Genomic DNA, 57,671 nt, shown 5'->3' with positions numbered 1-57,671 from the left:
CATGGGACGGTTACATTGGAAACGGGTGGATGGGAAGCTCCGTATGGCATTGTCCTGGTTGCAGACTTGCTGGCTGTCACCCTTGTATTGACTACAAACCTTATCGGCCTTGCCTGTGTCTTTTATGCACCCAACTCTCTTTCAGAGAAGAAGGAAAAGTTCTACTTTTACACGTTTTTCTTTTTGCTGATCACAGGTGTGTCAGGAGCATTCCTGACTGGTGACTTATTTAACCTGTTCGTGTTTTTTGAAGTGCTCTTGATGGCTTCCTATGCATTGATTACATTAGGTGGCGAAAAAGTCCAATTACGTGAGTCCATTAAATACGTTCTGGTTAATCTATTTTCTTCCATTGTTTTCGTCACGACAATCGCTTTTCTCTATTCGGTGCTGGGTACAGTCAACATGGCACAAATGGCTCAAAGAGTCCAAGAGGTGGAACAACAAGGAATCCTGACAACAATCGGTATATTGTTATTCTTTGTATTCGCAACAAAAGCTGCTTTGTTTCCGCTATATTATTGGCTGCCCAAGCCTTACACAGTTCCGGATCCAGTTGTATCCGCCCTATTTGCCGCCCTTTTGACAAAGGTAGGTGTTTACTCGATCATCCGGATGTTTACTCTGGTGTTCGTTCATAACACTTCATTGACACATGATTTATTTATTTGGATAGCTGGTTTCACATTGGTTTTCGGTGCAATTGGTGCGTTGTCGACTAACAACATCAAATTGGTGGTTGCCTACAACATCATTCCTGCGGTTGGCTTTATGGTCATGGGGATCGGTTTCTATAACGAAACAGCTCTGAGTGGATCTGTCTATTATATGGTTAGTGACATGATCATCAAAGCAGCACTGTTTTTATTGGTAGGTGCTGTTGCCCGTGAAGTCGGCACCTCAGATTTGCGCAAAATGAAAGGGCTGATCCATCAGTTTCCCCTTCTTGGCTGGCTACTGTTCATTTCCGCGTTTGTCCTGGCCGGGGTTCCGCCGTTCAGCGGATTTATCGGTAAGTTGCTGATTATGCAGGGAGGTTTCGCAAAAGGACAGATCATCGTGGTGATCATCGGTTTATTATCAAGTCTTTTGATTTTATTATCGATTATGAAAATATTTGTAAGAGGTTTCTGGGGTGAAAAAGACGAAAGCATTACGGTCGATAAAAAAGCCGTCAACGCTCTGAGCTGGCCGGTCGCTTTCCTGGTATTTTTCACCGTATTACTGGGAATCGGAGCAGAAATGTTTTATCCGGTAGTAGATAATATATCCAATCAGTTGATGAACCCGGAAATCTATATCGATTCTGTTTTTAAGGAGTAAACCTATATGCCTTTTCAAATTTTATTAAACATTTTGATTGCGGTAATGTGGATGTTCATGAGTGAGGACTACACTTTCTCTACTTTTTTTGCTGGATATTTAATTGGTATCCTGTTGTTGCTTGTACTGCAGCGTTTTATTCCGGATGCCTTTTATATGCAGCGGGTTGTGAAAGTAATCAAATTAATGATTTTATTCACCAAAGAACTAATTTTATCCAATCTTCAAATTGTCAAACTGGTCTACAAACCAAAGTTGGATATTAAACCGGGAATATTTGCACTTCCGACTGAATTGAAAAGTGATTGGGAAATAACCTTGCTTGCCAACTTGATTTCTCTGACACCGGGAACACTGTCGATCGCCGTTTCTGATGATAACAGTCTCATTTATGTTCACGCTATGCACATTGAAGACACACAGAAATCCATCAAGGAAATAAAAGACAGCTTTGAAAGAGCCATAATGGAGGTGACTAGATAATATGACATCTACAGACTTTTACTACATTACAGAAGTTGTCACGTATATTTGTTTGGTAGCTACCTCCATTTCCCTAATCCTGTTGATGGTTCGGGCAATTAAAGGACCGACAAATCCTGACCGGGCTGTCGCCCTGGACGCTATCGGAATCAATTTAATGGCTTTGGTAGGTTTGATTGCCATATTGCTTGTCACGACTAAATTGAATGATATTGTACTGTTGATTGGTATCTTACTATTTATTGGGACGATTGCATTGGCAAAATTCATAGAAAAGGGTGTTATCATTGACAGGGACCAGCATTGATATTTTGATGGATATTCTCATTTCCATATTCCTGCTAGTAGGAACGTTCTTCATCTTTTCTACATCCATCGGGCTGCTGCGCTTTCCCGATGTCTATACAAGGATGCACGCAGCGACAAAAGCATCCACATTAGGGATTGCCGGAATCATGATCGGCGCATTTCTGTTTCTTTATGTGGAACATGGAATATTAAGCGGAAAGTTGATTTTGGGATTGTTGTTTGTATTGCTGACGGTTCCTGTATCAGGGCATATGATTTCCCGGGCAGCGCATCGCAGCGGCGTTAAGCCGTGGGGAGACAAAGTGCGGGATGATTACACCGAAGCAATCAGAGCTAAAGAAAATCCAGACCATATGAAATAGTGTAAAGACAAAATACTCAGAGTTATGAAGAAATCATCAGCAGTAAATAAGATGCTGATGATTTTTTCATTTACCGGATCTCCAACAAAGCCTCGTTCTCCTGATTCGCCATAAATAGAAATTACGACATGGTTAGAAATTGTCTTTCTAACTTCTTACATTCGCTGAGTGGGAGTTCGACGCTGCGAAAATACCCTGCGCTTTCCGCGGGCGGCTGGTGAGCTTCCTCGAACTGACGCTCTGTGGAATCTCACCGATGCCTTTCCTCCCGCTGGAGTCTCCAGGTATTTTCTTCGCTAGGAACGGCTCCCTGTTTATAAACGAGGGTACTAAACATTTTTTGAATTCACTTGGTACTCCATGAACCATCTTATCAAAAGACATAGCTGGGAGAACAAGCAGAAAGTCTAAGAGAAGGAGAAAAGACGAAACCCCCACTGTCTTTTTTATGAAAGGCTCTGTTAAAGTATCAGATATTTCCATATTTGGGATTAAATCCTCTTTGATTATCATATCATTCATCGTGACTTCGTTAGCGTTTTCTCTCTCTAAAATAACCTTACCCTCATTATTGATAATGAGAACTCTGTCTAAATCATAATTATCCTTTCATTTGAAAGTTTATGCCCGATAGCTTTGCCCAATTGTTCTTTGGTCATTCTACCCATTCCCAACGTCTGGGAAAAGGTCACTTTGTCACGGTCTCTCGTGACCAATACACGTACCTGTTCATTACTTATGCCATGCTTTTTCGCGGACCCACCTCGCTTGCATGGCTTTCTGTCTTTTATCTTTTTTTCCCTTTTTCAGAGTACAGGAAATAGGTCTCGTCCATCTCGACGATACCTTGAAATTTGGATATTTCCATTTGTTTTAATGCAGTTAATAGTTTATGTCTCCAATAGAATAAGGTCACATGAGTTACGTTGCCAATCAAATCCACTGTTTTACGAAGAGAATAACCCTCTATCATACATTCGATGAATTTTATCCAATGGTTGAGATGACGTGTTCGGTCTAATGCTGTATTGGTGAGGTCAGTGAATGTTCTTTTACACGATTTGCAGCGATAACGCTGTTTCTTCACTTCTTGACCATCCACGATAGTGGAGTATTTCCAAAATCACACAACATGGTCTGACTCACAATCAGGACAACGATAACCCTCCTTGTTCTTACGTTCTGAAATTTCTTGCAGTACGTTCCAGTTGAAGATGAGGCAGTAAGAGCATCAATTAAATACTCTCTTAAACGGTGCTTTTCGGCTGGGTTAAGTTTTTGAATGGCTTTAAGGATGTCGCTTGCTCTCACAGTCATCACCAACTTATATTTGATAACCACATTATAGAACGTTTGTTCGTTTTTATCAAATATCAACAATTAGCTTTAACAGAGCCTTATAAATAGAAGAACTTATTTCCTGACAACCGTTTTTAAGATAGCTTGTTGAGTCTCAAGGAAAAAGTTTCTACGCTTGCGACATTCAGCATGCTTCTTAGTGCAGGGAGCATACGCAGACTCCCTCCAAAAAAGTTGATGCATCAAGCTCCTGCGGGAAAGTGCGAGCTGAAGATCCACTTGGGAAAGCGGTTTTCTAAGTTAGCTGAAGCCGTGCCCGCGGAAAGCGAAGTATGCTACCGAAGCGTTGGTTTACCACCTTTTTTAACAGGCAATGGAAATTCCTATTACAGTTACTGCACAGTTTCAATTTTTTGTGCCGTAATTACCCTTTTCGTATTTTCATTGCAAGGCTATTCCATCATTTCCATCCTATAGAACGCATCATCACGAAAATATCATAGTGGCTTTTAACCATCACGCTTCCAAATTGCTTTTGGGAGCATTTTAAAAATGCCCGCTTTGTACCCTGTTTTCATATGCAAGGCAGTTTAATAAATGTTTCAACAGCAGACAGGCACAATTTCCACCTACCGCACATAGAGTGAAGATATAGGCGATAGCCCACTAATCGGAGGTGCTTGTTTTTGTCGGGTATATTAAGCGCATTGGCTTACCTCATCAAGGAAACATTGTTCTTTGTCTCCTATGTTAAAAACCACGCTTTTCCCCAACCCCTTTCAGCAAAAGAAGAAGCACTGTACATCGAAAAAATGCAAGAAGGCGACCAGCACGCCAGAGATATGCTAATCGAACATAATTTGCGCTTGGTCGCACACATTGTAAAAAAGTTCGAAAACACTGGGGAAGACACGGAAGATTTGATTTCTATCGGCACCATTGGATTAATCAAAGGAATTGAAAGTTTTTCTGTCGGAAAAGGAACCAAGTTGGCCACATATGCAGCAAGATGTATTGAAAACGAAATACTTATGCATTTAAGAGCACTGAAAAAAACAAAAAAAGATGTATCGCTACATGATCCAATCGGGCAGGATAAAGAGGGAAATGAAATTAGTCTGATTGACATTTTAGAAGCCGAAAATGAAGATTTAATCGAATACATCCAATTAAATATGGAAGTGGAAAAAATTAAAGAGTACCTGGGAATACTCGATGAAAGAGAAAAAGAAGTAGTCATAAATCGATATGGTCTTAACAACACGAAGGAATTAACACAGCGGGAAATTGCCAAAAAGCTGAAAATCTCTCGAAGCTATGTGTCCAGAATTGAAAAACGTGCATTAATGAAAGTGTTTCATGAATATTACCGACAGGAAAGAGACAATTAAAGAGTTCTCCCGGAGGAGTCTGGGCTTTTATCCTCTGCTATGCTCTAATCAGCTCTAAATAGCTTTTTTATCCACTTGCTGCCACAAAAAATGTTGTGTTGTCCCTTGTCGTGAGGTGGATTTGGAAAGTAAGCAAAAAATACACTTATTCCCTCTTATAGAATCTAATTAAAACCAGTAACACGAATGAAAAAACCGCATGGTTCATCACTAGCTTTTTGGCTAGATTTCCATGCGGTTTTTATTATCAGTATTTTAATCTGTTAAACCATTTAATTGCTGCCTCCACTTTTTCAACAAAACGGCAATCCATCCGGATGCCAGGACAGTAACGACCAATAAAGCTGGTAATAGACCGCCACTTTCAATTGGCTCAAGGTAATAATTAATTACCATTCCTAAATAGAAAAAAGCGCTAAGCATCAACAGCGTTACCAAAAAACGGCCGAAATCTTCTATCTTTTCCTCGATAAGTTTAGCTTTTTGCTGCTTCACTTGCTATTTCCTCCTTCCTATAAAGAACAAACGGATTCTATTCGTACTATAACATAGATTGACAGTTTGCCAGGAAGGTAATTGATGGAAACATTTAAATCTTTTCTACTATATCGATGATCAAGTTTGCAGCATTTTCCGCTGCTTTTTCTAGAAAAGCATCAAAGGAAACAGAAGATTCTTTTCCAGCTATGTCGGATAATGCTCGAATGACGACAAAAGGAACCTGATAGTTGTGTGCTACCTGGGCAATCGCAGCAGCTTCCATTTCAGCCGCAATCATCTCAGGAAATCTTTCCCTGACAGCAGCTACCCTATCTTCATCTTGCATAAAAGAATCACCGGTTGCAATCAATCCTTTTTTTGCTTGGATACTATCGAGTCCATTTGCTGCTTCCAAAGCTAATTTTACTAAGTGACTGTCCGCTTCAAATTGCACAGGCATTCCTGGAACTTGTCCATATTGATAATCGAATGCAGTAACATCTACATCATGATGAGTAACAAAAGAGGAAATGACGATATCTCCTACTTCCAGCTCCTGATCAAATCCACCGGCAGATCCTGTATTGACCACATGGGTTGGAGCAAATCTTTCATGGAGGATTGTAGCAGCCATTGCTGCGTTCACTTTACCTATTCCTGATTGAAGCAGGACAACTTCCCGGTTTTTTAAACTCCCTTTCACAAAGGAGCATCCGGCTACCTCCACTGTATTGGTCCCTTCCATTCTACTCTTTAATAGTTTAACTTCTTCATCCATTGCTCCGATGATTGCAATTGTCATTTTGCAGCCTCCTGTAACGATATTTCTTTATTGTTGGAATCGATATTTTTGGTCATTTTCATTTAGTACTTCGACCTTGGTTGGTTTCCAGCCCTCGTTTTCCACCCAAGTCAGATAGGTCCGGTATGTTTCCGTTTCATCGCTATCTGATACTGTTGCAACGACTTGCTGGTCTGCACTGCCTCTTTCTACCCACCAGACAATCCGGTTGCTGCTTGGCAGATCTGTAGCCAATTCGATGGCTTCCATCATTTCTTCCCAATCCTTGGTCCCTTCTTCAAATGTTGTTTGATGCGGCTCCTGCTGGTCAGTGCCTACAGGTTTCCAATCTGCGGTATAAGCTTCTTTTACGTTATTGTCTCCACTGGAATCGACAGTTTCTTTTTCTGCCTCTTGTTCTGTATCTTCCTCGCCGTCATCCACTGTGTTCTCTTGATCGTTCTGATTGGACTCCGGCTGCTCTGCACCATCGGAAGGACCGTCTTGATTTTCCTCTGTATTCTGCTCCTCCTCCGAAACAGCACCCTCTTCCTCTTCGGATGGCACGGATTCTTGTGTGTCCGTTTCATTTGCTGAATTATCTTCATTTCCTCCGCCAAACAGGAAAAATCCGATTAAAACAAGGATTAATATTCCTCCTGCTATTAAAAGGAAAGTTATCGCTTTCGTGCTTTTGCGTTTTTTATCAAAGCGATTCACTCTGGATGGTGATTGAAAATCATCTGACATGAAAGTACCTCCTTTTCCATCTATCTGCTATTATACTATGCTATTTTGAATCGGACAAAATCATTCTTTCCCTTCCCGCAGAATATTTTTGTCGAACTTCTTCTACTTTTGGCATATAGGAAGGAGTCCAAGCATAAACATCTAACTAATAAAACAGCGAGTTCAGAAGGGGATGGTGTTATTGAAAATTACCATGTTCGATCAACAGCTATGGAAGATAACCACATTTAATCAAGTCGGTTATGATAAAAAACAAAATCTGTTTTCCATTTTCTTTTTAGATGGTACAGAAGTCCAGTTTGCTGAAGTAGAAGAGTTGGTCGTCTTCGAATTCCTGATTTCCCTGGAAAAGGAGGATTTCATCAAAAAAGTATTCCTTCCTTACTATCCTTGTACATACAAGAACGAACTCTCGAAACTGACATGATTTTGTCCTACGCTATCCAACAATATGCTTTTAAAATATAAAAAGCTGCCTATAGCAAGCTATTGGCATAGCAATTAACATAATCAACCGATATTTTTAGGTTCTCTGTCTATGGTGGAGTGATCTTCACTCCACCACCTCTTTATCGTAAGGTCCAAAAAAAGGAGAGGAAATTCCTCTTCTACACTATTTCGCTCTATAGAACCAATTTTATAGCAGATTTCTCCTGCATATAAAAAGATGTTTCGAGCAGACGGCTCGAAACATCTTTATTGTTTTCCTTATTTGACACTTAAGATTTCCACTTCCATGTCTCCACCAGGAGTCGGTACGGTTACCTTTTCCCCTACTTCACGCCCGATCAATGATTTGGCGATTGGGGAATCATTTGAAATTTTCCCTTCAAACGGATCAGCTTCGGCACTGCCGACGATTTGATAACTTTCCTCATCACCATCAGGAAGTTCCTTAAATGTAACGGATTTTCCCAAGTTAACAACATTCGGATTATCATTATCATTTTCAATGATGACCGCATTTCGGATCATATTTTCCACGGTGGCGATTCTGGACTCTACAAAAGCCTGTTCATCCTTGGCTGCGTCATATTCCGAGTTCTCGGAAAGATCGCCAAATCCTCTTGCTATTTTTATTCTTTCAACTACTTCCTGTCTTTTTTCCGTTTTAAGGTATTCCAGTTCGTCTTCTAATTTCTGTTTACCCTCATTAGTCATGTAAAAACTTTTTTCTGCAGCCATTTGACACACTCCTTTGATTCCAACAATAATTTCAAATTCCCGATTATTCCAAGTCTTCTTCTATCTGGATATATATTTATAAAGTATGCAGCAAGAACATGACCTTTAAATCGGTGAAGTTTCTCATTGCTGGTCACCAGTTTGGTAATCGGGTCGGGAAAGAACCTTGTCCTTTATAAAAATGAGCAGCACATGTGTGCGCTCAAATTTATGTTCCCGTTTTCAGTTTTGACTATATTCCATACTATGGCAGATTTTATCTCTTTTTTCAATAGTTTTCTACTGACGGGTGAGAAATCTTTATCGATTGAGAATCGTCTGTATCTTGGTTGCCATTAAATCAATGGCTACATGATTTTGTCCACCCTCCGGTATGATGATATCTGCATACCGTTTGGTCGGTTCAACAAACTGCAAATGCATCGGACGAACGACATTGATGTACTGATCAATAACCGAGTCAATGGTACGGCCGCGTTCTTTAATATCCCGGAGCATTCGTCGAATGATCCGAACATCTGCATCCGTGTCGACAAATACTTTGATATCCATTAAATCGAGCAGTCGTTGGTCTTCCAAGATCAAGATACCCTCCAGGATGATAACATCCTTAGGCTCCACACGTACGACTTCTTCTGACCGTGTATGGCGGGTATAATCATAAACGGGTTTATCAATAGGTTTTTGTTCCAGTAGTGCTTTTACATGTTCGATCAATAAATCATTATCAAAAGCAAGGGGATGATCATAATTGGTATTTAAGCGTTCCTCATACGGAAGATCGCTTTGATCTTTATAATAATAATCCTGTTCAATAACTAAAATGGTCTTATCTGTAAATCGCTGGCTGATTGATCTGGTCACAGAGGTCTTTCCAGATCCGCTGCCGCCGGCAACACCAATAACCACGGGTTTGTTCGACATAACTACCTAGCTCTCCTTTTTTCCTTTCATCTTCTAACACTGACAGCGATTCCGTCGCCAACCGGAACAATGGTCGTATAAAAGTCCGGATGCTGGACTAACCATTCATTATAATCACGCACTTTACCTGCAATTTTGTTTAGCCTGTCCTTTTGATCGGACTCCGCAGCAACCAGTCCTTTAAAGAGCACATTATCAGAAACAATGACACCATCTTCGGCCAAATGTTTGCTATAGTCTTCAAAGAAACGTCGATATTGCCCTTTTGCTGCATCAATGAAAAGCATATCATACGGTCCTGATTTCCCTGCCTGCTCTCCTACTTCCAAAGCATCTCCAAAAATGACTTGGATCCGTGTTTGTTTACCTTGAGCAGCAATGTTGCTGATGGCTTCCTGATAACGCTGTTCATCTCTTTCAATGGTCGTTATCTGTGCGGAAGGGTTGGCCTCAAGCATCCTAAGCGCAGAATAACCGATTGCTGTGCCGATTTCGAGTATTTTAGCCGGCTTTTTGATGCGGATTAATTGCATCAAGCATTGGATGCCTAACGGCTCCATTATCGGCACGTGATGTTCACGCGCATATGCCTCGAGTTTTGCTGCCCATTCTGGTGCCTCTGGGACAGTACCCGTTAAGTATTGTTCCAACTGATCGTCCACTTTTGCAACCTCCGTCATTAACGATTATGTCAAAGTGTCTGTTTCCTATTTCACCAGCTGTTCAAAACATGAGTAAAACAGACCAGGACATTCTCTACAACCATATTATTTTAACACAAAAAAAGCAGGGAATGCGAATAATTCATTCACTCCCCTGCTGCTTTCCTGTGTAAATATTTCTGCGTCAACTGCTGGTGCTCCTCAAATGTTTGTGAGTAATAAATCGTACCATCTTCAGCAGCCACAAAATACATATAATTGGTTTCCTCCGGATTGAGAATCGACTGTAGCGAATTCTCCCCGAAGTTGGAGATCGGACCTACCGGCAGGCCAGTTACTTGATAAGTATTATATGGTGATTCTGTCTCCAGATCCTCGTACAATACCCTTGTTTTATGCTCGCCCAATGCATATAACACTGTCGGATCCGTTTGCAGCATCATTTCTTCCGCCAGCCGGTTATAAAACACTCCAGCTATCAACTTTCGGTCTTCCTCTGTTTGCGCTTCTTTTTCGACTAGGGAAGCCATCGTCAATGCATCGTGAACTGATTCGATGTCATCCTTTTCAGATATGGAATCCAGATAAGGCGTCAAAACATTTTCTGTCTTCTGCAACATTTTCTCGATGATGTTTTCAGGCTTCGGATTCTCGACATAAAAATCATATGTAGCGGCAAATAAATAGCCTTCCAATGGATACCTTATTTCCGGATCCAAAATTTCCTCGGTAAGGATTGTTGGATGTTGGGCAATAAGATTTTCTAAGTAGTTTACATCTTCAGTTTTGTCAATAAATGCTTCTGCGTCAACACCTGCTTTTTCAGCAAAGATGGAAGCTATCTCTTCTATAGTTTTTCCTTCCGGTATTGTAATAGTCAGAAGCGGGTCTTTAACGAGTGTACCAGTCTGCAATGATTCCACAATTTGGTTAAAACTCATGGACCGTGAAAATTCATACTCTCCGGCCTGAAAATCTGCCACATTATTGAATTTAATATAAAAGCGGAATACCAGGCTGTTGCTTATTATTTGCTTTTCCTCTAATATATCGGCAATTTGAGAAGTAGAAGACCCTAACGGTATTTCTACCTCGGTAATCGTGTCATCATCCGGATCGACCGGTTCCATCGCCGACTTTACATACAAATAGCCTGCAACAACGCCGACGACCAGTATCAATATCAAACAGGACAGTATTAGAGCAACGATTTTCCTGACGGTACTCGCTTCTTCGATTCGCTGTTTCCAGCGATCGGAAAAGTTCTTCTCTTTATCAGAAGTAGACATAGGAAACCCCCTTCACCGGATACATTATACTACAAACAACGACAACATTTCTAATTATTATGTATTATATTCTTTTCTGACAAAATGTATAAACTTTAAATGCCTTGCCACGCGTCTGTCTATCAAAAAGGCTTATCTCCGGGACAATGGAGATAAGCCTCGTTTTACAGTTATTCTGTTTCTTCGTCTGTCAGAGTATTAAGCATTTCCTCAACCATTTCCCATTCTTCTTCTGACTCAATTTGGAATAAAGATAAATCATCTTCATCTTGTGATTTCTCTTCATAACGGAAGGCAAATACCTCTACCTCCTCATCATCCTTCTGCTCAGCTGGTACGACAGCAATATAGGAATTGCCTGTCTGGTCCACATCAAAAGTGAACAGCACTTCAAATAAGTGTTCTTCTCCATTTTCGTCCGGAATAATAATTCTTTCTTTTTCTTCTAATGCCATTTCTGCACCTCCACGAGTTTTTCAGTCATTTGTTGGCGTCTAGGTAACCTTGCAAAATCATGACCGCTGCCATTTTGTCAATCACTTTTTTCCGTTTTTTACGGCTCATATCGGCTTCTAACAGAACACGCTCCGCAGCCATGGTTGTCAACCTTTCATCCCATAAAACTGTCCGGAGTGAAAAACGGTCCTCGAGGTACTTGGCGAAAGCCTGAGAGGCTTCGCCACGTTCCCCGATTGTTCCGTTCATGTTTTTTGGCAGGCCGACGACCGCCTCTTCGATATTATACTCCGAGATTATTTTTTCTATTTCGGGTTCGGCTGTCGAATAATCCTTTTCATCCCATTTAATGGTCGTGACCCCTTGAGCAGTCCAGCCAAGCGCATCACTGACAGCCACCCCGATCGTTTTCTCACCAACGTCAAAGCCAATCTTTTTCATCATTACTCCTTATGGTTGTTTAAATAGGACTTGACCAGTTCTTCAATCAACTCATCCCGTTCTATTTTCCTGATTAAGTTTCTTGCATCCTTGTGCCGGGGAATATACGCCGGATCACCAGATAATAAATATCCAACAATCTGGTTGATTGGATTATAACCCTTTTCCCGTAATGCCTCATGCACTGTCAAGAGCACTTCTTTCACATTTTCTTCGAATGGTTCTTCGGCAAAATTAAATTTCATTGTTTTGTCCATAGATCCCATTAGTTTACCCCCGTCTTCATATTTTAACGTTAAGTGACAAACGTCCACAATTTGTTACCTATTATTATATACCTAAACCGTGCTTAAGAAAAACTAAGAGTTTTCTTTGACGTAGGTTTCGGCATATTGAAGTGCCTCAGGGAGCTGGTCTGGATTTTTGCCCCCGGCCTGAGCCATATCGGGACGTCCGCCACCGCCACCCCCGCATCGCTGTGCCGTTTCTTTAATCAATTTTCCTGCATGGTAACCTTTTTCAACAAGGTCCTTCGAAACTCCTGCCGCCAGCTGGACTTTTCCATCGGAAACCGATCCTAGAAGGATAATACCGGAATCGACTTTTTGCTTGAGTTCGTCCACCATGTTTCGCAATTGATTCATGTCCTGCACATCGACCTGTCGGGCAAGCAATTTCACGCCGTCCACCTCTTGGAGATGATCCAGGATAGAAGACGCTTCTAAATTGGATAGCTTGGCACTTAGAGATTCCTTTTCTCTTTGTAGTTCCTTCATATCATTAAACAATACGTCGATTCGTTCAGGTACATTTTCCGGATTGGTTTTCAGCAAATCAGCGGCATTTCTTAACACTGTCTGCCTGTCATTAAGGTATTGATAAGCCGCCTTGCCTGTACATGCTTCGATTCGTCTCGTTCCTGCCCCAATTCCGGACTCGGTTGTAACCTTAAACAGCCCGATTTCCGCAGTATTCACAACGTGGCAGCCCCCGCATAATTCAATGCTGTAATCCCCGACTTGGACAACACGGACGATATCTCCGTACTTTTCACCGAATAAAGCCATCGCCCCCATCTTCTTGGCTTCGTCAATCGGATGGTAATCGATTGCAACTTGTATAGAAGCCCAGATTTGCTCATTGACTATTTGTTCAACGCGGTCTAATTCCTCTCTAGAGATCGAACCAAAGTGAGAGAAGTCAAAGCGAAGCCTGTCGGCAGTTACGAGGGAACCCGCTTGATTAACATGCTCACCCAACACATCCTTCAATGCCTGGTGCAACAGGTGGGTAGCCGTATGATTTTTTACAATTTGCGAACGGGATTTCTGATCCACCATCGCTTTTACTTGCTCGCCTTTTTGCAACCGGCCTTCCTTGACTAGAATTCGATGAAGGTTCTGGCCTTTCGGTGCTTTTTGGACGTCCTCAACAGAAATGGTAGCATGGTCGGTATAAATCCAGCCTTTGTCAGCAATTTGTCCGCCACTTTCAGCATAGAACGGCGTTTCTTTTAAGAAAAGGTAAGCTTCCTCTCCTGATTCCACAGAATCGGCCAGTTCCTTGCCTTTGATGATTTCCAGAACGGTGGTTTCTGCTTCCAGGTTCTCGTACCCAGTGAAGGTACTCTCCACATCCACTTCCCCGGCAACCCCTTCTTGAACATGCATCGAATCGACCTTTTGTCTTGCTTGGCGGGCTCTTTCCCGTTGTTTGTTCATTTCCTGTTCAAACCCGTCCTCATCGATGGTGAATCCTGCTTCGCTTACGTATTCCTCTGTAAGCTCCTTCGGGAAACCATAGGTATCATACAGGCGAAAAACCTCTTTTCCAGGGAATATGTTGCTGTTTTTTTGTTTTTCTTTTTCCATGATTTCCGACAAGATCGCAAGACCTTCGCTTAACGTTTCATGGAACCGTTCTTCTTCTGTCTTCACCACATTTTCAATGAAGGACTGTTTTTTCTGTACTTCTTCGTAAAATTCTCCCATTATGTCACTAACCGATTTCACTAGTTGGTACATGAAAGGACGATCGATTCCGATTTGCTTTGCATAACGGACCGCTCTTCGCAATAATCTCCTCAACACATACCCGCGCCCTTCATTCGAAGGAAGCGCTCCATCGCTTACCGCGAATGCGACAGTCCGGATATGGTCTGCAATAACTTTGAATGCTACATCGCCTTCATCTGTTTCTCCATAGTTGACACCTGCCAACTGCTCGGCACGTTTAATCAGCGGCATGAACAAATCGGTTTCAAAGTTAGTAGGTGTATCCTGGATGACACACACCATCCGTTCAAGCCCCATTCCAGTATCGATGTTTTTCTTTGGAAGCGGTGTATAGGTATGATCCGGATTATGGTTGAATTGAGAAAATACCAGATTCCAGATTTCCAGATATCGTTCGTTTTCGCCTCCGGGATACAGTTCTGGATCGTTTTCGTCATTTCCGTATTTTTGTCCACGATCATAGAATATTTCGGTATTCGGACCACTTGGCCCTTCCCCAATATCCCAAAAGTTCTCTTCCAGGCGAATAATTCTCTCTTCAGGAAGTCCGATTTTATCACGCCATATATGGAAGGCTTCATCATCTTCCGGATGAACGGTGACAGAAAGATTCTCTTTATCAAAACCTATCCATTTTTCGCTGGTAAGAAACTCCCAAGCCCATTCTATCGCCTCTTCTTTAAAATAGTCACCAATCGAGAAATTACCCAGCATTTCAAAGAAAGTATGGTGACGTGCAGTCTTTCCGACGTTTTCAATGTCATTCGTCCGAATAGCTTTTTGAGCATTTACCAAACGGGGATTATCCGGGATTACCCTTCCATCAAAATATTTCTTCAATGTCGCAACACCACTGTTGATCCAAAGCAAGGTAGGATCTTCTTTGGGAACCAAGGAGGCACTCGGTTCTACTCTGTGCCCTTTCTCTTTGAAGAAATCCAGATACATTTGCCTTACTTCTGCTGAAGTTAATTGCTTCATAGTTAAACCTCCATTGATTTAGTTTATTTAATAAAGAAATGATTCTGGCTCTCATTTTCCCTACAGGAGGATAGAGAGCGAACCCACCAATACAAAAAGCCCCCGTTCCTGCCTGAAAGCAGGGACGAGAGCTTTGTTCGCGGTACCACCCTGATTATGGATAATACTATCCATCACCTCAATAGCTTGTAACGGGGCAGACCGGCGGAGATGAGTCCGCACTCTGATCTAGCTTCCATGGTCCTGTCCGGGAATTTTTTCAGCCGTGGAAATTCCTCTCTGCTCGGATGGATTGCCATGTACTCGGGATCTTCAACGTATTATGTCATTCCTTTTTATATTCTTCGTCTACTTGTCTCAAAGTATAAAAAAGATTCGTCAGGTTGTCAATCATTCTGCCGCCCGGAACCGGTAGAGGTGAAAAAGGATTACTTTAAGGATGGTAAGGAGCGGAACGGCCAGTATCATTCCAATGATTCCGCCGATTTCTCCCCCTGCCAATAAAGCAAAAATAATCAGGATTGGATGAATATTGATGCTTTTCCCGACGATGAACGGGGAGAGTAAATTCCCTTCAATGATTTGAACGACAAAAACCGCGATGACGACATATATCATCATTTTATACGAGATGGTGAAAGCGATAACTACAGCCGGTATAGCTCCCAGTATCGGGCCGAAATACGGAATGATGTTTGTTATCCCCATAATCAGCGCCAATAGAAGTGGGTATCGCATGTCGATCAGCCACAAAAAGCCGTATGTAGTCAAACTTACGAACAGACAGACGAGCAGCTGTCCCCTTATGTAGTTTCCGAGGCTTTTGTCGATTTCCATACAAAGTTTGCGGCCGTCGTCCCGGAACCTCTCCGGAGTAAGCCTGCTGAAAACTTTTCTAATTAGATCAAAGTCTTTCAGCATATAAAATACAAGAACAGGGATTACTGCTGCCAATAGAATAATATCCATAAATTTAGCTGCTTGTTCCACAAGACCGCTAAGTAAATTGCCGATAAACTCCTCGACCCTGTAAAAGAGGACATCCATTCGGTCATGGACGGATTCCGGCAAATAAGCGGTCCGCTCATACAAGCCATAAATTGCGCTACGATATTGCTCCATGAACTCTGGAAGATTGGCGTTCAAATCCCGAAGCTGATGGAGTAGTATCGGAAAGGCCTTATACAAAAAATAGCCTGAAAGCCCAAAAAACAAAAGATAAATTCCGATGATCGCAAACCACCGAGGTAAGTGATAGTGATGAAGCTTTTCAATAATCGGATGCAGCAAATAAGCGATGAGAGCAGCGATGATGAAAGGAGTCAGGATGTGCAAGAATATGGTTAGAATGGACCGGTACAGTGGCAGGAGTTTCCATAATAAATACAAAAATAAAAATGCCAATATTCCGGTGGAAATCCAAAATAAAAAGCGGACAGATTTATTTGGATGAAACAAGTACTACTCCTCCTTCCCGGGAAACAAGTTGACGTTACGACTAACCAAAACGTCTGCAGTTAGTTTTCCCTAGAAAGGAGAATTTATCATCGAAGACAGCTGTATTTGCTGTTTTGGAATTCTACCAATTTGCTTTTCTTTCATCCTCGCTAAAGAGATCATTCAATGAGCTTAAAGAACCGTCCTGTTCCACCTGATGAAGATCCAATACTTCTCCGAGCAAAGACAACTCAATAAAACAATCCCAGCAATAGAATTGCTGGTTTCCTATTTTCCCAATATTTTTCCCTTTACAGTTGGGGCAATGCATCCAGGATCCTCCTTGCCAAATCATGAGTTGTCCTAAAGCTTGCCCATTTTATTTAACTTTATACAATAAACTTATAGAAAATCGTAAGGCGATAGTTCTTCTTCCGCATTTTCGTCTGGTTCTGGAACATCGTCCATCAGTTCCTTAAGCTGTTCTTCCAAAGAGGTGTATCGGCGATTGGTGTCCTGCTCATTGACTCCCTGAATAAAAGCCTGCTTGTTTCCACACAAAATCAGTGATTTCTTGCATCTGGTGACAGCAGTATATAACAGATTTTTCCGCAGCATTCTGTTGTATCCCTGTATCACGGGAATGATGACGATCGGAAACTCACTTCCTTGAGATTTGTGAATCGAAGTGCAGTAGGCGTGCATGATATTGGTTAAATCTTTCCGTTCATATGCCACTTCTTTTTCTTCATAGGACACAACAACTTGTTCCGCCTGTCCACTTCCCTCGTCTTCCTCGAAAATCGCCGTTATTTCCCCGATATCCCCGTTAAAAACGCCGTCCTCCGGCTGATTGACCAATTGGATGACTTTATCCCCTGTTCGGAATGTGACATCCTTTGTTCGAATTTCTCTCCGTTGGGTTGATTTCGGGTTGATCAATTTCTGAATTTCTTCATTGATACGATGAATTCCCGCCTTCGAACGATACATCGGTGCGAGCACTTGCAAATCACGCAAGTCTACACCTTTATCATGGGCTCGTTTGACAATTTGAATGATTACATCAACGACCTGGTATTCCGGACATTCAATAAAATTGAAATCTGATTCTTGCCGCAAAGAGTCCGTCCGGCATTCATTGTTTTTTATTTCATGGGCCAGCTGAATGATCTTCGATCCCTCTTTTTGTCGATAAACCTCATTAAGCTGCACGTATGGTACAAGGCCACTCTTCAGTAAATCGGCCAAAACCTGTCCTGGCCCTACCGACGGGAGTTGATCTTCATCACCGACAATCAGTACTTGCATCTCATTTGGAATGGCTTTAAACAATTGATGTGCTAGCCAAATATCCACCATGGAAAACTCATCGATAACCAACAATTTTCCTTCCAGCCGATTATCTTCGTCCTTCTCAAACGTTTCATGGCCATTCCAACCAAGCAACCGATGAATGGTTACAGCAGGGACACCGGTAGACTCCTTCATGCGCTTTGCTGCCCTTCCGGTTGGGGCAGTTAGGATAAACGGGTACGGCGTTTCATTATCATAGTCATCAGGATCCAAAGACAGCCCGTGAATTTCTGCATAAGCATTGATAATCCCTTTAATGACCGTCGTCTTTCCGGTACCAGGTCCTCCCGTCAACACCATCAGTTTAGAACCTAACGCTTTTTCGATTGCCTGATATTGTTCCTTTCCATAGCTGAGAGACTCTTCCTCTTCTATGCTTCCGACTATTTTAAGGAGCTCTGCATCTGCCGGCTGTTCCATGACTGTTTGCTTAATAATTCGGTCCACGTTGGAACAAAAGCCGCTTTCGGAATAATAGAGGGACGGCAAATAAACCCTTGATTCCACCACAATTATTTTTTTCTGTTTGTTCAATTCTTGGATTTGCGAAGTGATTGTTTCCGGTTCTATCTGGTGTAGTTCTCCCTGCAGCAATTCATCGACCGCCGTCAAATGCTTTTCCAATGGCAAATAAACATGACCAGCCTGGATGCTTTGCTGTAACGTAAAAATGCAGGCAGCCTGAACACGGCTAGGATGGTCCATCGGAATATTATTTTGGCGTGCCACTTCGTCTGCCCGTTGAAAGCCAAACCCTTCTATGTCAAATACATACTGATAGGGATCCTGCTCAAGAATTTTTATTGCTTCATCCTTGTATGCCTCATATATTTTTTGTGCCATTTTGAGACCGAAACCATAGTTCGATAAGTGGACGACAATGTTTTCGAATCCTTGGTGTTCCTGCAAGTCCCTCGCAAGCTGTTCTGCCCTTTCTTTCGGAAGCCCCGGAATCGGATCCAGTACCCCAGGATCTTGCAAAATCTTGCTTACTGCCGTCTCACCCAATTCTTTGACTATCCGCTGGGCTGTTTTTTTACCGATTCCATAAAACAAATCACTTGATAAATAGGCAACCAGCCCATCTTCCGTTTCAGGGATAAAACGTTTGAAATGATTCACCTGATATTGCAGGCCGAACTTTTTATGTTGTTCAAAGGTTCCTTGAAAAATATAGATTTCCCCTTCATTGAGTCGGGAAAAGTATCCTTTTATCACCATATCTTTTTCTTTGAAAGACTCGTTCGTCTCCAAAACCTTTATTCTGGCAATGGAAAAGTGCTCCTCCTCATTGACAAAAATATGATGGATGAGCTCTCCTTTCACATAACTATTTTCTTGCGATTTTCCATGGTTTTCTTCCATTGCCATCGTAATTGCTCCTTTTACAGTTCTAAGTTATCCTGGTTGAGCATATCGTCGATACTCTTTTTACCATTTGCGGCCAGCAGATGATCCGGTTGATACTCAAGCGCTTTGGTAAAATGCTTGTAAGCCCGATCGACATCTTCTTCATATAAATAACTGACACCGATATTATAGTGGGCATCACTGTGCTCCTGGTTAAGGTCAAGCACTTTGAAAAAGGTTTGTTGAGCAAGCTCGATTTGATCCGTTTGCGCCAATGCTAGTCCATATTGAAATAACGCTGACTCATCTTCAGGATTTAACTCGACGGCCCGCTGAAAATATGGCAGTGAAAGCCTTTGGTGGTCCTGATGTTGCAAGGACATTGCCAGCATCAAATAGACATCGGCTTCCTCAAGCCCTGTGTTGACCGCTTGCTGGAAATGCTGCTGTGCAGTCGGGTAGTCCTCCTGATCGAAAGCTGCATTACCCAATCCAAAATAGGCGGTAGCTGCATTCGAATCCAGCTCGAGTGCCTTGTGAAAGAATCGCTCCGCTCGCTCATAATCATTCATGTGGAGCAGTAAGTTCCCAAAATTAATATATCCTACAGGATCTTCCGGGTTTTCCTCGATTGCTTCATTGAACAACCGTGCTGCTTCCTGTAGATCTTGTTCTTGCATTTTTTCTATTCCTTTGCTGATTTTGTCCATCTTTTCACCTCAGTTTATTTATGGCCAGTGTACACTGCATGGCACGTTCTTCTTATTTCCAAAGAATACTTACTTCTAGTTTAATGAAAACAATCAATCCCGCCAACCCCCGATTAAACTTCGAAAACCCCTTGCCGGATTGGACAAGGGGTTGAAGTTTATAAAAGATCAGCCAACATAGTCAAGGTATTTTTCATCTTTGATGATTTCGTCAATGGTTCCACCACCGAGACAAACTTCTCCGTCATAAAAAACTACGGCCTGGCCAGGTGTTATCGCACGCTGTGCTTCATGGAATTCAACACGTACTTTATCGTCGCCAAGCGGTATTACCGTTACTTTGCTATCCTGTTGGCGATAACGGAATTTTGCAGTACATTCGATCGGCCCGTTCAGCTTTTCCTCATTGATCCAATTTAAATCTGTGGCAATCAACCCGTCAGAATATAAACGATGGTTATGAAACCCTTGCTCGACATATAGAATGTTTTCTTCCAGGTTTTTACCGACTACGAACCATGGATCACCAGAACCGCCAATTCCAAGCCCCTGCCTTTGTCCGATTGTATAATACATCAATCCTTCGTGCCTGCCCTTTTCCATCCCGGTCAAGGTGGTCATTTTTCCGGGCTGAGCCGGCAAGTATTCACTAAGGAACTCTTTAAAGTTGCGTTCACCGATAAAACATATACCAGTGCTGTCTTTCTTCTGTGCAGTGGCCAAATCATGATCAGCCGCGATTCTGCGTACCTCTTTCTTCGGCAAATGCCCCAAAGGAAACATGACTTTGGATAGCACCGATTGGGAAAGCTGGTTTAAGAAATAAGTTTGGTCTTTATTATCATCCACTCCGCGGAGCATTTGGTATTTTCCATTTACTTCACGGACTTGAGCATAGTGTCCTGTGGCAAGGTAATCCGCACCTAAAGAGAGAGCATGGTCAAGAAACGCTTTGAATTTTATCTCCTTATTACACATGACGTCCGGATTTGGGGTACGTCCTGCCTTGTATTCATCCAGGAAGTAGGTAAATACCTTGTCCCAATATTGCTTTTCAAAATTCACTGCATAATAAGGAATCTCTAATTGGTTACATACCCGTACGACGTCATCAAAATCTTCTGTTGCCGTACATACGCCGTTTTCATCGGTGTCGTCCCAGTTTTTCATGAAAATGCCGACCACATCGTAGCCTTGCTGCTTAAGGAGCAAGGCTGCCACGGAGGAATCGACTCCTCCACTCATACCGACGACTACACGTGTATTTTTGTTATCTTTCATCTTGTTCACCGCCTACTTGTATAGTTGCTTCAATTCATTCATTTGGCAAGTCTCTTGACTATGGAAGCGACACGTTCAGCAGCCTCTTCCACATTTTCTTTGGTATTGGCTAAACCAAAGCTGAACCGTATAGAATTGACTGTACGGTCATCCCCTTTTCCGAACATAGCCGACAATACATGGGAAGGTTCGATAGAACCAGCGGTACAGGCGCTGCCGCTGGAGGCGGCAACTCCGGATAAGTCGAAATTTGTCAAGAGAGCCTCCACGTTTGTGCCAGGAAAACTGATATTGACAATGGCAGGTACCGTTTCCAATTCGATACCATTTACCGTAAACGAAACCTTTTCCTGTTCCAATTTTTGAAGAAAAGCTTTTTTGAATTCAGCATATTCCTGTTGACGATTCGCACGTTGCTCTACCGCCAATTCGACTGCCCGCTGCAAGCCTTTTATACCAGCTACATTTTCCGTTCCCGGTCTCCGCTTCCTTTCCTGTTCACCGCCGTATTGCAGTGCTGTTACCTGGATTCCATCCCGCATATAGAGAAATCCGCCGCCCTTTGGCCCATTTATCTTGTGGGAAGAAGCCGCGAGCAAATCAACATTCCAATCATCGACACTTATATCCAATAAACCGTATGCCTGTACTGCGTCTGTATGAAAATAGGCGGAATGATCCTTTAAAACCTCGCCAATCTCTTTGATTGGCTGTATCATTCCTGTTTCGTTATTAACTGCCATGATCGAGACTAATATCGTATCTTCTCGCAACGCAGATTGCAGATCGCTAACCGATATCTTCCCCTCCGGTCCGACGGGAAGGTAGGTTATATCGAAACCCTGCTTTTCCAAGTGCTCGACTGCATGCAAGGTGGCATGGTGTTCGATTTCGGTAGTAATCACATGCATGCCCCTGCTTTGGTTTGCCAGAGCTGTACCGACAATAGCAAGATTATCTGCTTCCGTCCCGCCGCTCGTAAACACGATTTCTTTTTCATTCGCGCCAATACTTCCAGCAATGACACGGCGTGCTTCGTCGATTATTTGTCTCGCCTTTCGACCGAAATGATGTACGCTGGAAGGATTGCCGAACACTTCCTCCAGCACCGGTACCATCGACTTGGTCACTTCCGGATGCACAGGTGTTGTCGCTGCATGATCTAAATAAATTGGTTCCATTTTAACCCTCCCCTCATCAAATATAAAACATATATGCTTCCTGGCTGTCGTCATCCCCGTGTTTTCGTAAATCATCAAGGGTAGTGGTATCCAACACGTTCTTCACAGCGTCCCTCACGCGCAGCCATAGTGCCTGTTTAGCAGGTTCTTCATCCTCGATCCCTTCTACAGGTGTAATAGGACCTTCCAACACCCGTATGATATCGCCGGCTGTTATCTCGTTCGGTTGTCTAGCCAGTATATATCCACCATAAGCCCCCCGCACACTTTTCACCAAACAGGCATTCCTCAAGGGTGCTGCCAGTTGTTCCAAATAATGTTCAGAAAGCTGATTGTCTTTGGCAATCGTCTTTAGTGAAACAGGACCGTTTCCGTAATTCTTTGCCAACTCTATCATGATGGTCAAACCATACCGGCCCTTCGTCGAGATTTTCATTCCCCTCACCTCTTCATGCATAACGCTAATTAACGGAGAGCTAATGTCAGTTTTAGTTTTACTTCAAGGCGAATTTTGATACATCAAACGGAGTTCTTTACCCCTATGTTCGTCTGTTAACTATATGAAGTTCCCTTCTGATCACCATTATCTCCATTTGTTTCTAATCATCTATATGAAATGAGCCTCTGCTTTTTTGTTGGTCAGAAGCTTTTTTACATCGTATGAAAAGCCTCTGTAACCAAAAGCTATTATAGCATGAATAGCAAGTTTCTTGCATTTTATCAAGGTTATTATTACGCTTGAAAATAGTTATTTTATAGAGATTATCACTGCACGTCAAGCTATATACTCATGGAGCGATAATGAGGGACTCATCAGAAGAACAGGGGGAATGATGATGAGAAGCAAAGAACCATTGGCTTACCGTATGCGTCCAAAAACCATCGATGAAGTCGTTGGCCAGGAAAGCGTAATTGGAAAACAGACAAAGCTCTACCAGATGCTAATGAACGGTTATGTACCATCGATGCTGTTATATGGAGAACCAGGTATCGGAAAGACCGCAATTGCCCATGCCATCGCAGGGACGGTTAACATGCCGTTCACTACCTTGAACGCCACGACATCCGGCAAAAAAGATGTAGAGATTGTCATTGAAAAAGCAAAGATGGAAGGCACTACGATTCTGTTTCTCGACGAAATTCACCGTTTCAATAAAGCCCAACAAGATTATTTGCTGCCACACGTAGAAAAAGGGTTGATTATTTTAATAGGAGCCACAACGGAAAACCCTTATCACGATGTAAATCCGGCGATCAGAAGCCGATGCGGTCAAATCAAGCAGCTGACCAGACTGGATAGCAAGGATATAGAAAAGCTGCTTCGCAACGCTTTGACCGATGAAGAAAGAGGCTTTGGAAACCTCCAAATCAGTGCTGATGAAAAAGTGATTCAGCGCATTGCTGAAGGGACAAATGGAGATGCAAGGAAAGCATTGAACGTCCTGGAAGCAGTTGTGTATGCTTCCGGTAAACAGCAAGAAGAAATCGTTCTCCAGGAAAAAACGGTAGAAGAATTTATTGATAAAGCAGGAGTATTCGGCGATAAAAAAGGTTCTAATTTTTATAACTTGCTTTCCAGCCTGCAAAAAAGTATCCGGGGAAGCGATGTAAATGCCGCTTTATATTACCTGGCTAATCTTCTGGAAAGTGGTGACTTGATTGCCGTCAATCGCCGATTATTGGTAATTGCTTATGAGGACATCGGTCTGTCCAACAAAGAGATCGGAAGCCGGGTGCTTGCAGCAGTAGAAGCAAGTGAACGTTTAGGCATGCCGGAAGCCCGGATACCTTTATCCGTCGCTGTGGTCGACATGTGTTTGTCCACTAAATCCAATTCTGCCTATAAAGCCCTTGATATGGCCATAGACGATATCCGAAAAGGAAAGGTCGGAGATATTCCCCTACATTTACGAGACACTCATTACAAAGGGGCAAAGGATTTAGGTCATGAAGGGTATTTATACCCGCACAATTACCCTGTCGGTACGTTCGGCGGGTGGGTTAATCAAGACTACCTGCCTGAAAAATTAAAGGACAGACAATACTATCATCCCGTTGAAGCCGGAGAGGAACGAAGGATGGCAGAAATCTACAGGAAATTGAAAGAATTTAAAAAACAAAAATAGAATTTGCTATCTAATAATAAAAAAATAACCAAGTATTGGCTTCCACGTATAAAAACAATAGAACCGGCAAAGATAGATATAAAATTTGCAAACTAGTTCTATGAATTTATTGAAGGAGTGAATACATTGGTTAAAGTAAGACAAGACGCCTGGTCACACGAGGATGATTTGCTGTTGGCAGAAACAGTATTGAGACATATCAGAGAAGGCAGCACCCAATTGAATGCTTTCGAGGAAGTCGGAGATAAATTAAATAGAACCTCGGCGGCGTGTGGTTTTCGCTGGAATGCCGAGGTTAGAAAAAAATATGAACAAGCTGTCGATATAGCGAAGCGTCAGCGCAAAGAGAAGAAACGTGCGTTGGCCAAGCAGCAGAAATCCTCGCAAACTCTTGCACCTGCACTGGTATCCAATATTGTAGAGGAAACCAATGAGACCGGAAGCGACCAACAGCTTTTACCGGTAGTTCAGGCAGAGAATGCCGAAAATGAAACGTCTATCCAATTGGATTTGGTAATTGACTATTTAACTTCCTTAAAGCAAGGGGTTCATGCCTCTCAACAATCTCAGTTGGATATACAAACATTGACAGAAGAAAATGAGTATCTTAAAGAAGAAAACCAACGACTTGAGAAAAAGGTAGCAGAGACGCAAGAACAACTTCAGACCATTCAAGAAGACTATCAAGTGTTGATTCAAATCATGGATCGGGCACGTAAAATGGTTGTCTTTGAGGATCAGGAAAATCTATCGGCATCCGCTTTCAAAATGGATAAAAACGGGAATCTGGAACATCTGGCAAGGTAACCATTCCCTCGGTCAAATGGGCTGGTGTGATTGTTCACCTACCCAACGCTTTATTTGAATGACTCAACCCGAAAAAGGCGTAGAAGTCATAAACTCGCTTACCACAGAAAAATGTAAAAAACCGTAAGGATGATGACAACATCGTCCTTACGGTTTTTCTTATGTACGAATCAATCCCGATTGTGCCGTCCCCTTGGTAGTTTTGAACCCGCTCTCGGCAGGTGGGTGCCCTGTTCGATGCTTTATGCTTCCTCTCATTAGAAGTTCCAATGAGGCTTGCACGCCGCAAAGAAACTGCAGGCTCCCGTTCAACTAAATGTTCGGTCAAAACGTATTGGGAGAGACGAACACATCAGGATTGACGGCGGCTTTCAAAAAGAAAACCGCTTAAGTTATATTCAAATAATAGCACAGAAGCTTCCCGCTTTCAAGAAGGTAGCTCATGACGTTTCCATAACATTTGTTACAAATTTGCAATGTCAGGATGGCTGTTCTGATTCTTTCACATTCAATTTCAAACTCAGTTCATCCAGCTGTGCTTGACTTACACCGCCAGGGGCTTCTGTAAGCAAATCGGATGCTGATGCTGTTTTAGGAAACAAAATCGTGTCCCTGAGATTCGTCCGGCCGGCAAGTAGCATGATAAACCGGTCAAAACCAAGAGCGATCCCGCCATGTGGTGGGGCTCCACTTTCCAGCGCATCAAGTAGAAAACCAAATTGATCCTCTGCTTCTTTCTGGGAAAACCCTAATACCTCAAACATCTTATTTTGCATTTCACGTTGATAGATACGTAAAGAGCCGCCACCCAGTTCATAACCGTTAAGCACAAGATCATACGCTTCCGCTTTTACTTGCTCCGGATGTGTATCCAGCTTGTCGACATCCTTTTGCATTGGCATGGTAAACGGATGATGGGCAGCGAAGTAGCGGCCCTGATCCTCGTCGTATTCCAACAGCGGCCAATCTGTCACCCAAAGGAAATGGAAAAGAGACTCGTCTATCAATTTACGTTCTTTCGCCAATTTCAGCCTTAACGCTCCGAGGCTTTCATGGACTACAGAGACTTTATCAGCAACAAACAATAACAAGTCGCCATCTTCTGCTTCGAGTGCACGCTTTATGTCAGCTGCCTCCTCTTCCGTTAGAAATTTAGCGATTGGACCCTTCAATTCGTTTACTTCCACTTTCAGCCAAGCTAAACCTTTTGCACCGTAAATCTTCACGAACTCTGTCAGCTGATCGATATCTTTACGGGAGTAATCTGCTGCAGCACCCTTTACATTCAGTGCACTGACTTTTCCACCACTTTCCACCGCGCTGCTGAAAACTTTAAAACCGGAGCCTTTAACTACTTCCGAAACGTTCACTAATTCCATTGCAAACCTCGTGTCAGGTTTATCGGAACCGAATCGTTCCATAGCTTCTTCATAGCTCATTCGCGGGAACGGTATTTCGATATCCATATCCTTCACTTGCTTCATTACTTTTTTCATCATTCTTTCCGCCATTGCCATGATTTCTTCGCTCGACATAAAAGAGGTTTCAATGTCGATTTGTGTGAACTCAGGCTGACGGTCAGCACGTAAGTCTTCGTCACGGAAACAACGGGCAAACTGATAATATTTTTCAAAACCGGAAACCATCAGCAACTGTTTAAATAACTGTGGAGACTGCGGAAGGGCATAAAACTGTCCAGGGTGTACCCTGCTCGGTACTAAATAATCCCTTGCTCCTTCCGGTGTACTCTTCGTCAGCATCGGGGTTTCCATTTCTAAAAATTCTTCTTCATTTAAAAAACTTCGAATCACTTGGGTGGCTTGATGCCGAAGCTTGAATGTATTTTGCATCGGTTCTCGCCGCAAGTCGATATAGCGATGTTTCAACCGCAGGTCTTCGGATACATCTGTATCCCCTTCAATTGGAAAGGGAGGTGTTTTCGACTTATTCAAAATGCGGATGCTGGATACGGAAATTTCTATTTCTCCTGTAGCCATTTTTTCATTGACTGTACTACTGTCGCGTTCGACCACCGCTCCATCAATTTCCACGACATATTCACTTCGAACCCTTTCTGCAATCTCTAGGGCTTCTTTGGAAACGTCTGGATTGAATACAACCTGGACAATTCCAGAACGATCTCTTAAGTCGATAAAGATCAAACCACCTAAATCACGGCGTTTTTGTACCCACCCTTTTAATTTAACTTGCTCTCCAACTGATTCTCTTGATAGTTTTCCTGCCATTTGTCTTGAATCCGGCATATCAGTTTCCTCCTTCCAACTGTTGCTTCATATAGGACACCAATTGCTGCAGCGGAACATCTTCTTGTACTCCGGTAGCCATGTTTCTCACTGCTGCCACCTTGTTTTCCAATTCTTCGTCACCTAATATGACTACATGTTTCGCTTTTAAGCGGTCGGCTGCTTTGAATTGTGCTTTAAATTTTCGCTGTTTGTAGTCCTTATCTACCTGGATACCGGCTTTCCTTAACTCATAAGTGTAGCGGACCGCTGCCTTTTCAGCTTTTTCTCCCAAAGCTACAACAAAACAGTCCAGCCCCTCGTCCACCGGTAACTCGATACCTTCGGCTTCCAAAGCCATTAAAAGACGCTCCAGGCTCATGGCAAATCCAATACCGGGCGTTTCCGGTCCACCTAATTCTTCAACAAGTCCATTGTAACGTCCGCCGCCTGACAAAGTAGTAATAGCGCCAAATCCTTCGGCATCACTCATGATCTCAAAAGCAGTGTGATTATAATAATCCAGTCCACGTACGAGATTTGGATCAACGACATATTCAATGCCCATATTATCAAGGTGTTCCTTTACTTTCGCAAAGTACTGTTCCGATTCTTGGTTTAAATAAGTCAGAATCGAAGGGGCTGTTGCCATCGCCGGATGGTCTTTGTCCTTTTTACAATCCAGGACGCGAAGCGGGTTTTGCTCAAGCCGCACCTGACAATCTGCACAAAGCTCTTCTTTATGCGGTGAAAAATGCTCCACTAATGCTTCCCGGTGGTTTTTACGGCTCTCCCAATCGCCCAGGCTATTAATAACGAGTTTCAGGGATCGAAGTCCTAATTCCTGATATGCACTCATAGCCAGTGCAAGTACTTCCGCATCCACAGCCGGGTCTGCACTTCCCAAAGCCTCTATTCCAAATTGGACAAACTGCCGCATTCTACCTTGCTGAGGCCGTTCGTATCGGAACATCGGACCAACATAAAACAGTTTGACCGGCTGATTCGCAAGTCCGTATAGCTTATGTTCGACAAACGCCCGTGCCACCGAAGCAGTACCTTCCGGCCGTAATGTCAAGCTTCTTCCGCCTCTGTCTTCAAAAGTGTACATTTCCTTTTGGACAATGTCTGTGCTATCTCCTACTCCCCGCTGAAATAATTCAGTATGCTCGAAGATAGGTGTGCGAACTTCTTGGTAGTTAAATCGTCTGCATAAATCAGACAGTTTATGTTCGATATATTGCCAGTTACCAGTTGCCTCAGGCAAAAGATCCTGTGTACCTCTCGGTGCCTTCATACTCATTTTAAAACCCCCTATTTTCATGTTATGTAATGTAACACTACCTATCTTAATACGACTATAGGACTGTTTTATTTCCTCAATCACGTTGTGCGTTAATCCATTCCCATCACTGTTCAACGAAAAAAAATAAACTCCCGTCCCCTTTATAAAAAGGGACGAGAGTTCACCCGCGTTGCCACCCTGGTTGAAGCTGTTCTTTAAGCTTCCACTTTCACAGTTAACGCCTGCAAAACGTTTGTATTTACTGCTATCTTCAATACAAAACCTCTGGGACGTCTTTCAACAGATCATCATGCAAAAGTGCTCTCAACCTATGGCACTTCCTCTCTGTACATGTGTACTTCTGTCTACTTTTCCCTTCCATGGTTTTACGAATCATATTAAGAATTGTTTATAATCATAATGTTTGCTGTTTCCGTTGTCAAGCACGGTTCAGTTTTTCTTTCAATTTTTTCACTTCCCCGAGTGAGATACCAAGCTCTTCAGCAATTTCAATCCTGTTTAAATGGCCCTCGATTTCCATAAAACGGTGGAAGTCTGCTCCAAAAATACTCGGAGAAGCAGCCTGCATGTCCGATTGCTTTTGGGTATACCGCATCGACTATAGCCCTCCTTATTGAATGGATTTCACTTAAATGACTAGCCAAGCGAAACACAGTTCAAAAACAGTTTCGAATATCTATGTTAAGTATGTCCAATTCAATCCAAGGCTATGCCGGTACAGCCCCGGATAGGAAAGAATCCCAGGCACTTCGGTACATAGTGAAAAAGCAGCTCATCAGATCGCAGAAACAATTAACTGCGTGAACGGTCAGAGCTATCTAAAATTAATGTTACTGGGCCATCATTGGTAAGGTGCACCTGCATATCTGCACCGAAAACACCCGTTTCAACCCGGGTACCTGCTTCCTCCAGCAACTGATTAAAGACACCGTATAAATGTTTTGCAGGGTCAGGTTTTGCTGCGGCCAAAAAGTTCGGCCGTCTTCCTTTTCTCGTATCAGCATACAGGGTAAATTGAGAAATGGACAAGACACTGCCCCCTACATCTTGTAATGACAAATTCATTTTTTCCTGCTCATCTTCAAAAATTCGCAGAGATACAATTTTTTTCGCTAAATATTCGGCATCTTCTTCTGTATCGTCATGGCTGACCCCTAGTAATACAACCAGCCCGAAATCTATCTTGCCTTCGGTGTTATCCTCTACAACCACTCTGGCTTGTTTTGCCCTTTGAATAACAGCTTTCACTTCTTCAAGCACTCCTTATTGCAACATTCTTGTTACGGTATATACATCCTTGATTTGCTTTAGCCTGTCCACTATCTTTCGCAGATGACTAATATTGTGAATCAAAATGGTAATATGAATCAAAGCCATCTTGTTGCGATCAGATTTACCATTGACACCGATGATATTTGTTTTGGTTTCATTGACAGCCTGTAATACTTCATTTAACAAGCCGCGCCTGTCAAAACCGGATATTTCCAAATCGACATGGTATTGCTTGGTTTGGGCATCATTGTTTTCCCAGTCAACTTCTAAAATCCGATCCTTCGCTTCTTCTGTCTGAATGTTCGGGCAGTCAGTACGGTGGACGGAAACACCTCGCCCCTTCGTAATATAGCCGACAATATCATCACCAGGTACTGGGTTGCAGCATTTAGACAATCGTACTAGCAAGTTGTCTACACCTGCCACTCTGACACCCGAGTCTCGTTTACGGCCCTGGGCAGGCTTGACCTCCTTTTTAGCTACACCCTCCAGTGTTTCAGCTAAATCCTGTGTCTTCAAGTTTAGCCTTTTCTGCTTCTCCGTCAGCCGTGTGGCGATTTGAGCAGCAGTGATTCCCTGGTATCCAACTGCAGCATACATATCGTCCTCATTACTGAAATTAAACTTTTCAGCAGTCTTTTCGATATTCTCAGCGGTTAATATTTCACTCGGCTCAAATCCAGCCGCTCGTATTTCTTTTTCTACCAATTCCCTGCCTTTTACCACATTCTCTTCACGACGCTGTTTTTTGAAAAATTGCTTGATTTTGTTTTTCGCCTGGGACGTCTGGGTGATGCTAAGCCAGTCCTGAGAAGGACCGTAGGAGTGTTTCGATGTCATCACTTCGACTATGTCCCCTGTATGCAGCCGGTAATCAAGTGGTTCCATCTTACCGTTCACTTTGGCACCGATTGTCTGGTTGCCGACTTCCGTATGAATCTTGTAAGCAAAATCTAGTGGTACAGAACCCGATGGGAGCTCGATTACATCCCCTTTCGGTGTAAAGACATACACCATATCGGAAAACAAATCGACTTTTAGTGATTCCATAAACTCTTCGGCATCATGCGTTTCATTTTGCCATTCCAATATTTCCCGGAACCAGCTCAACTTTGCTTCCGAGTCCTGCTGATTATGGTCAAGCTGTTTTCCTTCCTTATAGGCCCAGTGTGCGGCAATCCCGTATTCAGCTATTTCATGCATTTCTTTTGTCCGGATTTGCACTTCCAAAGGAGCTCCTTTTGGACCGATCACCGTTGTATGCAAGGATTGATAAAGGTTTGGTTTAGGCATTGCAATATAATCTTTGAAACGCCCTGGCATTGGCTTCCAGCAAGTATGAATGATTCCAAGTACAGCGTAACAGTCCTTGATACTGTCTACGATAATCCGTACAGCCAGCAGGTCATAGATTTCATTAAATTGCTTGTTTTGCATAGCCATCTTTTTATAAATACTGTATAAGTGCTTCGGCCGTCCAGAAAAATCAGCTTTAATATGGACTTCATCTAATTGGTTTTGCACTTCCTGCATGACTTCGTCGATATAGTTTTCACGTTCTTCCCGCTTTTGCTTCATCAAATGCACAATTCGGTAGTACTGTTGGGGATTTAAATAGCGTAAAGCCGTATCTTCCAGTTCCCACTTAATAGTGGAAATACCCAGACGATGCGCCAGTGGAGAAAATATTTCCAGTGTCTCATTCGAAATCCTCCGCTGTTTTTCAGGAGGTAAATGCTTAAGCGTCCGCATGTTGTGGAGCCGATCAGCAAGTTTTATCAGGATCACCCGGATATCTTTAGCCATGGCCACAAACATTTTTCGATGGTTTTCCGCTTGTTGGGCCTCTTTTGATTTGTATTTAATTTTTCCAAGCTTGGTAACACCATCGACGAGCATTGCAACTTCGTCATTGAACGCTTCTCTCAGCTGTTCTACCGTTACATCGGTATCTTCGACAACATCGTGTAAAAAGCCGCCAGCAATCGTCTCGGGATCTAGTTCCAAATGAACCAGAATGCCCGCGACCTGAATGGGATGGATAATATATGCTTCTCCCGACCGGCGATACTGTCCTTCATGGGCCTTTTCGGCATATTCATACGCCAGCCTGATAAAGGATATATCTTCTTCGGAAAGATACGTACCAGCCTGCTCCATTACATCTTCTGCTGTCAAAATTTTATCTTTCGACATGTAATCACCTTGATTTCTTTTACTATTGAACACTGGAATGCACGAGTATATAATGAACCATTTATTGATAAATGATGATTGTTTGAATGAAGTAAGAAAGCCCTAGACACCGAGATATCAAAAAGAAAGGTGTAAAAAAACAACTTTTGGTGTCAATGCTTTCTTCTAGTATAAAAAAAGCTAAAAAAAAGTAAAGAAAAAAAGTTTATCCGACGGAAAGAACCATCGATTGTAGTTAAACAGGAGTACTCCTGAGAGCACTCCTTCTTTTTGCTATTATTCATATTGCATTAGAGTCAGTACATCATAGCCTTCCAATTTTTCACGTCCGTGTAAATAAGTTAATTCTATCAGGAACGCACAACCCGCAACAATGCCGCCAAGCCCTTCAACAAGCTTGATGGTTGCTTCGATTGTACCGCCAGTTGCCAGCAAATCATCCGTGATCAGGACACGCTGTCCAGGCTTAATGGCATCCTTGTGAATCGTTAACACATTTTTCCCATATTCTAAACCGTAATCGACCTTGATTACTTCGCGAGGAAGTTTTCCTTCCTTCCTGACAGGAGCAAAACCAACCTCCAGAGCATAGGATACTGGACAACCAACAATGAATCCCCTGGCTTCCGGCCCAACTACCAGGTCGATTTCTTTATTGCGGGCATATTCCACGATTTCATCAACCGCTGATTTATAGGCAGTTCCATTGTCCATCAGCGTCGTAATATCTTTGAATCTTACTCCCTCTTTTGGCCAATCTTCTACAACCGTAATGTATTTTTTATAATCCATGGCTAACTTCCTCCTTAGGTGATCCGCTCTTTTTCATTAATGGATCAAACCAGGCTTTCAATTCTTCATAGGAAGAATAATAAAGCCTCTTTTCTATTTCCAGCCTGTTTTGCATTTTTTGATAGGCTGGCGCTTCCGTCAAATCCTTTTTAGCAGGATTTGGATTCGGTTTTAGCAGACCATCCTCTATTTTAACAAATTCCAATTCAAAAAACACTTGACTGATGAATTTTATCTTCTCCTGCTTCCATCCTTTATGTCTAGCGAGCACATCCAATTCTTTGTTCATATCAAACTGCTTCCGCTTGAGAACCATGGCATAAAACCATTTAAAATCTTCACGAGCCGGAAGGACTTCCAAGAATCGGCCGTCTTTTTCATAAAAACAGGCAAAAATATTACCTGGATTCAAACGGGAAACCAGTTTCTCCAAATCTTCTAACCGTTCCGGCAAGTCGAGTAAAATCAGATGATCGATATTCTCCTGCTCCCAATCGGACAGCTTGTCCTCGCTAAAAACGGATAGGCTAACTTCATCCGGCAGTTTCTGTTCCAAGGACTCCTCCCGAAAGCAGACCGCAAGACTTTCTTGGAACAACTCCAAAGGAATTTGTTTGGCTAAATGCCTGGAGCCGCGAAAATCAAAAAGCTGCCACGAATTCACAGCTAAATCTTTTACCATCAGCTGTACTTTTTGTTTTCCGTTCCATTCGTTTATTTCCAGTTCTCCTACCACATCAACAATGGAACGGGGAGAAATTTTATGATAAAGGTTCCCCATCCCAAATGCCACTCCATCCAACAGCTTTTGCTCAGCCTTAAAGGAAAACTTTAAATGATTTTGCTGACTGCCAATCAATCTGATTTCAGCAGGTTTTGCCTGAACATGGAATAGTGGTTTTGGATTGCTCATTCCGAAAGGGGCAAGTTTATTGACCTCTTTTATAATGGAAACATCTAAATCGTCAATATCTACTGTTGAATCGATTGTCAAGGACTGCTTATAGTCCTCTTCAGACAGAGACTTTGCGGCTGCATTGTTCAGCAGTTCCCTAAGTACGGGAAGGTTTTCCACAGGTAACGTCATGCCGGCAGCTTGCGCATGTCCGCCAAAATGCGTAAAGGTACCTCTTATCTCCATACAATGTGCGAATAAATCAAAGGCATCGATGCTTCTCGCCGATCCCTTTGCCTGGTTTTTCTCAGTATTGATGGACAGCACGATTGCAGGCCGGTCGTATTTTCTTACCAGTTTTGATGCAACAATGCCTAGTACCCCTTCATTCCATCCTTCTTTGGCAGCGACAATGACCTTGTCTCCTGTATCGCCAGCTTCTACCAATGCTTCTGCTTCTTTGGCGATATCGGCCACAATTTTTTGCCTTTCCTGGTTCAACTCTTGTACAAATCCTGCCAATTCCGCTGCCTCATGCGAATCTTTGGTGAGAAGCAAATCCACCGCCATATCAGCATCCTGAAGTCTTCCAACCGCATTGATCCTCGGACCAATAAAAAAACCGATATGCTCTTCGGTAATATCGCCGTCTATTTTGCAAACCTGCTTTAAAGCCTTTATTCCTGGCCGGTTTGATTGTGAAATTGCCTTCAAACCAAATTTGGCAAGTACCCTGTTCTCACTGACAAGGGGCACCAGATCTGCGATGGTACCTATGACAGCTAAATCTAATAAGTGTTCCGGGAAATAGCCAAGTAACTGCTGAGCGAATTTAAATGCAACGCCTACCCCGGCTAGTTCCTGAAAAGGATAATCGGTAGAACACTTCGGATGGACGATCGCCAAAGCATCTGGCAGCTGCTCCTGTACTTCATGGTGGTCAGTAATTATCAAGTCAACACCGATTTCTTTTGCCACTTCCGCCTCATGAACCGCAGCAATTCCTGTATCCACTGTGATGATCAGGTTAACGCCCTCTGATTTTGCTTTACGGAAGGCTTGTTCATTTGGCCCGTACCCCTCTGTAAAACGATTGGGAATATAAAAAGAACAATCCGCGCCAAGTTCCTGCAATGCCTCGAGCATGACTGCAGTAGAACTAACCCCGTCTGCATCGTAATCGCCAAAAACCAGTATTTTCTCTCCAGCCGCTATTGCCTGGTGCACTCTTTCAGCGGCCATATCGATGTCATTCATCCACGCAGGGTCATATAAGTCATCCAGGCTAGGGTGCAGGAACTTCTCTACCTGCTCCTTTGACAGGATGCCCCTTTGAAACAACAACCGCTCCGTTATCGGAGCCAAGGAAAGTTCCTCTTGAAAAAGAACATCGTTATCTGAATCATTATATGTAAACTTCCAATTTGCTTGGCTTTGTAACATAAATTCACCCCTGACCCACTTATTATACTAGAGTGAATCGGGGGTAGCAAATGGATTTTTTCTTATTCCTTTTCATCCTTGTGATCGAGAAAGCCTTCTTCCGGTTTTTGTTCCATGCGATCCCCTTTGTAGACTGACTCGACGGTGGGGTTAACAAACTGCTCATTTTTCCTTTGCAGAGAACGCAGTTGCCTTTGAAGTCTCAAGACTTTCACCCATCCAAAAGCTGCCGTGATTAACCCACCCATCAAAACAGATATCAAAATAACAAGGATCAATGGTGCATTTCCTTTCCCAAATAAGTAATCGACTTCCACCGGGTCCACATTTATAACAGCGAAAATCGCTACAATTAATGCAAATACCAACGCAAAAATAATATAACTTTGCCCCTTCATCTGCGACCTCTCCTTTTATGCTATATTCCGAAACCATCTGATTTTATTGTTATACTTCCCATCAAAACCGTAAAGAAAACTTGACTGATTTGGAACATTCAGGAGACAAGCAGCAAACCTGTCACATAACTCATGTATATATCCTGTTCCCGCAGTGTTACAACTGAATGCTCAACGTGGAAGTACAAAGGTAAAAAGAAAGTTGCTTGCTTCCTCGCTGAGAATTAGGAAACGGTATATTGCGCAGGAAATACCCGAAGACTCCGGCGGGAGGAAAGGCATCGGTGAGTTCCCGCAGAGCTTTAGCTCGAGGAAGCTCACCAGCCGCCCGCGGAAAGCGAAGGGTATTTCCGCAGCAAGGAACAAACGGAAGGAATAGAGGGGCACAAGCCTCTTGAAATGAAACGAAAAGCGGTCTGTATGGAAATGAAATTCCATACAGACCGCTTTTTTACATCCTGCCTATCATAGCGTTTCAGTTTTTCACTGTCATTAGACCTGTGGTCCGCCGGTTTGTTTTTTCTTCACATAATTAATCGGCTTTTCTTTAATGTTTCTGCCACGTAAAATCAACCAAATCTGAGACGCAATGAATAACGAAGAGTACGTTCCGGCAATCAGACCGACAACTAACGCAAAGGAGAAGTTAGTAATCGAGGACGCACCGAAAAAGAGCAGCATAACAGCAGCAAACACAACAGTTATTACTGTATTGAAGCTTCTAGCCAATGTTTGCATCAAGCTTCGGTTGACGATTTTCGCTAGCTCACCGAACGATTTCACTCGTTTCTTCAGCTTCAAGTTCTCTCTAATACGGTCGAACGTTACAATCGTATCGTTGATCGAATAACCGACTATCGTCAGTATCGCCGCAATAATCGTAATATCAAATTCCAGTCTTGTAATGCTGAACAATGCCAAGATGAAAAATGCGTCGTGCAGCAAGGCAATTATTGCTGTTAGTGCAAAGAAAAATTCAAATCGGAAAGTTACATAAATGATTATACAAATTGCCGCGTAGAGCACCGCCATTACAGCGTTTTTGGCAAGTTCCTGTCCAACTACAGGCGATACCGTACTCACGCTTGGATTGTTTCCATATTGTTCACTGAAATAGTCCTGAAGCTCCGCTACTTCACCCTGGTCCAAAACTGTTCCAAATCTTGCAACGGCAATATCGTTATTATCGCCGGATATCACTATCTGTTCCGGAGAATGCCCAAGTTCATCAAAATCTTCCTCAATCATTTCCTGCGTCAGACTGTCATCTGCCAGGATTTCCACTCTGGATCCGCTGGTAAAATCGATTCCAAGGTTCAAACGGAAGACTCCAAGGCAAATGACTCCGGCAAGGATAAGCAATAAGGAAATCGAAAAGAATTTTTTCCGTTGGCCGACAAAGTCGAACTGCCGACCGAATACCTTCGGCTCCACTTCTTCTGTACTTGCTTTATCCTGAATATCTTTCTTTTTCACTCCGAACCAGCCTGGGCGTTTGTTCAAGAAACGGCTGTTTACCCAGAGACCAAGAAATAGCCTAGTCCCGTAAACAGCTGTGATGAAGCTGACCAAAATACTGATAATCAGCATGGTGGCAAACCCTTTGACCGAGCTTGTCCCGAATATAAACAGTACAGCGGCCGCGATCATTGTCGTGATATTGGCATCGAGAATCGTAGACAGGGAATTTTTGTTGCCTGCTTTAAAGGCAGATAGCACCGACTTGCCGGACTTCAGTTCTTCTTTAATCCGTTCGTAAGTAATGATGTTGGCATCTACAGCCATCCCTACACCAAGAATCAAAGCAGCAATTCCAGGCAAGGTCAGCACCCCGTTCATCCATTCAAACACAAGCAAAATCAAATACACGTAAATACTCAACGTAATCGCCGCAATCACACCAGGAAAACGGTAGTAGACCATCATGAACAAGAAAATGAGCGCTACACCGATAAATCCGGCAAAAACTGTTTTATCCAGTGCTTGCTGTCCGAATTGAGCACCTACCGAAGTAGAATAAACCTCCGTTAAATTCACCGGCAGGGAACCGGCGTTCAAAATATCAGCCAGGCGTTGTGCGGAATCGACTGTGAAATTTCCGCTGATTTGAACATTCGATGTATTCAGCGTTTGATTGACGGCCGGTGCCGAAATGTATTTCGGATCCTCTTTGTTCGATTCTTCTTCAAATGAGTCTCCTTCTTCATAATCCATCCATATCACAAGACGATTATCAGGCATTTGCGAGATTTGACTTGTAACATCGGCAAACTTAGCAGGATCTTTCAATTGCATTGTAACAATCGGCTGATTGGTATTAGGATCAAAATCCTGCCGGGCACTGTTCTCTTTTAAATCGTTTCCGTTTAGGTATTCTTCATCGTTGACATCCCTGAATGACAACTGGGCTGAAGTGGAAAGCAATTCACGCGCTTCATTTTGGTCTTCCACACCTGCGAGCTGGACCCTGATCCGGTTAGGTTCTTCGATGTTAAAATTGGGTTCATTAACTCCCAGGACGTCGACACGTTCACGAAGTGCTTCTGTTGTCGCTTCCAGGGTGTCCATACTTACATCTTGATTGCCATCAAGTGTTTCCACTTCATATAAGACTTCAAAACCGCCCTGCAGATCAAGGCCTAATTTGATATCTTTCGTTATTCCTGTAATCGTTGTCCCAATCGTCCCTGCAAAAATTAATACGATTAGTAGAAAGGCAACGATTCTGCCTCTTTTAACCATCCTGTTTGTGCCTCCTCTACTCCATCCGCTCTCACAGCAAATACAGCTAATTTATGATCGGCAAAATGCCACTTTCATTTTTTACATCGTTTTTTATGAACTAATACATAGGAACATTATAGAAATTATTTACATCAAGGTCAATGGACGACTCTTACCCTTCCTCTTCAGCAGAGCCGGATAAAGCAGCGATGGATGCCATTAAATCGTCGTCTTGATATGTTTGAACCGTTAAATAACTCATATAAATATTAGAGCTCAAATGAAAAATATCTCCCACCACTTCATGCACGCGCTTCGATGGATTTCCTTTCCACACTTTTTTCTTCAAACAATTCCAAATGTCATCAGCAGTCGCACGGGAGTATCCCATCATTTTAAATTCATCAACTTTACTTTCCAAAATCAATTCCATTTCTGCTTTCCACTCATCAACCAGCTTTTCTTCCACCAATGGTGCGCCTCCTCTAGCTTTTGATAAATTTTATGTATGGCTGTCATGCTTGGCCAACTGCCTCGCATATACATTCATTGTATATGAATTATAAAAATTTGAGAAGGCAGGTCGTTGATGGTGACCAAGCAAACATTTCTTCAGGGAACCCTGATTCTGATAGCAGCCGGAATGATTACTAGATTCCTGGGCTTTATCAACCGGATAATCGTAGCAAGATTGATGGGCGAGGAAGGCATCGGACTATACATGATGGCCCTTCCGACTTTATTTCTCGTCTATACGCTTACCCAGTTCGGGCTGCCAATCGCCATATCCAAGCGTGTGGCAGAAGCAGAAGCACACGGCGATTTAAAAAAAATCAAACGCATCTTGATCATTTCATTAACCATCACCGGAACGTTAAGTATCGTCTTTCTTATTGGTTTATTGCTGATCGCACCGATAGTGGCAACGAAATTTTTAACCGATGAACGCACGCTTTATCCATTGCTCGCAATCAGCCCGATGGTTCCGATATCGGCAGTTTCTTCCGTCATTCGCGGTTATTTCCAGGGTAGACAGAATATGAAACCGCAAAGCTATGCGCAGGTCATCGAACAAATTGTCCGGATTTGCTGTGTTTCTTTTTTGGTTAAGCTTTTTCTTCCTTATGGAGTGGAATTTGCAGCGGCTGGCGCCATGTTTTCCGTAATCGTCGGTGAACTTTGCTCGTTGTTTTACATGTTACGGATGTTCAAAGTAAAAAAGCGGTTCAAGCTGCGTACCGGAATTTTTCGATATATCAAATCTGGTCGCCAGACATTCAACGAGTTAATGTCGATCGCCCTTCCTGGTACCGGAAGCCGCTTGGTCGGTTCTGTATCCAACTTTCTCGAACCGATTCTCGTTTCCCAAAGCCTGGCGATTGCCGGCTTTCAAACAGTTGCAGCGACAAAACTTTATGGCGCGCTTACCGGCTATGCACTTCCGCTGTTATTCATGCCCACCTTTATTACCCACTCACTAGCAGTAGCTATGGTACCGAATATAAGTGAAGCTGACGCCAAACAAAACAAACAACTCGTTCATTATCGGATCCACCAGGCAATCCGAATATCTTTCGCTTCCGGGGCTTTGGCAACGGTTATCCTGATGCTGTTTTCGGTTCCGATATTAGAATTTATGTATGGTACAAGCAGTGCCAGCCGCTTTCTAGTCTTAATGGCTCCGTTCTTTATTATGTTGTACGTCCAATTTCCGTTAAACGCAGCACTTCAAGCATTGAATTTTGCAAAAGAAGCGATGTGGAACAGCATCATAAGCACCGGAGTGAAATTTGTTGTCCTGATCATTTTTGCAACCAATCCGGATTTTGGCATTATGGGAGTTGCCATGGGGATGATTGTTGGAGTGGTCTTAGGCACCATGTTGCATATGGCTACACTAATCAAAGTCATTTCATTTCGCCTGCCGTGGATGGATTTTCTTAAAATGACCTGTCTATTCGCCCTTACATGGTGGGCTGGAAAGCTGTTAATGCAAATGATTCCAGGCTATGGGGAAGACCTGGTGATTTTTCTATTTGTTCTGGTACTGCTCGCTATCTTTTATTTCTTTCTCTTGTTCCAATTCAAGTTTTTATCAAAGGAAGAGCTGCGTCAATTTCCGATATTGAATCGTTTTATACGATAAATCCCCACCTTGCGTATAATAGACTCCATAGGAGCAAACAACAACCAATTGGCTAGGAAAGTAATAGCTGTATTCCAAATGGCTGAATACAGCTGAAAAAATACACGTGGACCCATACAAAGCGCCGTGTATTTCCACTGACAATAGTCGTAGGAAAACAATCCCGGTTTGTAGATATAGTTATCGCCAAAAAAAGAATCCATTGGCAGCTTGCCTGAAAATGGATTCTTCTTTATCAATTGATCAATTACAAATCCTGCTCTCGACATTCAGAACCTAGTCGAAAACGTTAAGTAAAGTAGTTGGAAAATCCCGGAACATTACTTTTTTTCGTCTTTTATGTCGATAAACATTTGACCGTCTTTGTCGATACTGCAAAAGGATACTTGTTCAATTGCTAAACCCCGCTTTTTCACTTCGCTAATCAGCCAGTCCTTGTCTCGATCCGTTTTATTCAGGGCCCCATCTTGTATTTTTCCGTCGACAATCAAGGGTACGACATAACCATCTGAAGAGACCCTGTCACTTCCGTTAATGGCCTTTTCAAAAATAGATAATTTGCCAGATGACTCAAGAATCGCGAACTCAACATCGTGGATGCTCTTGGTGCCGTTTTCTCTCAGCTGTTGCATCAAATCATTAAAATTATAACGTTGTTTGCGCATTTCATGCTCATCGATTTTACCTTTCGAGATAATAACCGAAGGCTTTCCCTCAAACCAACCTCGAAAAAGTTGATTTTTCAGTGACAGCCATGCAGTAAAGCGTTGAATGATCATCAAAAGCACCATCGGGACGACTGCTTGTGCGATATTCGACTTCGGTTCTTCAATGGCAAATACCGCCATTTCCCCTACCATGATGAAAACGACTATATCAAGCAGGCTTAATTCGCCTATTTCCCGTTTTCCCATCAATCGAAAAATGAATACAATGATTATATAGGTAAGGATAGTGCGGAATATGATTTTACCCAATTCTAATTCCATAAATAAATTCCTTCCAACAATCCAGATACATGATAGTTTTGCCAGAATCAGGTCCTTTTATGCGAAACCCTTTACTTACAAGCTTTGCTGAAACGGGATCAAATAACGTACATATATATAAATAGTAGAGATAATTAAAGAAAGGATAACTAACGGGATTCCATAGATGAGAAAACGGATGAAAGGAATTCGTTGACCATTCCCTTCAGCCAGACCGGCCACTACCACGTTGGCAGAAGCCCCGATCAATGTCCCATTTCCACCTAGACAAGCTCCCAGTGCCAACGCCCACCACAGAGGATCCAAATTGGCCATACCGTATGATTGGAATTCTTTTACGACTGGTATCATGGCAGCGACAAAAGGGATATTATCAATTATTCCTGAAAACAGGCCAGCTGTCCATAAAATCAGCAAAGCGGTATAAGGTAAGTCCCCTTCCGTGAGCAACATGATTCCCCTTGCAAGCTCATCAATGACTCCGACCCTTTCCAATCCGCCAACAAGCATAAAGAGGCCGATAAAGAAAAACAGGGTAATCCATTCCACCTCTTGGAATACTTTTTCTGTACCAGCTTCTTTTTCTGTCAGGAGCAGTAACAGCAATGCTCCGGCTACTGCCACTGTGGTCAGCTCGATATGGAAAACCGGATGGAGCAAAAAACCCGTAATCGTCATCAGTAAAACGGTAACCGATTGGTACAGCATCGGAGTCTTTTTTAAATAAGATTGTCCGTCCATTTCCATCAATTGATCGATGCGCTCCTCATTTTTCCGTAATTTATTCCGAAATAAAAAAACAACAGAAATAATCATGATAGAAAACAGCACAACGACAACCGGTCCTAGATGTACAATAAACGATAAGAACGTTAAGTGATCGACAGCCTGGCCGATCATAATATTAGGTGGATCCCCGATTAAGGTAGCCGTTCCCCCGATATTTGCACTGAAAATAATTGTCAGCAAATACGGAAACGCGGGAAGCTGCAACAGTCTGGTTAACGTTAGTACGATCGGGACAAACAGTAGAACGGTGGTCACATTATCAAGCAACGCTGAACCAACCGCTGTAAGGATAGCACATCCAACAAGCAATGGAACGGGCGCTCCTTTCACTCTTTGAGCAAAAGTGATGGCAACAAACTCAAATAGTCCTGTCTTTTTTGTAATCGAAACAAGTACCATCATGGAGAACAATAAAGCAATCGTATTCCAATCGATGTAATGCGTATAAGCGTCTTCCCATTGGTAAATGCCAGTTAAGAGAAGTAATACTCCTCCGGATACGGCCACGAGGGCACGGTTTATTTTCTCGGTCATGATAAAAAAGTAACTGATAATAAATACAGCAATGGCTACTACTGCAGACATCCATTTCTCCCCTTCCCCGCTTTCAATGCCGTTTAACCTTCTAAGCTTGTTCAAGAGCCCATTACTAAGAATGTATTCACAGCTTGGGCAAATATTTAATTCTAATTTAAAAAACCTTGAATAAGCTGATAGAAATGGGACAACACATAGGGAGGTAATCAGATGGCACGAGTACGTTTGACCGCACTTCTTTATGGATGGATTACGGCATTGGGACTCATATTGGCAGCTAGCTTGATCTTATCCATTCTATTGAAATTTACGAGTTTTGGAGCAGCTGCGTTGAATTGGACGACTTTATCGATCAGCATCGCGGCATTGTTCCTCGGCGGACTGATATCCGGATTGAAAGGAAAGGAAAAGGGATGGATATTGGGTGGCCTGACAGGTCTGGGATTCATTCTTTTCATCTTGCTTTATCAGTATCTTGGATACCGCACAGGCATCACTTTGGAACAGCTCGTTCATTGTGGCGGATTTTTAGCCGCATCGTTAATCGGTGGAATGCTTGGGGTAAACTTGAGTTCGGATACTAACTCCTCCAAGTGAAAGATGGATTTTATAAACTTGAAAATCCAGAAGAAGGCTGACTGCTATGTCAGTCTTTTTCCCTTAAAAAAGTGCAAAAAAACTCCGGCAACCCATGCTCAACACGGAAACCGAAGTTTTACGAAAAAAAATCGAATATTAATCTTGCTGTGATACTACATCTCTAACCGCAGAACGGTCGTATGTAATCTTAGTGCCATCCGGAGTGGTCAAAACGATTGTACCTTCATCCAAAGCATGAACAGTCCCATGCATTCCGCCAATAGTAATGACTTTGTCCCCTTTTTTCAAATCCGCCTGCATTTGACGCACTTGCTTTTGCTTCTTTTGCTGTGGACGAATCAAAAGGAAATAAAAGATAACGAACATTAAAATGATCGGTGCTAATGATGCTAAAACATCCATCGTATTTCCTCCCTTCTAAAAGTTTTTCGCATTTGGTTTGTTGAAACCATATTGTTCAAAGAATTCCTCTCTGAAATCGCCAAGACGATCTTCTTTTATCGCTTCGCGGACTTGCATCATTAATTCTAACAGAAAATAAAGATTATGGTAAGTAGTTAGTCTAAAGCCAAATGTTTCATTCGCTTTAATTAAATGACGGATATAGGCTCTTGAATAATTCCGGCATACATGACAGTTGCAATTCTCATCCAACGGCCCGAAATCTCGTGCATACTTAGCATTACGTACAACCAGTCTTCCATTGGAAGTCATACAAGTACCATTTCTTGCAACTCTAGTAGGCAGTACACAATCAAACATGTCGATACCGCGGATAGCGCCATCGATCAATGAATCGGGTGACCCCACTCCCATCAGATAACGTGGTTTATTGGTCGGCAGCAATGGCGTTGTAAAATCAAGCACTTTATTCATGACATCTTTCGGTTCACCGACAGACAATCCTCCAACGGCATAGCCGGAAAAATCCATAGACGTTAGATCCCGGGCACTCTGACGGCGTAAATCTTCATATTCACCGCCCTGGACGATACCGAACAATCCCTGATCATTAGGACGCTTGTGTGCTTCCAGGCAACGTTCTGCCCATCTGCTTGTCCTTTCCACGGACGCTTTCATATAGTCATGGGATGCCGGATACGGCGGACATTCATCAAATGCCATCATGATGTCCGAACCAAGCGAGTTCTGAATTTGAATGGCTTTTTCAGGGGACAAAAACAATTTTTCACCGCTGATATGATTACGGAAATGAACTCCTTTTTCTTCTATATCCCGTAAATCGCTGAGACTGAAAACCTGGAAACCGCCTGAATCGGTCAAGATAGCTCCATCCCAATTCATGAACTTGTGAAGGCCGCCTGCTTCTTCTACTATGTCTTCACCTGGACGAAGCCATAGGTGATACGTATTGGAGAGAATGATTTTTGCTCCAATTTCCTCCAATTCTTCAGGACTCATTGTTTTAACCGTGGCGAGAGTCCCCACCGGCATAAACATGGGCGTTTCAAACGTGCCATGCGGCGTGTGGACTCTGCCCAGACGTGCTCCTGTCTGTTTGCAAGTTTTGATATGTTCATAGGTGATTGGCATTAACTGCACCCTTTCTTGTCAACTTATAAGGCTTATAAAATCAGCATCGCGTCACCGAAACTGAAAAAGCGGTAACGCTGATCAACCGCTTCACGATATGCCTTCAGAATGAAATCCTTCCCAGCCAGTGCGCTGACGAGCATGATCAAGGTTGATTTCGGCAAGTGAAAATTGGTGATTAGGCCATCTATCGCTGTAAATTGGTAAGGAGGATATATGAAAATATCCGTCCAGCCACTAGCTTGTGTAAAGGTTCCATCATTGTCCCGAGTGATTGTTTCCAATGTTCGAGTGGAAGTAGTCCCCACCGATATTATTTTTCCACCATCCGCTTTGATTCTGTTTAACTGATCGGCCGTCTCTTTCGACATATGATAAAATTCGCTATGCATATCATGCTCTTCGATACTATCGACACTTACAGGCCGAAAAGTTCCCAAACCTACGTGAAGGGTGATAAAGGCAAGCTCGACACCTTTTTCTTTTATCCGCTCAAGCAATTCTTCTGTGAAGTGCAACCCGGCAGTCGGGGCGGCCGCAGAGCCTTCCTCTTTTGCATAGACGGTCTGATACCTGTCTTTATCTGACAATTGCTCCTTTATGTAAGGAGGTAGCGGCATTTCACCGAGCTGTTCGAGTACTTCCAGAAATATCCCTTCGTATTCGAAGCGGACAATCCTTCCGCCATGCTCTTTTACCCCGGTACAAACTGCCTTTAACTGGCCGTCTCCGAATGTAATGATCGTTCCTTCTTGTACTTTTTTGGCTGGTTTTGCCAGAACCTCCCACTCATCCTGCTGCTGTTGGTGAAGTAACAATACCTCTACTTTACCGCCAGTATCCTGTTTGCTTCCATAGAGCCTTGCAGGAAGCACTTTCGTATCATTCAATACGAGGCAGTCGCCTGGAGAAAGATAATCGATCACATCGGAAAAATGCTTATGGCTGATCGTCTGTTTCTGGCGATCCATCACAAGCAAACGTGACGATGTCCGGTCCTCCAAAGGCGTTTGAGCAATTAATTCCTCTGGTAAGTCAAAGTCAAAATCATTTATATCCATTGTCAATCTCCTTACTTATATTATCGGAATTTCCCTATGATAAACAAAATTACCGATAAAATGATGCTAACCACAATCGAAGTCATAATCGGAAAGTGAAAGGAAACATTGCCTTTTTTAAAACTAATATCGCCAGGAAGCCTGCCAAATATCCCCCACAGCATTCCGATGATGATAAAAGCGACTCCTATTACAATAAATAGTTTTCCCATTCCGGTCAAGTTTGCGGCACCTCCCGGTTAAAATGGTGATACGCCTTGGCAGTTACCTGCCTGCCTCTCGGTGTTCGCTGGATAAAACCGGTCTGCAGCAAAAATGGCTCGTAAACATCCTCTATTGTCTGCGACTCTTCCCCGATTGTCGCCGAAATGGTATCCAAACCGACGGGCCCGCCATTAAAACCATCGATGATGCCAAGCAGCAACTTATGGTCGATATGGTCTAAACCAGCTGCATCGACCTGCAGCATTTCCAAAGCAGTCTGGGTCGTTTGTCTGGAAATGGCCCGTTCCCCCTTAACCTGGGATATATCCCGGACTCTTTTCAGAAGTCTGTTGGCAATACGAGGGGTGCCTCTGGATCTGCGGGCGATTTCCGTAGCAGCATCTTTATCGATTCCTACTTGAAAAATATCGGCTGTTCTTTCTACGATGGCACATAGATCTTTTGTTTCATAATATTCCAAACGACTGAGGACACCAAACCGATCACGCAACGGAGCTGTCAGCAAACCAGCCCGTGTCGTAGCACCGACAAGGGTGAACGGCGGTAAATCAAGCCGAACCGAACGAGCACTGGAACCCGACCCTATGACAATATCCAGACAAAAATCCTCCATTGCCGGGTAAAGAATTTCCTCGATTGCCCGTGGCAGCCGGTGAATTTCATCTATAAACAGGACATCGCCAGCTTCCAGAGAAGAAAGAATTGCTGCGAGATCGCCCGCTCTTTCAATTGCCGGTCCAGAAGTCGTCCGAAACTGGACCCCCATTTCATTTGCTATGATGGAAGCCANGCCTTTAACTGGCCGTCTCCGAATGTAATGATCGTTCCTTCTTGTACTTTTTTGGCTGGTTTTGCCAGAACCTCCCACTCATCCTGCTGCTGTTGGTGAAGTAACAATACCTCTACTTTACCGCCAGTATCCTGTTTGCTTCCATAGAGCCTTGCAGGAAGCACTTTCGTATCATTCAATACGAGGCAGTCGCCTGGAGAAAGATAATCGATCACATCGGAAAAATGCTTATGGCTGATCGTCTGTTTCTGGCGATCCATCACAAGCAAACGTGACGATGTCCGGTCCTCCAAAGGCGTTTGAGCAATTAATTCCTCTGGTAAGTCAAAGTCAAAATCATTTATATCCATTGTCAATCTCCTTACTTATATTATCGGAATTTCCCTATGATAAACAAAATTACCGATAAAATGATGCTAACCACAATCGAAGTCATAATCGGAAAGTGAAAGGAAACATTGCCTTTTTTAAAACTAATATCGCCAGGAAGCCTGCCAAATATCCCCCACAGCATTCCGATGATGATAAAAGCGACTCCTATTACAATAAATAGTTTTCCCATTCCGGTCAAGTTTGCGGCACCTCCCGGTTAAAATGGTGATACGCCTTGGCAGTTACCTGCCTGCCTCTCGGTGTTCGCTGGATAAAACCGGTCTGCAGCAAAAATGGCTCGTAAACATCCTCTATTGTCTGCGACTCTTCCCCGATTGTCGCCGAAATGGTATCCAAACCGACGGGCCCGCCATTAAAACCATCGATGATGCCAAGCAGCAACTTATGGTCGATATGGTCTAAACCAGCTGCATCGACCTGCAGCATTTCCAAAGCAGTCTGGGTCGTTTGTCTGGAAATGGCCCGTTCCCCCTTAACCTGGGATATATCCCGGACTCTTTTCAGAAGTCTGTTGGCAATACGAGGGGTGCCTCTGGATCTGCGGGCGATTTCCGTAGCAGCATCTTTATCGATTCCTACTTGAAAAATATCGGCTGTTCTTTCTACGATGGCACATAGATCTTTTGTTTCATAATATTCCAAACGACTGAGGACACCAAACCGATCACGCAACGGAGCTGTCAGCAAACCAGCCCGTGTCGTAGCACCGACAAGGGTGAACGGCGGTAAATCAAGCCGAACCGAACGAGCACTGGAACCCGACCCTATGACAATATCCAGACAAAAATCCTCCATTGCCGGGTAAAGAATTTCCTCGATTGCCCGTGGCAGCCGGTGAATTTCATCTATAAACAGGACATCGCCAGCTTCCAGAGAAGAAAGAATTGCTGCGAGATCGCCCGCTCTTTCAATTGCCGGTCCAGAAGTCGTCCGAAACTGGACCCCCATTTCATTTGCTATGATGGAAGCCAAAGTCGTTTTCCCCAAACCGGGAGGACCGTACAACAAAACATGATCAAGCGGCTCATTTCTCATCTTGGCTGCTTCTATAAAGATACGCAGATTGCCCTTAGCCTTATCCTGCCCAATATATTGCGCCAGGTTGATTGGACGCAGGCTTAACTCCATTGATTCTTCGTCTCCCTGCAGCTCACCGGAAATCATTCGTTCTTCCACGTTATCTCCCCTTTTTCTATCGAAGTTCCCTCTGGTTGTTTGATTTTACTCGAGCATTCATTTCATCATTAAGGCCAATCCTTTGCGAATATAAGGATCAGGACTTTCATGCTGCTCCTGTTTCAAAGACGGAACGATCGCTTTTATTTCCCGATCAGAATATCCCAAAGCTTTCATGGCTGCAATCGCTTCTTCCAAAGCGCTGTTTTGATCTTGAACAGCTTCAGGATTTGAGGATTCATCGACCGTTTCAAATGCTCCAGTTGCAAATCCTTCCGGGAGCTTGCCTTTCAAATCAAGAATCATTTGGCGTGCAGTTTTTTTGCCGATTCCCGGAAATTGTGTTAAAAACTTATCGTCTTCCCTTTCAATAGCCGAAACAAATTCCTCCACACGGACGGATGCCAATACTGCCAATGCCCCCTTCGGACCAATCCCGGATACATTCAACAGTTTGGAAAACAATATTTTATCGTCTGTTTTTTTGAAACCAAATAATGTTTGATTGTCTTCTCTGACATAATGATACGTATATATCAACACTTCTTCACCTAACTGATTCTGAAACGCAAATGGGTTGGCACAAATGATTTCATAACCTACACCGTTTGCTTCTACAATTACAGCCTCTTCGTTAACTGCTTCCAGATTTCCTTTTATGTATGCAATCATTGCGATTACTCTCCCTTATCAACTATAGCCTGTATCTATCTTACCATACAAGCGTATGTTCGTATAACTGTTTTTCTTTTAGCATGCTCGAACCAGGAAATCGGTTCTCTTCTCTAATCAATTGAAAAGGATTCCGGCCAGTGACCAGAATCCTCTCCTTCAACTATTTGCCGAACGCTGGGGAGTCATCCCCCGATAAGCTTCAAGCACATACTGGTATACCTGCTTCGAATCAATTTTGATGCCATCCTGAAGCTGCTGTCTCTGGTAACTTTCCAGTTCTCCGGTATCGATTTGATAAAAAGACTGGATGACCTGTTCATGAATGGGCAATCCTTCAAAAATAGCCAACTGATCATTTGCCAATCCAAAATAGCCGTTCTTCTTCATGTAAGGCGAAATGTCATTGATTTCTTTTTTTAAGACAATCTTGCCTTCCTGCTGGTCGACAACCTGCCAGCCCTTATAGTAAGACCAGAAATCTTCCATGGCCCAAACCTTTTCTTCGTGTGTGCTTTCTTCCACATTTCCGTCGATGAACTGCTTCTGCAAAGTCACTTCCAATACAAGCGGCTCTTGACGCGGAGGGTTCTTATCTTGTTCTTCCGCCTGAATCGGCTGAATGCCGCTTGCATGTATCATTTCGAAGATAAACAGACCACTTATGATTCCTATAACTGCTATAAAGCAGACTAGAAGTTTTTGTCGATGTATCATACCATTCACCCCATGTTAAAAAATAGCTTAACTTCTATTTGACAGTTTGGCCATTTTCAAACTTTTTATCCGGCGGGTATCGTGGACAGAACATAGAAAATGGCTGCCCCTGTAGGAGCAGCCAGCTGATGCCTTATAATTGGGCTAGTACTTCTTCGTCGGCGTCCAGATTGTGATACACATCCTGAACGTCTTCATTATCTTCCAGCATATCGACTAAACGGATCATTTTTTTCGCTTCATCTTCTTCTAACGGGGAGAGCGTCTGCGGTATCATGGTCAATTCTGCTGTAGAAAAGGTATATCCATTCACATCCAATTGATTTTTCACATCTGAGAAGTTTTCTGGATCGGTATAAATTTCAAATACCTCTTCCGTCGTTTCCATTTCTTCTGCACCGGCCTCTATAGCAGCCAGCAGCATTTCGTCCTCATCTGCATCCGTTGTATTCCGGTCGATAACGATGTAGCCTTTGCGGTCGAACATGAAAGCAACACATCCATTTTCACCCAGGTTGCCGCCGTTTTTATTGAAAGCGTAACGGATTTCAGAAGCCGTCCGGTTTTTGTTATCGGTCAAAGCTTTCACCATCACAGCTACTCCTCCTGGACCGTAACCTTCATAGGTCATTTCTTCGTAGTTTACGCCTTCCAGATCACCAGTTGCTTTTTTTATCGCACGATCAATATTATCGTTTGGCATGTTATTGGCTTTTGCTTTATCTACCGCCAAGCGAAGTGCCGGATTCATTTCCGGGTCCCCTCCACCCTGCTTCGCAGCTACGAAAATTTCCTTCGCCATTTTCATGAATATTTTACCGCGTTTTGCATCCTGTGCATTTTTGCGGCGTTGTATATTTTTCCATTTAGAATGACCAGCCATAGGACATTCTCCTCTCTTCAAGCTGAATTTGCAGGTCAGTACCCTTCCTGCAAAGGTAAAAGTTGAGAAAAATTCCTCTATTACTATACCATAAAATCCTATCCTTATAAATGTAAAACTTCCTGAAGACTGCCATCCAAGAGAATAATACGTTCGGCTTTTACATACTTTAGCACTTTCTACTATTCGAGACGCAAAAGGGGGTTAAAGACTAAAATAAAAAAGCAGGTGTACACCTGCGACCGGGTCGAACTTTTAATTTCTTTGTCCCTGTTGTTATTCGCTTATCTAAAAAAGAATACGATTACACAAAGTTAAGTTATATTAGACATCATTGCAGCAAAGCTCATCAGAACACCATTGAATAATGAAATTAACATTGCTATTATAGCGAGATGGTTTTTCTCCGTCTTTTTAAATAAAGCGATAATGGAAAAAATAATTGTTACAATCACGCTTATTATAACTGTGGGTACCATTAAGTCATAATCTATAAAATCAGGATTAGACTCAACCCATCCCCAAATTTGTGCAGTAAATAAAAAGGGGTATAAGCTAACAAGCAAGGCAATATAACTGATCCATGAGAATTTTTTCAAAACCCCACCCCTTTCAAGTAGAGGTTAATACAAGGTTCTAAAATTTAATATTCATTTATGCGACCATATTTTAACATAAAAGGTTTTTCATCACTAAGAACTTTTCAACTATACAGAAGAATGAAATTTTATAGGTATAAAAAGGGCTCTAAAAGACTTTTCTTTTAAAATTTGGTTTTAGATTTTGATTTATATTCCGCAACCATCTCTATTACTTGCTTGCCACCTTCAAACAACTAAGAAAATCTCCGTGATAAGGACACGGGGTTAACAAGAGCGCTGATTTATTTGACCCTTAAACATAGCACATTTGTTTAGTTCCAGTTTTCCCCAGCGAAAAAAGCCTTTGCAGCAGTTACTGTGCAAAGGCCGATTTTGTAGAAACCATCATCTTGCCGGTTCCCTGGCATCCCGATCTCGCATTTGGTTCCAATAGATATCCCCTGTATAAACGAGGACTTCCTTGTCTTTAGCATGGCTTTCAACTTGTTTATATACACTATCTGCAATCGATGCAGCATGATCGTCATACTCTTGGTTCAACGTAAGGGAAACGATTATCCGCTCATCCGTGACGTAAACCTGTGCAAGTCTGATTTCATCTCGTGCATTCAATTCCTCTGTAATCGTTTGAGCTTCTTCATTATAAAAACCTTTTAAATGCTGCTGGCTAGGAGGCAGATTCTCCTGGAATCCGGTGAAGTCCTGTGCCTCTTCCTGTTTGGGGCTATTCCGTGTACCGCCGCCATCGTGCAACTGCTGTTCAGCCTCTTCATGTGTACTATAGTCAATCGGCATGGTAGAGTCCTCCATGTCCTCGCTGATCATTTGTCCTTGTTCCTGCTGGCCGTTACACGCGGAGAGAAGAAAAAGCAACAAACCGCCGAAGACAATGGATAGAAGTTTATTCAATAAAAAAACCTCCCTTACCCATTAGAATGGAGTAAGGAAGATTTTTTAATCAGTTATTTTTTGGGATTACCCCTTACAGTTCAGGTCCAGGAGCAATCTCCCGTTTATGGGCTGATTTTTTGTGGAGCTGGTCGATAATTTCTTTATCTTTTTGCGGTATTTCTTCGCCTTTCAAATACTTATCGATTTTTTCGTAAGTGGTACCCATTTCGTTTTCGTCAGTTTGTCCTTCCCATAACCCTGCGCTCGGCTGCTTATGGACAATCTCATCTGGTACCCCCAGATATTCTGCCATTTCCCGGACCTCACCTTTTCCGAGGCTGACTAAAGGCACCAAATCGACTCCGCCGTCCCCATACTTGGTGAAATAACCAGTGTAAAATTCAGCTGCATTGTCTGTTCCTACCACTAAGTATTGATAATTTGCCGCAAGAGCGTATAAAGTACTCATCCGTAAACGGGCGCGCAAGTTAGCATCCGCCAGCTGTTGGTTCTCCGGATTGATCGATTGCTGGTTGCTCAATTGCGTCTGAATGTTGTTGAACAAAACATCATGTGTTTCAGACAAGTCTACGGTAATCGAATCAATTCCACAGCTTTCGATCACTTTTTTAGCATCTTCCATGTCTTGAGGATTGCTTTTGCACGGGAGTATGACACCAAGCGAATTGTCCGGCGCTGCCCGCTTTATTAGATGAGCCACCACAGCAGAGTCGATTCCTCCACTAACACCTACCAATAACCCTTTTACTCCGGATTCTTTGATTTTTTCCTGTAGCCATGAAATAATCTTTTCTGCTTTTTCCTGCATCGTATGTTCTCCTCCCATTTGATAATAATTTATGTTAGCACAATATCTACTTCTTTCACAAATTGGACTCGCTGCTCCCATTTTCCTTCCATTTTTATCAAGTAATCATACAATTGGTTCGATGTTGGTTTCGTCCGATAAAAAATCAGCCACTCTCTAATCAAATCAGACGGAAGGGCGATGCTCCTTAACATAAACGCTAGTTCATCTCCATCTCTTGCCAATTCTATATGGCTGCTCAATTGCGGTATGTCACAACCTATATAAGGCAAAAACCGCTGCCCAAGTTGGATCCAATCGTAACTTACAGGTGCCAGGCTGAGTAAATCGAAATCGAGAAGGTAAATTTCCCCTGATTTCGATTTCAAAAAATTATGGGATGCTACATCGCCATGTGTCCAACTAAGTTGGTCTACTGCTGTTTTTTCCAACGCATACCAGTCGACCTTTTCCTGTAAATAATGTAACTGCCTATCCGTCAGTTTGATTATTTCCTTCGCCAATGAATCTTTACCAAAAGCTTCAAAAACAACTAGAGTTTTGCGGAACTTATCCAATCGATGTTCCCATTTAAACAAAAGCGGCGGCCGGATGAGCGGATCTGTCACCTTTATGCCTTTTGCTCTTAAATGAAAATTCTTGAGCGCCCTTACAGCAGCTCTCCTTTCCTGCTCCTCGCCAAAATAAAGCGTTTTTCCTTCCTGAAAAGGCATTAACAGCCAGGAATAGTCATAATGATATAAAAAGAGTTCCCCATTTGGAAAATGGACAAACTTGATAATATCGGAATCGGAGTAAGCGTACTGAAAATCCAGCTGTTGCCTGACCGATTCGTTTTGTTTCATCCCTTTTAATATATACCGTTTTCCCGTATAGTCTTCCACTAAATAAACGGCGTGTTTTAAGTACTTCATCTTATGCGTGCACAGTTTAGCTCTCGTCTCTAGAAAGGAAGAGAGACGAGCCTGAAAGGCTTCGTCTCCAAAAATTGGCTTATTCACTTTCTTCTTCTTCCTCCCGAGAGTACTGCGGGTATGGAGGATTGAAATTCGCCATCCCTGAAAATGGCTGCTGAGGCTGATATTGCTGGTAGTAGCTAGGTTGGTTATAGGTTGGATACATTTGTTGCGGCATCAACATTTGACCGCCAAAAGGCTGCATTCCCTGTTGTGGAACGGCCCCAGGATACCCATAACCCGGCCATTGCTGTTCCGGATAACCAGCCATGGAATGAGCAGGGTCTGCATATTCTCCCAATAGATGTGACCCGCCGCATCCACAATCATCCTGGTGCATACCTGCCACATGGTGCGGCATGTGCGGCATTTCCATTGAGGAAGATGACGAAGATGATGAAGATTCCATCAAATCTTCCATTTCCTGCGAAACACCTTGCACGGCAGGATAGGAATATTGATTCATTGTCATATTCTCCACACCAAACTGAGGACCGCACGGGACCGTTTCACCCATCGGATAATAATGGGCAGGCAATGTCATAGGCTGCATCGGAATACAGTAAGAAATGGGCTGATAATAGTGCATAGGCATCGGCTGATAAGCTGGTAATGTTTGTGATGGCATTTCATGATGTTTTTTCTCATGCTCCCATTTTTTGTCCTCTTTTTTCTTCGGCTTCTCATAATGAGGCACTTTAGGTACCGTCATATTGATCGGGAACTTCTCCATATGCTGTTCCATCATCGGTACTTTTGGAACTTCCATCATTTTAGATGCCGGTTTTTTGTGGTCGTCTTCCTTGATCACCGGGAACGATTTAGGAGATGTATCTTTCCATGAATGCTTGGCGGGCTGTTTGCCTGCCATTGGTTTTGTTTCCGGCTTTTCTTTCTCCTTTGGCTTTGGCTGTGTTTCCATCTCCTTTTTTTTCTGCTTCTGTTGAGCAGTTTGTGGAGGGTATTGCTGCATTTCCTTGTCTAAGCTCCCCTCCTGTTTTACTTGAACAGAGCTGCCAGGAATTTTGATTTTCATTCCTGGCATGATCATGTCAGGATTGGACAAGTGAGAATTTACTTGCTTTAATTCTTCGAAATCCACTCCATATTTCTTGGCTATTTCCCACAATGTTTCTCCTTTTTGCACTACATGAATTCTCAATTCTGAAACTCCCTTCTGTATAGTTATGGCAGACACACTTACGAGCCTGAATTACAGAACAATTCAATACAACATATGCGAATGCCCCAGAAAGGTTGATGAAATATTCGACGAACAAGGAAAATATGTCTAAAAAAAACAAGCTGCCGGCATGGATGAACGCTTCATCCGAGCCAGCAGCTAACTTTTTTATACATCCATTTGGTAAACAGGATATGTACCGAGGAACGTCACTTTGCAACCTAATGCTTCCAGTTCTGCCTTCACCCCGGGGAACAATACTTGGTCATAAGCCTGGTTCACATCGATAATGAAATAATAATTGCCAAGCCCTGTTTTCATCGGTCTTGATTCAATTTTGGAAAGGTTCATTTTCCGCCACGCAAATGCAGATAACACTTGATGCAATGCCCCCGCATAATCACTCGGAAGCGTAATCAACAGGGTAGTTTTTTGCGTATCGGGAGCATGTCCATTGCTGATCAACGGTTCTTCCTGCTTCGATAACACTGCAAACCTTGTATGGTTATTCGGATAATCATGAATATCTTCCGCCAGAACCTTCAACCCGTATTCTTCAGCGGCCAGCTTGTTACCAATCGCCGCTGCAGTCGGATCCGATACGGCAACCATTTCGGCCGCCTTTCCAGTCGAAGTGGTATAATGGACGCTCGCTTCCTGTAAATGCTTATGCAGGAATTGGTGACATTGCGCAATGGCATGACTGTGGGAATAGACATGGGCGATATCAGAAAAGGACTGGCTTGCTCTTTCATTTACCAGCAAGTGTTGCTTGATTGGAACCACAATTTCCGCGATGATCGGCAGTCTGACTTGATGGATCATGTAGTCGATCGTCAAGTGGACTGTACCTTCAATCGCATTTTCCAATGGTACAACCGCAATATCGATTTCCCCGTTTTCAACAGCATCCATGCATTCCGGGATGGTAGCAAAGTCTGCTTTTTCTTCTTCGTTAAAAAGTGAGTCTACTGCAATTTTTGTAAATGTTCCTTTTGGTCCTAAGTATCCTACTTTCTTTGTCAATCTGCTTCCCCCTCTTCTATGCACCCGAACTTAATATTTCCACTTTGTCGACAAAATCAAGCCGTTTCAATTGTTGGATCAACGTTTCTATTTGGACGGTCATGGCAGAAGTATTCAATGACAGTGTCACATTTGCCTTTCCCTGGAGCGGAATCGTCTGATGAATGGTCAAAATATTTCCGCCTGCTTTGGCCACCGTTTCCAACAAATTTGATAGAGTCCCGGCCCTGTCTTCCAAGTGAAAAAACAAGGTGATCATCCGTTCCTTTACCATTGCCTGAAAAGGAAACACGGCATCCCGGTATTTATAAAATGCACTTCTCGACAAATCCACCTGTTTGACTGCCTCGAATACAGATTCCACCTTGCCACGCTCAATCAACGCTTTCGCTTCAATTGTTTTTTTCATAGCGTCCGGAAGAATATCCTGTCGAACCAGATAAAATTTTTCCTCTTTCTCAGCCATTTGTTTATTCCCCTTTTCACCCATTAGAAAAGCAAAAATCAAAACACAAAAGATAGCCGACTCAGCTAAAACTTTCAGCTGTATAGCTTCGTTCGACTACCTCTATTTCTTTACTTAAAGCTGTTCCGGCAGGATGATTTCATTGCAAAAGTCAGCCCGCCAGTACCTTATTCAATGAATTCGAATTCGTAATCGAGCAGGCGTACCGTATCGCCATCTTCCGCTCCATGTTTGCGGAGAGCCTCATCGATCCCCATCCCTCGCAATTGGCGGGAGAATCTGCGAACGGACTCATCCCTGTTAAAGTCGGTCATGCGGAATAGTTTTTCGATCCGTTCACCGGATAGAACGAACGCACCATCTGGATCGCGGGTAATTTGAAAACCTTCCTGTTCCGGTTCATACTTATAAACAACCCGTTCTTCTTTCTCCTCAATCGGAGTACTTTCTTTCGGAATCGTATCGAGTAAATCGGCAACGGCGAATAGAAGCTCCCGTACCCCTTCTCTCGTTACTGTTGAAATCGGGTAGATCTGGT

At 42.9% G+C, this 57,671-nt stretch carries 57 protein-coding genes, 1 other RNA gene, 3 pseudogenes and 2 other annotated features (1 of these 63 running past the window's edge); of the genes and pseudogenes, 10 read left to right on the top strand and 51 right to left on the bottom strand.

The window, feature by feature from the left end:
• The 4 genes from BN1067_RS12075 to mnhG all read left to right on the top strand — a co-directional run.
• Positions 1-1,323, top strand: partial view of a Na+/H+ antiporter subunit D gene (locus BN1067_RS12075; protein ID WP_053219095.1) — the 3' portion only. The gene continues 159 nt to the left of window position 1, outside the view; only the last 1,323 of its 1,482 coding nucleotides appear in the window; its start codon lies off the left edge, out of view; its stop codon occupies positions 1,321-1,323.
• 6 nt (positions 1,324-1,329) lie between these two features.
• Positions 1,330-1,806, top strand: coding sequence for a Na+/H+ antiporter subunit E (locus tag BN1067_RS12070; RefSeq protein ID WP_053219094.1), 477 nt, complete (start codon positions 1,330-1,332; stop codon positions 1,804-1,806).
• Positions 1,807-1,891: 85 nt separating this feature from the next.
• Positions 1,892-2,113 carry a Na(+)/H(+) antiporter subunit F1 gene (locus BN1067_RS12065; RefSeq protein WP_407701380.1) on the top strand — a complete coding sequence of 74 codons (222 nt, stop codon included), beginning with the start codon at positions 1,892-1,894 and terminating at the stop codon, positions 2,111-2,113.
• Entirely contained in the window at positions 2,094-2,477 is a 384-nt protein-coding gene (gene mnhG / locus BN1067_RS12060; protein ID WP_234400695.1) for a monovalent cation/H(+) antiporter subunit G, read from the top strand. Before BN1067_RS12065 ends, mnhG begins: the two co-directional genes overlap by 20 nt.
• Before the next feature lie 599 nt (positions 2,478-3,076).
• On the opposite strand, the pseudogene BN1067_RS12050 reads toward mnhG, so the two are convergent.
• Positions 3,077-3,794 (bottom strand): annotated as a pseudogene (locus tag BN1067_RS12050) (IS1595 family transposase); the annotation flags it as partial.
• A gap of 668 nt (positions 3,795-4,462) precedes the next feature.
• Here BN1067_RS12050 and sigK point away from each other — a divergent pair.
• Complete coding sequence (gene sigK / locus BN1067_RS12045) at positions 4,463-5,167, top strand: RNA polymerase sporulation sigma factor SigK (protein WP_053219089.1); 705 nt, start codon at positions 4,463-4,465, stop codon at positions 5,165-5,167.
• A gap of 255 nt (positions 5,168-5,422) precedes the next feature.
• Here sigK and BN1067_RS12040 read toward each other — a convergent pair whose 3' ends face one another.
• From BN1067_RS12040 to BN1067_RS12030, 3 genes are all read right to left on the bottom strand, one after another.
• Positions 5,423-5,662: a YrhC family protein gene (locus BN1067_RS12040; protein ID WP_053219088.1), complete on the bottom strand. Its 240-nt coding sequence runs from the start codon at positions 5,660-5,662 to the stop codon at positions 5,423-5,425.
• A gap of 94 nt (positions 5,663-5,756) precedes the next feature.
• Entirely contained in the window at positions 5,757-6,449 is a 693-nt protein-coding gene (gene mtnN, locus BN1067_RS12035; RefSeq protein ID WP_053219087.1) for a 5'-methylthioadenosine/S-adenosylhomocysteine nucleosidase, read from the bottom strand.
• Between the two features lie 27 nt (positions 6,450-6,476).
• A complete protein-coding gene (locus tag BN1067_RS12030) occupies positions 6,477-7,178 on the bottom strand; it encodes a YrrS family protein (protein WP_053219086.1) in 702 nt (233 codons plus the stop codon).
• A 181-nt stretch (positions 7,179-7,359) separates the two neighbouring features.
• Between BN1067_RS12030 and BN1067_RS12025 the strand changes: the two genes are divergently transcribed.
• On the top strand, positions 7,360-7,605 hold the full coding sequence (locus BN1067_RS12025; RefSeq protein ID WP_053219085.1) for a KTSC domain-containing protein: 246 nt from the start codon (positions 7,360-7,362) through the stop codon (positions 7,603-7,605).
• Positions 7,606-7,886: 281 nt separating this feature from the next.
• Here BN1067_RS12025 and greA read toward each other — a convergent pair whose 3' ends face one another.
• The 15 genes from greA to cymR form a co-directional block, all read right to left on the bottom strand.
• Positions 7,887-8,363 (bottom strand): transcription elongation factor GreA, encoded by a 477-nt coding sequence (gene greA, locus BN1067_RS12020; protein ID WP_053219084.1) that lies wholly within the window; start codon positions 8,361-8,363, stop codon positions 7,887-7,889.
• 300 nt (positions 8,364-8,663) lie between these two features.
• The gene (gene udk / locus BN1067_RS12015) at positions 8,664-9,287 is read right to left on the bottom strand and encodes a uridine kinase (RefSeq protein WP_053219083.1); all 624 of its coding nucleotides are present in this window, start codon (positions 9,285-9,287) and stop codon (positions 8,664-8,666) included.
• A gap of 26 nt (positions 9,288-9,313) precedes the next feature.
• The gene (locus BN1067_RS12010; protein ID WP_053219082.1) at positions 9,314-9,967 is read right to left on the bottom strand and encodes an O-methyltransferase; all 654 of its coding nucleotides are present in this window, start codon (positions 9,965-9,967) and stop codon (positions 9,314-9,316) included.
• Between the two features lie 128 nt (positions 9,968-10,095).
• Positions 10,096-11,238: an endolytic transglycosylase MltG gene (mltG, locus tag BN1067_RS12005; protein ID WP_053219081.1), complete on the bottom strand. Its 1,143-nt coding sequence runs from the start codon at positions 11,236-11,238 to the stop codon at positions 10,096-10,098.
• A gap of 170 nt (positions 11,239-11,408) precedes the next feature.
• Positions 11,409-11,693 (bottom strand): DUF1292 domain-containing protein, encoded by a 285-nt coding sequence (locus BN1067_RS12000; protein ID WP_053219080.1) that lies wholly within the window; start codon positions 11,691-11,693, stop codon positions 11,409-11,411.
• Between the two features lie 25 nt (positions 11,694-11,718).
• Positions 11,719-12,135, bottom strand: a complete 417-nt coding sequence (gene ruvX / locus BN1067_RS11995; RefSeq protein WP_053219079.1) for a Holliday junction resolvase RuvX — start codon at positions 12,133-12,135, stop codon at positions 11,719-11,721.
• Positions 12,136-12,137: 2 nt separating this feature from the next.
• Complete coding sequence (locus BN1067_RS11990) at positions 12,138-12,401, bottom strand: IreB family regulatory phosphoprotein (RefSeq protein WP_053219078.1); 264 nt, start codon at positions 12,399-12,401, stop codon at positions 12,138-12,140.
• Positions 12,402-12,494: 93 nt separating this feature from the next.
• Positions 12,495-15,131: an alanine--tRNA ligase gene (gene alaS, locus BN1067_RS11985; RefSeq protein ID WP_053219077.1), complete on the bottom strand. Its 2,637-nt coding sequence runs from the start codon at positions 15,129-15,131 to the stop codon at positions 12,495-12,497.
• A 117-nt stretch (positions 15,132-15,248) separates the two neighbouring features.
• Positions 15,249-15,456: a binding site (T-box leader), on the bottom strand.
• A gap of 65 nt (positions 15,457-15,521) precedes the next feature.
• Positions 15,522-16,589 carry an AI-2E family transporter gene (locus tag BN1067_RS11980; protein ID WP_053219076.1) on the bottom strand — a complete coding sequence of 356 codons (1,068 nt, stop codon included), beginning with the start codon at positions 16,587-16,589 and terminating at the stop codon, positions 15,522-15,524.
• Positions 16,590-16,710: 121 nt separating this feature from the next.
• Positions 16,711-16,899: a hypothetical protein gene (locus tag BN1067_RS11975; protein ID WP_053219075.1), complete on the bottom strand. Its 189-nt coding sequence runs from the start codon at positions 16,897-16,899 to the stop codon at positions 16,711-16,713.
• Positions 16,900-16,970: 71 nt separating this feature from the next.
• The gene (recD2, locus tag BN1067_RS11970; protein ID WP_053219170.1) at positions 16,971-19,289 is read right to left on the bottom strand and encodes an SF1B family DNA helicase RecD2; all 2,319 of its coding nucleotides are present in this window, start codon (positions 19,287-19,289) and stop codon (positions 16,971-16,973) included.
• Between the two features lie 20 nt (positions 19,290-19,309).
• Entirely contained in the window at positions 19,310-19,954 is a 645-nt protein-coding gene (locus BN1067_RS11965) for a tetratricopeptide repeat protein (protein ID WP_324777892.1), read from the bottom strand.
• A 198-nt stretch (positions 19,955-20,152) separates the two neighbouring features.
• Entirely contained in the window at positions 20,153-21,265 is a 1,113-nt protein-coding gene (mnmA, locus tag BN1067_RS11960; RefSeq protein ID WP_053219073.1) for a tRNA 2-thiouridine(34) synthase MnmA, read from the bottom strand.
• 38 nt (positions 21,266-21,303) lie between these two features.
• On the bottom strand, positions 21,304-22,446 hold the full coding sequence (locus BN1067_RS11955; protein WP_053219072.1) for a cysteine desulfurase family protein: 1,143 nt from the start codon (positions 22,444-22,446) through the stop codon (positions 21,304-21,306).
• Positions 22,447-22,462: 16 nt separating this feature from the next.
• Complete coding sequence (cymR, locus tag BN1067_RS11950) at positions 22,463-22,882, bottom strand: cysteine metabolism transcriptional regulator CymR (protein ID WP_053219071.1); 420 nt, start codon at positions 22,880-22,882, stop codon at positions 22,463-22,465.
• A 400-nt stretch (positions 22,883-23,282) separates the two neighbouring features.
• Between cymR and BN1067_RS11945 the strand changes: the two genes are divergently transcribed.
• Positions 23,283-24,572 carry a replication-associated recombination protein A gene (locus BN1067_RS11945; protein ID WP_053219070.1) on the top strand — a complete coding sequence of 430 codons (1,290 nt, stop codon included), beginning with the start codon at positions 23,283-23,285 and terminating at the stop codon, positions 24,570-24,572.
• 126 nt (positions 24,573-24,698) lie between these two features.
• Positions 24,699-25,379: an RsfA family transcriptional regulator gene (locus BN1067_RS11940; RefSeq protein ID WP_053219069.1), complete on the top strand. Its 681-nt coding sequence runs from the start codon at positions 24,699-24,701 to the stop codon at positions 25,377-25,379.
• A 169-nt stretch (positions 25,380-25,548) separates the two neighbouring features.
• Here BN1067_RS11940 and ssrS read toward each other — a convergent pair.
• The 11 genes from ssrS to BN1067_RS11890 form a co-directional block, all read right to left on the bottom strand.
• A non-coding RNA gene (ssrS, locus tag BN1067_RS11935) (6S RNA) lies at positions 25,549-25,741 on the bottom strand.
• Positions 25,742-25,858: 117 nt separating this feature from the next.
• On the bottom strand, positions 25,859-27,643 hold the full coding sequence (gene aspS, locus BN1067_RS11930; protein WP_053219068.1) for an aspartate--tRNA ligase: 1,785 nt from the start codon (positions 27,641-27,643) through the stop codon (positions 25,859-25,861).
• Position 27,644: 1 nt separating this feature from the next.
• On the bottom strand, positions 27,645-28,925 hold the full coding sequence (gene hisS, locus BN1067_RS11925) for a histidine--tRNA ligase (protein WP_053219067.1): 1,281 nt from the start codon (positions 28,923-28,925) through the stop codon (positions 27,645-27,647).
• 148 nt (positions 28,926-29,073) lie between these two features.
• Positions 29,074-29,297: a binding site (T-box leader), on the bottom strand.
• A 49-nt stretch (positions 29,298-29,346) separates the two neighbouring features.
• The gene (locus BN1067_RS19890; RefSeq protein WP_199868594.1) at positions 29,347-29,523 is read right to left on the bottom strand and encodes a hypothetical protein; all 177 of its coding nucleotides are present in this window, start codon (positions 29,521-29,523) and stop codon (positions 29,347-29,349) included.
• A 197-nt stretch (positions 29,524-29,720) separates the two neighbouring features.
• Positions 29,721-30,176 (bottom strand): D-aminoacyl-tRNA deacylase, encoded by a 456-nt coding sequence (gene dtd, locus BN1067_RS11920; protein ID WP_053219066.1) that lies wholly within the window; start codon positions 30,174-30,176, stop codon positions 29,721-29,723.
• A gap of 15 nt (positions 30,177-30,191) precedes the next feature.
• On the bottom strand, positions 30,192-32,396 hold the full coding sequence (locus BN1067_RS11915; protein ID WP_053219065.1) for a RelA/SpoT family protein: 2,205 nt from the start codon (positions 32,394-32,396) through the stop codon (positions 30,192-30,194).
• Between the two features lie 276 nt (positions 32,397-32,672).
• Positions 32,673-33,188 carry an adenine phosphoribosyltransferase gene (locus BN1067_RS11910; protein ID WP_053219064.1) on the bottom strand — a complete coding sequence of 172 codons (516 nt, stop codon included), beginning with the start codon at positions 33,186-33,188 and terminating at the stop codon, positions 32,673-32,675.
• The gene (gene recJ, locus BN1067_RS11905; RefSeq protein ID WP_053219063.1) at positions 33,178-35,526 is read right to left on the bottom strand and encodes a single-stranded-DNA-specific exonuclease RecJ; all 2,349 of its coding nucleotides are present in this window, start codon (positions 35,524-35,526) and stop codon (positions 33,178-33,180) included. Before recJ ends, BN1067_RS11910 begins: the two co-directional genes overlap by 11 nt.
• A gap of 62 nt (positions 35,527-35,588) precedes the next feature.
• Positions 35,589-35,924, bottom strand: coding sequence for a LapA family protein (locus BN1067_RS11900; RefSeq protein ID WP_053219062.1), 336 nt, complete (start codon positions 35,922-35,924; stop codon positions 35,589-35,591).
• 492 nt (positions 35,925-36,416) lie between these two features.
• The gene (gene secDF, locus BN1067_RS11895) at positions 36,417-38,666 is read right to left on the bottom strand and encodes a protein translocase subunit SecDF (protein WP_053219061.1); all 2,250 of its coding nucleotides are present in this window, start codon (positions 38,664-38,666) and stop codon (positions 36,417-36,419) included.
• A gap of 154 nt (positions 38,667-38,820) precedes the next feature.
• Positions 38,821-39,117 (bottom strand): post-transcriptional regulator, encoded by a 297-nt coding sequence (locus BN1067_RS11890; RefSeq protein WP_407701379.1) that lies wholly within the window; start codon positions 39,115-39,117, stop codon positions 38,821-38,823.
• A 123-nt stretch (positions 39,118-39,240) separates the two neighbouring features.
• On the opposite strand from BN1067_RS11890, the gene spoVB reads away from it, so the two are divergent.
• On the top strand, positions 39,241-40,794 hold the full coding sequence (spoVB, locus tag BN1067_RS11885; RefSeq protein WP_053219167.1) for a stage V sporulation protein B: 1,554 nt from the start codon (positions 39,241-39,243) through the stop codon (positions 40,792-40,794).
• A 320-nt stretch (positions 40,795-41,114) separates the two neighbouring features.
• Here spoVB and BN1067_RS11880 read toward each other — a convergent pair whose 3' ends face one another.
• Positions 41,115-41,783: a DUF421 domain-containing protein gene (locus BN1067_RS11880; RefSeq protein ID WP_053219060.1), complete on the bottom strand. Its 669-nt coding sequence runs from the start codon at positions 41,781-41,783 to the stop codon at positions 41,115-41,117.
• A gap of 75 nt (positions 41,784-41,858) precedes the next feature.
• Positions 41,859-43,157, bottom strand: a complete 1,299-nt coding sequence (locus BN1067_RS11875) for an ArsB/NhaD family transporter (protein ID WP_053219059.1) — start codon at positions 43,155-43,157, stop codon at positions 41,859-41,861.
• 162 nt (positions 43,158-43,319) lie between these two features.
• On the opposite strand from BN1067_RS11875, the gene BN1067_RS11870 reads away from it, so the two are divergent.
• Positions 43,320-43,706 carry a TIGR04086 family membrane protein gene (locus BN1067_RS11870; protein ID WP_053219058.1) on the top strand — a complete coding sequence of 129 codons (387 nt, stop codon included), beginning with the start codon at positions 43,320-43,322 and terminating at the stop codon, positions 43,704-43,706.
• Between the two features lie 138 nt (positions 43,707-43,844).
• Here BN1067_RS11870 and yajC read toward each other — a convergent pair whose 3' ends face one another.
• The 19 genes and pseudogenes from yajC to cgtA all read right to left on the bottom strand — a co-directional run.
• Positions 43,845-44,111, bottom strand: a complete 267-nt coding sequence (gene yajC, locus BN1067_RS11865; protein ID WP_053219057.1) for a preprotein translocase subunit YajC — start codon at positions 44,109-44,111, stop codon at positions 43,845-43,847.
• A 15-nt stretch (positions 44,112-44,126) separates the two neighbouring features.
• The gene (tgt, locus tag BN1067_RS11860) at positions 44,127-45,263 is read right to left on the bottom strand and encodes a tRNA guanosine(34) transglycosylase Tgt (RefSeq protein WP_053219056.1); all 1,137 of its coding nucleotides are present in this window, start codon (positions 45,261-45,263) and stop codon (positions 44,127-44,129) included.
• Positions 45,264-45,295: 32 nt separating this feature from the next.
• A complete protein-coding gene (queA, locus tag BN1067_RS11855; RefSeq protein ID WP_053219055.1) occupies positions 45,296-46,324 on the bottom strand; it encodes a tRNA preQ1(34) S-adenosylmethionine ribosyltransferase-isomerase QueA in 1,029 nt (342 codons plus the stop codon).
• A gap of 20 nt (positions 46,325-46,344) precedes the next feature.
• Positions 46,345-46,536 carry a DUF2905 domain-containing protein gene (locus tag BN1067_RS11850; RefSeq protein WP_053219166.1) on the bottom strand — a complete coding sequence of 64 codons (192 nt, stop codon included), beginning with the start codon at positions 46,534-46,536 and terminating at the stop codon, positions 46,345-46,347.
• Positions 46,537-46,541: 5 nt separating this feature from the next.
• Positions 46,542-47,336 (bottom strand): annotated as a pseudogene (gene ruvB, locus BN1067_RS11845) (Holliday junction branch migration DNA helicase RuvB); the annotation flags it as partial.
• Between the two features lie 5 nt (positions 47,337-47,341).
• A pseudogene (locus tag BN1067_RS11840) lies at positions 47,342-47,689 on the bottom strand (S-adenosylmethionine:tRNA ribosyltransferase-isomerase); the annotation flags it as partial.
• Between the two features lie 20 nt (positions 47,690-47,709).
• Positions 47,710-47,901, bottom strand: coding sequence for a DUF2905 domain-containing protein (locus BN1067_RS11835; protein ID WP_053219166.1), 192 nt, complete (start codon positions 47,899-47,901; stop codon positions 47,710-47,712).
• Positions 47,902-47,906: 5 nt separating this feature from the next.
• A complete protein-coding gene (gene ruvB / locus BN1067_RS11830; RefSeq protein WP_053219053.1) occupies positions 47,907-48,908 on the bottom strand; it encodes a Holliday junction branch migration DNA helicase RuvB in 1,002 nt (333 codons plus the stop codon).
• Positions 48,909-48,965: 57 nt separating this feature from the next.
• The gene (ruvA, locus tag BN1067_RS11825; RefSeq protein WP_053219052.1) at positions 48,966-49,580 is read right to left on the bottom strand and encodes a Holliday junction branch migration protein RuvA; all 615 of its coding nucleotides are present in this window, start codon (positions 49,578-49,580) and stop codon (positions 48,966-48,968) included.
• A 159-nt stretch (positions 49,581-49,739) separates the two neighbouring features.
• Positions 49,740-50,297, bottom strand: a complete 558-nt coding sequence (locus BN1067_RS11820; protein ID WP_053219051.1) for a BofC C-terminal domain-containing protein — start codon at positions 50,295-50,297, stop codon at positions 49,740-49,742.
• Positions 50,298-50,430: 133 nt separating this feature from the next.
• Positions 50,431-51,180: a YebC/PmpR family DNA-binding transcriptional regulator gene (locus BN1067_RS11815; protein WP_053219050.1), complete on the bottom strand. Its 750-nt coding sequence runs from the start codon at positions 51,178-51,180 to the stop codon at positions 50,431-50,433.
• A gap of 314 nt (positions 51,181-51,494) precedes the next feature.
• On the bottom strand, positions 51,495-51,779 hold the full coding sequence (locus BN1067_RS11810) for a hypothetical protein (RefSeq protein WP_053219049.1): 285 nt from the start codon (positions 51,777-51,779) through the stop codon (positions 51,495-51,497).
• A 387-nt stretch (positions 51,780-52,166) separates the two neighbouring features.
• Positions 52,167-52,691, bottom strand: coding sequence for a YhcN/YlaJ family sporulation lipoprotein (locus BN1067_RS11805; RefSeq protein WP_053219048.1), 525 nt, complete (start codon positions 52,689-52,691; stop codon positions 52,167-52,169).
• 73 nt (positions 52,692-52,764) lie between these two features.
• Positions 52,765-53,502, bottom strand: a complete 738-nt coding sequence (gene nadE / locus BN1067_RS11800) for an NAD(+) synthase (RefSeq protein WP_053219047.1) — start codon at positions 53,500-53,502, stop codon at positions 52,765-52,767.
• A gap of 29 nt (positions 53,503-53,531) precedes the next feature.
• The gene (locus BN1067_RS11795) at positions 53,532-54,503 is read right to left on the bottom strand and encodes a phosphotransferase (RefSeq protein ID WP_053219046.1); all 972 of its coding nucleotides are present in this window, start codon (positions 54,501-54,503) and stop codon (positions 53,532-53,534) included.
• A complete protein-coding gene (safA, locus tag BN1067_RS11790; protein ID WP_053219045.1) occupies positions 54,496-55,620 on the bottom strand; it encodes a SafA/ExsA family spore coat assembly protein in 1,125 nt (374 codons plus the stop codon). The genes BN1067_RS11795 and safA overlap by 8 nt, the downstream gene beginning before the upstream one ends.
• Positions 55,621-55,809: 189 nt before the next feature.
• On the bottom strand, positions 55,810-56,667 hold the full coding sequence (gene pheA, locus BN1067_RS11785) for a prephenate dehydratase (protein ID WP_053219044.1): 858 nt from the start codon (positions 56,665-56,667) through the stop codon (positions 55,810-55,812).
• 16 nt (positions 56,668-56,683) lie between these two features.
• Complete coding sequence (locus BN1067_RS11780) at positions 56,684-57,133, bottom strand: ACT domain-containing protein (RefSeq protein ID WP_053219039.1); 450 nt, start codon at positions 57,131-57,133, stop codon at positions 56,684-56,686.
• A 167-nt stretch (positions 57,134-57,300) separates the two neighbouring features.
• Positions 57,301-57,671: Obg family GTPase CgtA (cgtA, locus tag BN1067_RS11775; RefSeq protein ID WP_199868524.1), on the bottom strand; the 371-nt coding region annotated here is incomplete at its 5' end.

It is taken from the genome of Virgibacillus senegalensis (genome assembly GCF_000821245.2).
In the GTDB taxonomy this organism is placed as follows: Bacteria; Bacillota; Bacilli; order Bacillales; family Amphibacillaceae; genus Sediminibacillus; species Sediminibacillus senegalensis.
Note: the sequence above shows the minus strand (reverse complement) of the source record. Positions and strands in the feature narration are given on the sequence as shown.

Bases quoted from the DNA above. Each gene is read 5' to 3' on its own strand.
- BN1067_RS12070 (WP_053219094.1), top strand. From the start codon at position 1,330: ATGCCTTTTCAAATTTTATTAAACATTTTGATTGCGGTAATGTGGATG.
- BN1067_RS12065 (WP_407701380.1), top strand. From the start codon at position 1,892: ATGGTTCGGGCAATTAAAGGACCGACAAATCCTGACCGGGCTGTCGCC.
- mtnN (WP_053219087.1), bottom strand. From the start codon at position 6,449: ATGACAATTGCAATCATCGGAGCAATGGATGAAGAAGTTAAACTATTA.
- BN1067_RS12030 (WP_053219086.1), bottom strand. From the start codon at position 7,178: ATGTCAGATGATTTTCAATCACCATCCAGAGTGAATCGCTTTGATAAA.
- greA (WP_053219084.1), bottom strand. From the start codon at position 8,363: ATGGCTGCAGAAAAAAGTTTTTACATGACTAATGAGGGTAAACAGAAA.
- udk (WP_053219083.1), bottom strand. From the start codon at position 9,287: ATGTCGAACAAACCCGTGGTTATTGGTGTTGCCGGCGGCAGCGGATCT.
- BN1067_RS12010 (WP_053219082.1), bottom strand. From the start codon at position 9,967: ATGACGGAGGTTGCAAAAGTGGACGATCAGTTGGAACAATACTTAACG.
- mltG (WP_053219081.1), bottom strand. From the start codon at position 11,238: ATGTCTACTTCTGATAAAGAGAAGAACTTTTCCGATCGCTGGAAACAG.
- BN1067_RS12000 (WP_053219080.1), bottom strand. From the start codon at position 11,693: ATGGCATTAGAAGAAAAAGAAAGAATTATTATTCCGGACGAAAATGGA.
- ruvX (WP_053219079.1), bottom strand. From the start codon at position 12,135: ATGAAAAAGATTGGCTTTGACGTTGGTGAGAAAACGATCGGGGTGGCT.
- BN1067_RS11990 (WP_053219078.1), bottom strand. From the start codon at position 12,401: ATGGGATCTATGGACAAAACAATGAAATTTAATTTTGCCGAAGAACCA.
- alaS (WP_053219077.1), bottom strand. From the start codon at position 15,131: ATGAAGCAATTAACTTCAGCAGAAGTAAGGCAAATGTATCTGGATTTC.
- BN1067_RS11975 (WP_053219075.1), bottom strand. From the start codon at position 16,899: ATGCATTGCCCCAACTGTAAAGGGAAAAATATTGGGAAAATAGGAAAC.
- recD2 (WP_053219170.1), bottom strand. From the start codon at position 19,289: ATGGAAGAAAACCATGGAAAATCGCAAGAAAATAGTTATGTGAAAGGA.
- BN1067_RS11965 (WP_324777892.1), bottom strand. From the start codon at position 19,954: ATGCAAGAACAAGATCTACAGGAAGCAGCACGGTTGTTCAATGAAGCA.
- mnmA (WP_053219073.1), bottom strand. From the start codon at position 21,265: ATGAAAGATAACAAAAATACACGTGTAGTCGTCGGTATGAGTGGAGGA.
- BN1067_RS11955 (WP_053219072.1), bottom strand. From the start codon at position 22,446: ATGGAACCAATTTATTTAGATCATGCAGCGACAACACCTGTGCATCCG.
- cymR (WP_053219071.1), bottom strand. From the start codon at position 22,882: ATGAAAATCTCGACGAAGGGCCGGTATGGTTTGACCATCATGATAGAG.
- BN1067_RS11945 (WP_053219070.1), top strand. From the start codon at position 23,283: ATGAGAAGCAAAGAACCATTGGCTTACCGTATGCGTCCAAAAACCATC.
- aspS (WP_053219068.1), bottom strand. From the start codon at position 27,643: ATGCCGGATTCAAGACAAATGGCAGGAAAACTATCAAGAGAATCAGTT.
- hisS (WP_053219067.1), bottom strand. From the start codon at position 28,925: ATGAGTATGAAGGCACCGAGAGGTACACAGGATCTTTTGCCTGAGGCA.
- BN1067_RS19890 (WP_199868594.1), bottom strand. From the start codon at position 29,523: ATGCGGTATACCCAAAAGCAATCGGACATGCAGGCTGCTTCTCCGAGT.
- BN1067_RS11915 (WP_053219065.1), bottom strand. From the start codon at position 32,396: ATGTCGAAAGATAAAATTTTGACAGCAGAAGATGTAATGGAGCAGGCT.
- BN1067_RS11910 (WP_053219064.1), bottom strand. From the start codon at position 33,188: ATGGATTATAAAAAATACATTACGGTTGTAGAAGATTGGCCAAAAGAG.
- recJ (WP_053219063.1), bottom strand. From the start codon at position 35,526: ATGTTACAAAGCCAAGCAAATTGGAAGTTTACATATAATGATTCAGAT.
- BN1067_RS11900 (WP_053219062.1), bottom strand. From the start codon at position 35,924: ATGAAGGGGCAAAGTTATATTATTTTTGCGTTGGTATTTGCATTAATT.
- secDF (WP_053219061.1), bottom strand. From the start codon at position 38,666: ATGGTTAAAAGAGGCAGAATCGTTGCCTTTCTACTAATCGTATTAATT.
- BN1067_RS11880 (WP_053219060.1), bottom strand. From the start codon at position 41,783: ATGGAATTAGAATTGGGTAAAATCATATTCCGCACTATCCTTACCTAT.
- BN1067_RS11875 (WP_053219059.1), bottom strand. From the start codon at position 43,157: ATGTCTGCAGTAGTAGCCATTGCTGTATTTATTATCAGTTACTTTTTT.
- BN1067_RS11870 (WP_053219058.1), top strand. From the start codon at position 43,320: ATGGCACGAGTACGTTTGACCGCACTTCTTTATGGATGGATTACGGCA.
- yajC (WP_053219057.1), bottom strand. From the start codon at position 44,111: ATGGATGTTTTAGCATCATTAGCACCGATCATTTTAATGTTCGTTATC.
- tgt (WP_053219056.1), bottom strand. From the start codon at position 45,263: ATGCCAATCACCTATGAACATATCAAAACTTGCAAACAGACAGGAGCA.
- queA (WP_053219055.1), bottom strand. From the start codon at position 46,324: ATGGATATAAATGATTTTGACTTTGACTTACCAGAGGAATTAATTGCT.
- BN1067_RS11850 (WP_053219166.1), bottom strand. From the start codon at position 46,536: ATGGGAAAACTATTTATTGTAATAGGAGTCGCTTTTATCATCATCGGA.
- BN1067_RS11835 (WP_053219166.1), bottom strand. From the start codon at position 47,901: ATGGGAAAACTATTTATTGTAATAGGAGTCGCTTTTATCATCATCGGA.
- ruvA (WP_053219052.1), bottom strand. From the start codon at position 49,580: ATGATTGCATACATAAAAGGAAATCTGGAAGCAGTTAACGAAGAGGCT.
- BN1067_RS11820 (WP_053219051.1), bottom strand. From the start codon at position 50,297: ATGATACATCGACAAAAACTTCTAGTCTGCTTTATAGCAGTTATAGGA.
- BN1067_RS11815 (WP_053219050.1), bottom strand. From the start codon at position 51,180: ATGGCTGGTCATTCTAAATGGAAAAATATACAACGCCGCAAAAATGCA.
- nadE (WP_053219047.1), bottom strand. From the start codon at position 53,502: ATGCAGGAAAAAGCAGAAAAGATTATTTCATGGCTACAGGAAAAAATC.
- BN1067_RS11780 (WP_053219039.1), bottom strand. From the start codon at position 57,133: ATGGCTGAGAAAGAGGAAAAATTTTATCTGGTTCGACAGGATATTCTT.